Raw genomic sequence first — 55,003 nt, forward strand, 5'->3', positions numbered from 1 at the left:
GACGAGGAGATCGCCAGGCTCGGGGTCGCGCTCACGTTCGCCCTCATGTGGTTCCAGCACGGCACGTACCGCCTGACGGAGATGTCGGCCTGCAACGAACAGGCCCTGGAGGTGGCCGCTCGCCTGGACGACGGCTCCCTCGCCTGCCACGCCCACAACCACCTCGCCTTCGTGGCGTTGCATCGCGGCCAGCTCGCCGAGGCCCTGCGGCACCGTGAGCTGGAGCTCGACCTGGCACGGCGGAGCGGCGACACCTTCAGCGAGCAGCGGTCCCTCGGCAACCTCGCCAACATCCACGTCAAGCGGGGCGACTGCGAGCTGGCCCTGGAGTACGCCGCGCGGCAGTACGAGATCGCCCGCGAACTCGGCTCGCGGCTCGGCATGCGCTACGCCCAGATGATGCGGGGCGACGCCCTCCGCTACCTCGGCAGGCGCGAGGAGGCCGTCAGCGCCCTGGACGAGGCGATGGCCAGTGCCGTCGCCGACGACGACGCCCACCACGAGGCGGCCCTCCACATGATCCTCGGAGAGATCTGCCTGGAGGAGCGGCGTCCGGCGGACGCCTTGGGCAGCCTCCACCGCTCCCTGGAACTCAACCGCAAGGTGATCTACCGCGTGGCCGAGGTCCGCGTGCTCGTCCGCATCTCTCAGGCGCACCGTCAGCTCGGCCAGCCGGCCCTCGCCCTGGAGCACGTCGAACAGGCGCTGCTCCTGTCCCGCACGCTCGACAGGTCCGAGTGGCAGGGCCAGGCACGCCAGGAGCACGCCGCCGTCTACCGTGAGCTCGGCGTGCCGCCGGTGGACCCGGCCTGATCAGGGAGCGCGCAGGGCCAGGTAGAAGTCCACGCGGTCGCCCATGGTCGACAGGTCGCGTCCGGTGAGGTCCTCGATGCGCTTGATCCGGTAACGGACCGTGTTCACGTGCACGTGCAGATGCTCGGCGCACACCTGCCACGACCCCGCCGTGTCGAGGAACGTCCGCAGGGTCAGCATCAGCTCCGACTGGTGCCGGCTGTCGTAGTCGAGCAGCGGTCCCAGCAGGCTGGCGGCGAACGACCTGCTGATGTCGGCGGGCACCGTGGCCAGCAGCAGGCCGTGCGTGTAGATCTCGGCGCTGGTGACGACGCCGCCGCCGCGGCTCTCCGCGAGCCGGCGGGCATGGCCGGACTCCGCGACGCCGCCGCGCAGCGCGGCGGCCCCGGACAGGGCGCTGCTGAGCCCGGCCCGGACGCTGGTGCCGGGCAGCGACGACAGCACGTCCATGCCGGCGCGCAGCCGGTCGGCCAGGTCGTTCACGGTCCGGCCGCGCAGGGGCACGACGGCGATCGCGCCGTCCTCGCCCGCCGCCGCCACGGCCTCGCGTCCCAGCAGTTCCTCCAGCACCTGGCCGCCGAGCGTCACGGGGTCGGGGTCGCCCGCCCGCGCGCCCGTCGCCGTGGCGTTCACCACCGTGTACGGCTCCGCCGCGTCGATCCCGCAGGTCCGCAGCCCGGCGTTGAGCTCGGCGGCGTCGCCGTCGGCCAGGGCGGCGGCGACCAGTTGCTCGACCAGGCGGCGCTCCACCCGGCGGGCCGCGTCCACGCGGATGCGCTCCAGCGCGACGCAGGCGGCCAGCTCGTAGCCGAGGTCGGCCCGGTCGAGCAGGTCGCCGTCGCAGGCCAGGGCCCATCCGGCGGCCCGGTGGCCGCGGCCGACGGCGAAGACGGTGTACTCGCCCGCCCGGCACGGCAACCGGGGCGCGGCCAGGTAGGCGCGGGCCAGCCGTACCCTGACCGGCTCCTCACCCACGTCGGCGGGAACTCCCACCACGGAACCCGCAGCCGGGCCGCCTTCGGAGGCCGAGGCCACGTCTTCAGAGGGTGGGGTGACGTCGTCAGTGTTGTCGGGGGTTGGGGGGTCGGGGAGGGTGCCGGCGATCAGTTCGCCGGAGGCGGAGACGACCGCGCCCGTCACGCCGAGCTCCGCGGCCGTCAGGGCGACGAGCTCGGGCAGGTCGGCGCCCTCCGCCACCGCCGCGACGATGCGCCGGTGGCGGCCGAGCGCCTCGCGCACGTCGCCCGACAGCCGGGGCACGACGATCTCGCTGAGCGTGCGGAAGGAGACCGCGGTCGGAACCTCGATCAGGGGCAGGCCCGCGTCGGCGCAGGCGGCGACCAGGTCGTCGGGGACGTGCCCGAGCCACGCGTGCCCGGCCCCGAGCGCGGCCACGCCCGCCTCGCGCAGCGCCGCGACGAACCGCGGCGAGTCGCCGGGACCCTGGCGCCACAGCAGGCCGGTGAGCACCAGTTCGCCGCCGGACAGGTAGCGGCCGGGCTCGGGCAGGTCGGTGATGTACACGGAGGTGAACGCCGCGGAGGGATCGCCCGTGAGCAGGTTGAGGCGCAGCTCCGGGATCGCCAGCAGGTCACTGATGCGCACTTGGAGGAATATACAAGTCGGCCCGCCAACCGCTGACCGCGATTTCACCTGTCGCGCGTAGGAGGGCCGCGCGGGCCGGTGCTGTACTCGGAAGATGACGGAGACGGTCGGCACGACGCGGCAGGGCGTGGGCGAGAGCGCACGCCGGCCCGACGCGGCGCTGAAGGTGACGGGCGAGTTCGCGTACGCGTCCGATCTGTGGCTGGACGGCATGGTCTGGGGCGTGACGCTGCGCAGCCCGCACGCCTCGGCCTGGATCCGGTCGATCGACGTGGGCCCGGCGCTGCTGATGGACGGCGTACGCGCGGTGCTGACGCACGAGGACGTGCCCGGCGAGAAGTTCTACGGCCTGGAGCACCGCGACCAGCCGGTGCTCGCCATCGACCAGGTGCGCTACCAGGGCGAGCCGGTGGCGCTGGTGGCCGCCGACCATCCGGAGACGGCACGCCGCGCGGCGGCGGCGATCGTCGTGGAGTACGAGCCGCGCCCCGCCGTCACCGACCCCAGGGCGGCGGCCGACGACCCGGGCCAGCCGAAGGTGCAGCCGGGCGGCAACGTGCTGCGCAGGCAGCCGGTCACGGTCGGCGACACGTTCGAGGCCGAGGTGGTCGTGCGCGGCGAGTACGAGGTCGGCATGCAGGACCAGGCATTTCTCGGCCCGGAGTCCGGGCTGGCGGTGCCCGACGGCGAGGGCGGCGTCGACCTGTACATCGCCACCCAGTGGCTGCACGTCGACCGCGACCAGCTAGCCCCGTGCCTGGGCCTGCCGCCGGAGAAGGTACGGCTCACGCTGTCGGGCGTCGGCGGCGCGTTCGGCGCGAGGGAGGACCTGTCGATGCAGGTCCACGCCTGCATGCTGGCGCTGCGCCTGAACCGGCCGGTCAAGATGTCCTACGGGCGCGAGGAGTCGTTCTTCGGCCACGTCCACCGCCACCCGGCCTGGATGCGCTACGAGCACGGCGCCACCCGCGACGGCCGGCTCGTCTACGTCAAGGCCGACATCCTCCTGGACGGCGGCGCCTACTGCTCCTCCTCGCCCGCCGTCGTCGGCAACGCGGCCTCGCTCGGCGTCGGCCCGTACGAGGTGCCGAACGTGCGGGTCGTCGCCACCGGCGTCTACACCAACAATCCGCCCTGCGGCGCGATGCGCGGCTTCGGCGCCGTGCAGGCGTGCTACGCCTACGAGTCGCAGATGGACAAGCTCGCCGCGGCCTGCGGGCTGTCGCCGGTCGAGGTCCGCGTGCGCAACGCCGTCGCGCAGGGCTCGCGGCTCATCACCGGCCAGCTCATCGACGCGCCCGCGCCGCTGGCCGGCATGCTGCGCACGCTGGAGTCGATGCCGCTGCCGCCCGCCGCCGCCGGCCGTCCCGACCTGCTCGACCTGCCGGGCGGCGTCTCGCAGACGACCCACGGGGAGTCGGTACGGCGGGGCGTCGGCTACGGCGTCGGCATCAAGAACATCTGCTTCTCCGAGGGCTTCGACGACTACTCCACGGCCAGGGTCCGCGCCGAACTGGTCAACGGCGAGCCGCACGTCACCGTGCACACCGCCGCCGCGGAGGTGGGCCAGGGGCTGGTGACCGTACAGGCGCAGATCGCCAGGACCGAGCTGGGCGTGGACGACGTCACCGTGGCCACGGCGGACACGGCGGTCGGCTCCGCGGGCTCGTCGTCGGCCTCCCGGCAGTCGTACGTCACCGGCGGCGCGGTGAAGGCGGCCTGCGAGGCGGTGCGGGCGCGGTTCCAGGGGCTGGAGGCGCGGGCGGCGCTGGAGAAGTTCGGGCCGATCGAGGAGACGCGGGAGTACCGGCACCGGCCGACGTACCCGCTGGACCCGGTGACCGGGCAGGGCGACTCGCACACCCAGCTCGCCCTGTGCGTGCACCGGGCGGTCGTGGACGTGGACGTCGAGCTCGGGCTGGTCAAGGTGGTGGAGCTGGCGGCGGTGCAGGACGTGGGGCGGGTGCTCAATCCGGTGGCGCTGGAGGGTCAGATCCACGGTGGCACCGCGCAGGGGCTCGGGCTGGCGCTGATGGAGGAGATCCAGGTCAGGGACGGGCGCGTGGTGAACCCGTCGTTCACCGACTACCTGATCCCGACCATCCTCGACATGCCGCCGATGCGGCTGGAGATCCTGGAGAACGCCGACCCGGCCGCACCGTACGGACTGAGGGGGGCCGGTGAGCCGCCCACGCTGTCCTCGACGCCCGCGATCGCGGCGGCGGTGCGCGACGCGACCGGGCTGGAGCTTTCGCGGGTGCCGATCAGACCCGAGGAGATAGCGCTCCTATAGGTTGTGCGGATGAGCAACATCGAGGATGAGGCGAGAGAAGAATTCGCCAGGTTCGACACCGACGGCGATGGCGTCATCACCGTCGAGGAGATCCGGAAGGTCAACGAGGCACTGGGGACGCACGGCCTCGACCGCACCGAGATCGAGCTGTTCATCAGATCGGCGGACAAGGACGGGGACGGGCGCATCGGACTGGAGGAGTTCGTCGCCATGGTCGGCGGCGGGCGGCACGAGAAGGCATGACCGGCTCCCCCGCCGGGTAGGCAACCGGCACTCCCCCTTGATCGCTAGGGGGGACCGCTGTGCTCGACCGCTTCTTCGAGCTGTCCGGGCGGGGGACGACCGTCGGCCGTGAGGTACGCGGTGGCATCACCACGTTCATGGCCATGGCCTACATCATCCTGCTCAACCCGATCATCCTGGGCGGTGCCAAGGATGTCACCGGCGCGCAGCTCACCATCGCCCAGCTCACCACCTCCACGGCGCTGGCCGCCGCGATCTGCACCCTGCTCATGGCCGTCGCGGGCAACGCGCCGTTCGGACTGGCGGCCGGGCTCGGGCTGAACGCCGTGGTGGCCTACCAGGCGGCGCCGTTCATGACCTGGGCGCAGGCGATGGGCCTGGTGGTCCTCGAAGGCATCGTGATCATCATCCTGGCCGTGACCGGGCTGCGCACGCTGATCATGAACGCGATCCCGCTGGCGCTCAAGCACGCGATCAGCGTCGGCATCGGCATGTTCATCGCCCTGATCGGCCTCGTGGACGCCAGCTTCGTCGGTCGCGGCACCGGCACGCCAGTGCAGCTCGGCGCGACCGGCCACCTGGCCGGGTGGCCGGTGACGGTGTTCTGCTTCGGCCTGCTCCTCATGATCGTCCTGTACGTCCGCAGGACGCCGGGCGCCATCCTCATCAGCATCGTCGTCACCACGATCGTGGCCGTCGTCGTGAACTCCCTCGCCGTCATCGACCCCAAGACCTGGGGCATCGTGGTGCCGCGACTGCCCGAGTCGCTGGTCGCGGCGCCCGACTTCGGGCTGGTCGGGCAGGTGGACGTGTTCGGCGGCTTCGCGCGGGCGGGCGTGGTGACCGCGACCGTGGTGCTGTTCACGCTGGTGCTGTCCGGGTTCTTCGACGCGATGGGCACGATCATCGGGGTCAGCGACGAGGCCGGTCTGGTCGACGAGAAGGGCCGGGTGCCTCGGCTGGGCGCCATCCTCACCGTGGACGGTGTCGCCGGCGTCGTGGGCGGCTCCATGAGCGCCTCGGCCAACACCGTGTTCGTGGAGTCGGCGGCCGGGGTCGGGGAGGGGGCGCGTACCGGTCTGGCCAGCGTGGCGACGGGGGCGCTGCTGGGTTTGACCCTGCTGTTCACGCCGCTGGCGGCGGTGGTGCCGCCGGCCGCGGCCACGCCCGCGCTCGTGCTGGTCGGGGCGCTGATGATGACGCAGGCACGCAAGATCAACTGGGAGGATCTGGACCTGGCCATCCCGGCGTTCCTGACGATCGCGCTGATGCCGTTCACGTACTCGATCACCAACGGCGTCGGGGCCGGGGTGATCGCCTACACGCTGATCAAGGCGGTGCGCGGGAGGTTCCAGGAGATCCCGTGGCTGCTCTGGGTGGTTTCGGTGATCTTCCTGGCCTATTTCGGGATCTCCGGGTTCGAGGGGCTGTTCGGCTGACGGGCCAGGGCCAGGTCGAGGGCCTGCCGTTCGGTGCGGACGCGCGCCTCCCAGCGCGGGTTCTTCAGCGCGGCGGCGAGGTCCGCCGCCCGCCCGGCCGGCTCCTCCGCCTCCTCCGGCCCCAGCCCCACAAGTCGGACCTGTGCGCAGTCGTCGCCCGCGGCCAGCGTCTCCCTGCTGGTCACGATGAGCACCACGCCCGGCGGGGGTGACAGGAGCGGCCGCACGTGGGCGAGGCCCGCGGCGTCGTCGAGGATGACCAGGACGCGGCACCGCGGACTCCCCGGTCTCCGGCACCCCGCGCAGACCCGCCACGTAGGTGTAGATGCTCTGCCCGGCCGAGCGCGGCGCCCGCGCGCCCCACAGCCCCTCGATCAGCGCGGCCATCGCGACCGGCTGGGGCGCGTGCACCGCCAGCATCGCCAGGACGGCCTGCCGGCGGGGCGGGCCCGTGACGAACTCCCCCGCGGGCGTGAGCAAGCCCACCGGCCCGAACAACAGAACCCGCACCTGGTCACCCTCCGAAGACCCGACTCACCGGCGAACCTAGCCAGCGCCCCCGACGAAAAAGCCGGCTCAGAGATCGCCCGAGTTGCAGGCGGCGCCGTTCTTGTCCTTGTCGGTGTACCAGAAGTACTCCGCGTCGCGGTCCTTGAAGTAGGGGCCCTTGCCCGCGGCCACGACCTCCTTGCAGCCGGCGAACCGCCGGTCGTCGGCGGGCAGCCGCGAGCCGCCGGTCGGGTTCGCGCCGACCGGGGTGTTGGCGGCCGGGGCGGTCGTGCTGGGGGCGCCGGTGCCGGGAGGCGTGGTCGCGGTGGGAGCGCCGGTGCCGGGCGGCGCGACCGGGGTGCCGGTGTTCGGCAGCCCCGTGGTCGGCGCACCCGTGTTCGGCAGGCCGGTGTCGGGCGGGCCGGTGCCCGGGTCGGTCGGCTGGCCCGTGGTCGGCAGGCCGGTGGCGCCGGGGTCGGCGCCCAGGCGTACGGCGAGGGCCTCGGCGTCGGTCTTCATCAGGGGGCCGATGCTGACGCTGTCGCCGTCCATCGCCTGGGTGACGTTCGGGGCGGCCACGACGACGTTGGGCGGCGTGAGCACCACGGCCAGCGGCCGCTGGTCCTTGACCAGCTCCTGGATGATCGTGGCCACCCTCGCCTTGAACGCGGGCGCCATGGCGATGCGGACCGAGTACGTGCCGTCGTCCTCGGCCACGGTCTCGATCTGCTGCACGGAGTCGACCGTGACGCCCCTGCCGATGAGGAAGCAGGTGGTCTGCTTCTCGTCCAGGACGGCCTCCTCGCCGGGGCAGGGCGCCTCCTTGGACTCGCGCACCGGCGCGAAGTGGATCGGGGTGGCCAGCCGCATCGGCGGCACCGCGCCCAGCAGCGGGGCGTCGGGGCTCCTGGTCATGAGGACGGCGACCGCCCCCAGCACTCCGGCGATCACGATCACCAGGACGAGCGAGACGATCAGGACGATCGTGGTGAGCTTGCTGGCCTGCGGCTGTTCAGGCCGCGGTGTGTCGGAGACCGGTGGATTCTCCATCGACATGGACGACGACCCCATCCTGGCGTTCGCGGGCTGCCGGTGAGCTTATCGAGGACAAGCCGGACCGGGGTAATCAGCCGGAATTTCTCAACTTTCCACCATGGTGTGAGGAAGAATGGAAGAACAATTACAGATTGTCGATAGTTCTGTTTGGCCGTCGAGCCGAGAGTGGTCTCATGAAGGTCGGAGTACCCCGCGAGATCAAGAACAACGAGTTCCGCGTGGCTCTCACCCCCGCGGGCGTCCACGAGTTCGTCCGGCACGGCCATCAGGTCCTGCTGGAGAAGGACGCCGGCGCCGGCTCGGCCATCCCGGACGCCGACTTCGCCGCCGCAGGAGCACTCGTCCTGGACTCGGCCGACGCCGTCTGGGCCGAGGCCGATCTGGTTATGAAGGTCAAGGAGCCCGTGGCCGAGGAGTATCACCGGATGCGCAAGGGTCAGGTGCTGTTCACGTACCTGCACCTGGCGGCCTCCGAGGCGTGTACGCGCGCGATGCTGGAGTCGGGGGTGACCGGCATCGCGTACGAGACCGTGCAGGACGCGAACGGCGCGCTGCCGCTGCTGGCGCCGATGTCGGAGGTGGCGGGACGGCTCGCGCCCCAGGTCGGCGCCTACCATTTGATGCGCTCGGAGGGCGGCAGGGGCGTGCTCATGGGCGGCGTGCCCGGCGTGCGGGCGGCCAACGTCGTCGTCATCGGCGCGGGCGTGTCCGGCATGAACGCGGCCGCCATCGCGCTCGGCATGCAGGCCGAGGTGCTGCTGCTGGACCGCAACATCGACAAGCTGCGCCAGGCCGACGCCATCTACCAGGGTCACTGCCAGACGGTCGCCTCGAACACGCTGGAGATCGAGCTCGCCGTGCTGGAGGCCGACCTGGTCATCGGGGCCGTGCTGGTGCCGGGCGCGAGGGCGCCGAAGCTGGTCTCCAACGACCTCGTACGCCGGATGAAGCCAGGCTCGGTGCTCGTGGACATCTCCATCGACCAGGGCGGCTGCTTCGAGGACTCGCGCCCGACCACGCACGCCGAGCCGACCTACCGGGTCCACGACTCGATCTTCTACTGCGTGGCCAACATGCCGGGCGCGGTGCCGCACACCTCGACGTACGCGCTGACGAACGTGACCCTCCCCTACGCCCTGGCCATCGCCGACCAGGGCTGGGCGCGGGCGCTGCGCGGCGACCCGGCGCTGGAGCACGGGCTCAGCACACACGAAGGGCACCTCACCAGCCGGCCCGTGGCGGAGGCGCACGGGCTGGAGTGGGTGCCCATCGAGGACGTGCTCGGCTGAGGCTAGCGCCGGGTCACTGCTGCGACTGCGACGGCACCGGCGACGGGCTGCCGGACGGCTGCTGCTGCTGCGGCTCGGGCGGCAGCGGGGCCTGGTCGGCGGTCGTGGTGACCGCCTGCTCGCCACCGCAGGTCGCGCCGGGCTCGGGGGTGTCCTTGCCGTTCTGGTACTTCTTGATGAACGCGGGCAGCTTCTCGTCGGTGGCCTTGTCCAGCTTCAACTGGTGGCCCCAGGAGGAGGCCACGATCGGAGCGGGCAGGTTCGGGAACGGGCTGACCAGCATGTACTCGATGCTGCCGGTCTCACCGGCGACCTTCTTCAGCGCGTCGACCTCGGCCTTGGGCAGGTCCGGCCGGTAGGTGATCCAGACCGCGCCGTGCTCCAGCGAGTGGACCGCGTGCTCGGAGTGGATGGGCTTGTCGTAGATGTCGCACTGCTGCCAGTAGTTGTTGTGCTCGCCACCCACCGGCGGGTTCTCCTTGTAGGAGACCTTGTTCCACACGTGCTGCCCGGCCTCGTACTTGACGCTGGTGACGGCGTCGAGCGAGCTGGCCCTCGACTGGTTGATCATGTAGAAGCCGACCACGCCGACGAGCAGCACGATGACCGCGCCACCCGCTCCCCACATGAGGAGCGCGGTGCGGCGCTCCTTACGCCTTTGCGTGGCCCGCATCTTCTCCAGATGCTCGCGCCGCGCCTGCGCTTTCTCCTTCGTCATCGCGATTTTCCTCCATCGGCATGCCAACTGCGGGTCACCCTATGCCCTCCGGGCGTATATGGAGAATAAGAAGCTTAACGACGAGCTCACGCCATGCCTGGGTAGGCTGGAAACGACATGAACAAGCTCATCGCCGTCGCCGCGGTCGCCATGGCGGCCATCGCCGCCTTCCTGCTGTTCGGCAGGGGAGGCACGCCGTCAGAGACCTCCGCGGAGGCCGGGTTCGCCCGCGACATGGCCACCCATCACGCGCAGGCGGTGGACATGTCGTTCACGATCAGGGACAAGGGCCCCGCCCCCGAGGTGCGCAACCTCGCCTTCGACATCATCAACACCCAGGCGAACCAGCGCGGCATGTTCCTCGGCTGGCTGCAGCAGTGGGACCTCGGCCAGACGACCGACCTGCGGCCGATGGCGTGGATGAGCGGCCACGGGCACGGCGGGCAGCCGGTGAAGGCGGGCGTGATGCCCGGCATGGCCTCGCGCGAGGAGCTGGACAGGCTCAAGGCGGCGCGGGGCAAGGACGCCGAGGTGCTCTTCCTGCAGCTCATGATCCGCCACCACGAGGGCGGCGTGCAGATGGCCAGGGGACTGCTGCCGCTGTCGGAGCGCGACGAGGTGACCGGCATGGCGCAGAAGATCATCGACGGCCAGAACGGCGAGATCAAGCTGATGACCGAGATGCTCAAGCACCGCGGGGCGCAGCCGCTGCCGTCCATCTTGTGATCTACGACGCCGCGGTGGTCGGCTCGGGCCCCAACGGGCTCGTGGCCGCGATCACGCTCGCCGCGGCGGGACGCCGGGTGCTGCTGCTGGAGGCGGCCGACCGGTTCGGCGGCGCGCTGCGTTCGGCCGAGCTGACGCTGCCCGGCCACGTCCACGACGTGGGCGCCACGGTGCTGGCGATGGCGCTGGTCTCCCCCGCCTTCCGCGCGCTCGGGCTGAGCACGCTCGTGCCGTTCGCGCAGCCCAGGATCGCCGTGGCCCATCCGCTGGACGACCGGCCCGCCGCGCTGGTCCATCGCGACGCCGGCCGTACCGCTGAGGGGCTGGGGCGGGACGCGGCGGCGTGGCGCGCGTCGGTCGGCGCCGCGGCGCGCGCGGGCGCGCCGCTGGTGGAGACGCTGCTGTCGCCGCTCTCGCCGCCCAGGGCGCCGGTGGCGGCGGCGCGGTTCGGGATGCTCGGCGCGCTGCCCGTGACCGTGCTCGGGCGCGCGCTGTTCAGGACCGCCGAGGGGCGGGCGCTGCTGGCGGGCATGGCCGCGCACTCGATGCTCGACCTGCGCGCGCCGATCACGAGCGGGTACGGCATGCTGCTCGCGGCCAGCGCGCACATGGTCGGCTGGCCGCTGGTCAGGGGCGGTTCGCAGGTGCTGGCCGACGCGCTGGTGGAGCGGCTGAGGAGGCTGGGCGGCGTCACGGTGAGCGGCCACCGGGTACGCGACCTGCGCGAGCTGGACGCGCCGGTCGTCATGCTGGACGTGACGCCGCGGCAGTTCCTGCGGATGGCCGAGCTGCCCAAGGGCTACCGCGACCGGCTGCGCCGCTTCCGTTACGGGCCGGGCGTGTTCAAGATGGACTGGGCGCTCGACGGCCCGGTGCCCTGGCGCGATCCGCAGGTGGCGCCGGCGGGCACGGTCCACCTGGGCGGCACGCTGGAGGAGATCGCGCTGAGCGAGGCCGAGGTGTCGGCGGGCCGCCACTCGCCCCGGCCGTACGTGCTGCTCGTGCAGCCGTACGCGGCCGACCCCACGCGCGGCGGCCACACGCTGTGGGCCTACTGCCACGTCCCGCGCGGCTCGACGGCCGACATGAGCGCCGCGATCGAGGCGCAGATCGAGCGGTACGCGCCGGGCTTCCGCGACCGGGTCCTGGCCAGGCATACGATGAACACCGCCGACCTGGAGCGGTTCGACCAGAACCTGGTCGGCGGCGACATCAACGGCGGCGCCGGCTCGCTCGGGCAGTTCGTCAAGCGGCCCGTCTGGTCACCGGCGCCCTGGCGCACGCCGCTGCCCGGCGTGTACCTGTGCTCCTCCTCGACCCCGCCCGGCGGCGGGGCCCACGGCATGGGCGGCTACCACGCCGCCCGGCTGGCGCTGCGCGAGCACCCCTGACGGCTCAGGCCGCCATCTCCTCGCGTACGGCGGCGGCGAAGGCGTCCACGTCGGCCTCGGTGGTGTCGAAGGAGCACATCCAGCGCACCTCGCCGGTCGCCGGGTTCCAGGTGTAGAAGCGGAAGCGCTTCTGCAGCCGCTCCGTCACCTCCGGCGGCAGGATGGCGAAGACGGCGTTGGCCTCGACGGGCCTCGGCACCTCGACGCCGGGGATGTCGCGCACGGCCTCGGCCAGGCGGCGGCCCATCGCGTTGGCCTGGCGGGCGTTGCGCAGCCACAGGTCGCCGCCGAGCAGCGCCTCGAACTGGGCCGAGACGAAGCGCATCTTGGACGACAACTGCATGTACGTCTTGCGCAGGTAGTCGACTCCGCGGGCGGCGGCGGGGTTGAGCACCACGACGGCCTCGCCGTACAGCAGCCCAATCTTCGTGCCGCCGAAGGAGAGGACGTCCACGCCCGCGTCGGTGGTGAGCGCGCGCAGGGGCACGCCCAGGGCGGCGGCGGCGTTGGTGAGGCGGGAGCCGTCGAGGTGGACCTTAAGGCCCCGTTCGTGGGCGTGCGCGCAGATCGCGGTGATCTCGCCGGGGGTGTAGACGGTGCCGAGCTCGGTGGTGTTGGAGATCGACACGACGCCGGGCTGGGCGCGGTGCACGTCGCCGAACCCCCACGCCTGCGTGTCGATCAGCTCCGGGGTGAGCTTGCCGTCGGGCGTGGCGACCGTGAACAGCTTGATGCCGCCCGCCACCTCCGGCGCCCCGCCCTCGTCGGTGTGGATGTGGGCGGTGTCGGCGCAGATGACCGCCTGCCAGGGGTCGAGCATGGAGCGCAGCGAGACCACGTTGGCGGCGGTGCCGTTGAAGACCGGGTAGGTCTGCGCCCGCTCGCCGAAGTGCCGCTGGAAGACGCCGTGCAGGGCCTCGGTGTAGACGTCCTCGCCGTAGGAGATCTGGTGGCCGCCGTTCGCGCGGACGATGGCCTCCAGGATCTCCGGGTGGACGCCCGCGTAGTTGTCGCTCGCGAACGCCTTCAGCTCTGGGTCGTGCCGGGGAATCACGCGGTGAGGTCCAATCGGGTGCCGTTGATCTGTGCCGCCGGACGCTCGTAGAGGCCGCCGATGGCTTCGGCGAGGGTACGCACGTCGGTGAACCCCTCGAACCGCGCCTCCGGCTTGGCCGCCCGCATGGCGTCGTTGACCAGCGCCTTCACCACCAGGATGACGGCGGCGGAGCCGGTGTCCTTCAGCGCGTCGGCCAGCGACCTGGTCCACGCCTCCGAGGCGGCCTTGGCCGCGGCGTAGCAGGCGCCGCCCGCGGTGGGGTTCTCGGCCGCCTTGGCCGAGACGATCACGAACCGGCCGTTGTCGCTCTTGCGCAGCAGCGGCTCGAAGGCCAGCGTGACGTGCTGCAGGGTGCGCACGAGCAGGTCGTGCAGCACGTTCCACTCGTCGAGGTCGGTGTCGGCGAACGTCCTACCGCCGCGCCAGCCGCCCACGAGGTGCACCACCCCGTCGACGCGGCCGTGCTCGACGTCGATGCGCTCGGCCAGCGCCTGTACGGCGGCGCGGTCCAGCAGGTCGACCTCGTCCTTGTCCACGCCGACGACGGTGTGGCCCTGCTTCTCGAAGTACGCGGTGACCGCCTGGCCCGTGGGCCCGGCGGCGCCGGTGATGAGGATGATCATGCGCGGATCCCCTTGGTGCTCTCGACGACGTCTGCGAGCTTACGGCGCAGCGCCTCGTAGAACATGCTCAGGGGGAACTCGTCCGGCAGCACCGCGTCCACCTTGGCCTTCTGCTCCTCCGGCAGCGCCTGGATGCCCTTGGCCCAGGTCGAACCCGGGTTCGCCGCCACGTAGGCGCTGACCAGGTCATACGCCGCCAGCCAGTGCGCGATCTTGGACCGGTCGATGCTGTCGCGGTAGAGCTTCTCCACCTCCCCGCGCAGGTCGGCCACGCCGTCCGCGACCCGCTCCCAGTCGATCGTGAGCCGGTTGTCGGTCCAGCGCACGATGTCGTTGCGGTGCAGGTAAGCGAACAGGAGCTGCCCGCCGAGCCCGTCGTAGTTGCGCACCCGCTCGCCGGTGATCGGGAAACGGAAGAGCCGGTCGAACAGGATCGCGATCTGCACGTAACGCGCGTGCGGCACCCCGTCCTTCTCCAGCTTCACCGCCTCGCCGAACGCGGTCAGGTCACAGCGCAGTTCCTCCAGCGAGTAGAGCCAGTACGGCATGCGCTGCTTGATCATGAACGGGTCGAACGGCAGGTCACCATGGCTGTGCGTACGGTCGTGGATCAGGTCCCACATGACGAACGTGTCCCGGGCGAGCTGCTGCGAGGCCAGCAGCCGGGCGGCGTCCGGCGGCAGGTCCAGCTTGAGCGTGGCGGCGGCGGCGCCGGAGACCGCCCGGAACCTGGCCGCCTCCCGGTCGGCGAAGATGCCGCCCCAGGTGAAGCGCTGCGGCGCCTGCCTGACCGCGACGGTCTCGGGGAACAGCACGGCCGAGTGGGTGTCGTAGCCCGAGGTGAAGTCCTCGAAGGCGATCGGGACGAACATCGGGTTGTCGTAGCCCCCGGCCTCCAGCGCGGCCAGCCAGTCGGGCCAGATCGTACGGATCCAGACGGCCTCGACGTTGCGGTTGGGGTTGCCGTTCTGCGTGTACATCGGGAACACCACCAGGTGCTCCAGGCCGTCCACGCGCTGGGTGTCGGGGTGGAAGAGCTCCAGCGAGGCGAGGAAGTCGGGGACGCCGAGGTCCTGCTCCGACCAGGCGCGCAGGTCGTCCTGCACGGCCTGGAGGTAGGCGGCGTCGTGCGGGAAGTGCGCGGACATCTCGGCCACCTGGCGGGCGATCGAGCCGACCAGTTCCTTGGCCCGCTCCTTCTCCTCCTCCCGCACCGACCCGTCCTTGACCTGCAGCGGCCGCAGCTCCTCGACCGTGGCCTTGAGCCTGGCGAAGCCTTCTGCCTTGGTCTTGTCCTGGTCCGTCCTGCTTCGTTCGTCGGAGGGGAGGCGGGCGGCCCAGGTGACCACGTTGCCCCAGAGGCGGCGGTGGTCGTAGTCCTCGATGGAGTCGTCGCCGAACAGGTCGGAGTCGGCGAACACGACCACCCTGCCCTTGCCGTACTCGAGGGCCACGGCCAGGGGGGTGGTGGCGGGGGTGGCGGACGGCGAGGACGCGAACAGGACGGTGGCCTGCTTGCTGTCCGGACCCTCGCTTTCCTGGACGGAGGCGAGGGTCAGGACGCCGGACCGGTAGAAGCAGGCCCGCCCGACACCCGCGAGCAGCCCGTCAGAGGTGTTCTTCTCGGCCAGGACCCAGGTGGCGACGTCCCGATGGGCGTGCCCGAGGTCGCGCACGGTGGTGTGCTCGACCTTCACCCCGAAGCGGCCCAGCAGGTCGTTGAGGTTGTTGCCGTACTTGTCCTGCTCCTCCTCGGCCAGCACGACCAGCCCGCCACCGTCCGCGACATAGGCGGTGATGGCGTCGAGCTCGGCAGCCGAGAACACGGGGCTGCCCTGCCCGGTGGTGCGCTCCCACCGCTCCCCCGAAGGATGCGCGATGACCAGCACGTCCTGGCCCTGGAGCGTTCCCGCGTCAAGCGGGCCGGTGGTGTGGGCGCCGACCGTGTGCCCAAGGTGCCGCAACTGACCGGCGGCACGCGCGTAGCTGTTGTCGTCGGGGTGGCCGGGGTTCATCGCCTCGGCCACGTCACGCCGGATGGTCCACGACTCGCTGTGGGCCTCGTCGAAGAGCACCTTGGGGAAGGACTTCATGAAATATCTCCTGCCAAAGTCACCTATTGACGGAAAATATACACGCAGACAGGGCATGCAACGCTAGTCCCTCCACAATCTAGACGACCGCCATCGAACCCATCGACGCTCCTCAAGGGCCTACACCCCCCAACGCGCCCCATACGTCCCGGCCGGCCAGCCCCTCAGGAGGCCGTGGTGACGAAATCCCGTTGAGCCTCGCTCCAAACGGAACGGCATGTACATCTCCGAGCGATCAGGCGGTGCGGCTGCTGCGAACCTACAGTCCGCCGACGTTCGACCCTCCCGTGACCCGATCGAGCATGGTGACGGCCAAGGGAAAGATCGGGGCACCGGATGGGGTTCATGGGAGAGCGCGCGAGCTCCATGCTTTTGGCCACGCCGCGTGCCGGCGCTCGGGGGACTGGGGGCCGTAGGCCACCGGCGAGGGGGCCGGGGAACTGGGCGCCCTCGTCAAGGGAGCCCGAGCGCGGAGCGTGAGGACCGTGCCGTTCAGCCGACCCGTACGCTCTGCCGTACCCGGACCTGGGTGGCGTCGTCGCAGGTGGCGCCGGCGCAGAAGTACAGGAGCAGCATCGGCTTCGCCGGGCGGTCCACCACGTAGCCTACGAAGCCCAGCCTGGACGCGCCTCTTGGGTCTTGGAGGGTGCCCTGGAAGCTTCTGGCCTGGCTGCTGCCCGCCTGGTCCTGAACCGGGTTTCTCGGGATGGTCACCTCGCCCGGCAGCAGGCCCTCCAACGTCGACTTCATCTGGTCGGCCGTCGCCGTGCCGTCCAGGGTGTCGGACAACTGGACGTACACGCCTGACGCCGACTCCGGGTCCTCGGCGATGATCGGGGCCACTCGGGACCAGTCCGCTCCGGCTCCGGACACGAACAGCGACTCGAACTCCGCCGCCCTTGGCGACACCACGGCGAACAGGTCGCCGTGCGTGGTGGCGGTCCAGCTTGACGGGTGCTCGAAGGTCACGGGCGCGGCGGCGGTCTGGCTGTAGCTGGTCCACGCGTCGGTCTGCTGGTTCATCAGCAGCAGGACCACCAGGACCAGCGCGGCCACCGCCGCGGTCAGAGCCGCCAGGACGATGGGCAGCTTGCCGTTCCGCCGTCCCACCCCGGGCGCCGGCGCCGAGGGTGCTGATGATCTCAGGGACTGTCTCGGGGCGGTCTCCGAGACGTGGCCGCTGATCGCGTCGCGCAGCGCGGCCACGAAAGCCGTGCAGCTCGGGTAGCGCTGCTCGGGCGCCTTGGCCAGGGCCCGCATCATCACGCCGTCCACCTCGAGCGGCAGGTCCGGCCGTACCCGGGACAGCGGCGCGGGCTGCTCGGCCAGGTGGGCCCACAGCAGCGCGATGTCGTTGTCCCGCTGGAACGGCAGCCGCCCCGCCAGCGCCTCGTAGACCACGCAGGCGAGGGCGTACTGGTCGCACCGCCCGTCCACGGTCTCCTTGTTGATCTGCTCGGGCGACATGTAGCGGGGCGTGCCGATGAACTGGTCGGTCTGCGTCAGCCCGGAGATCGACGTGCGGTGCTTGGTGATGCCGAAGTCGGTGAGGTACACGTGGTCGCCCGCCAGCAGGATGTTGGCGGGTTTGACGTCGCGGTGGATCAGGTCGTGGGCGTGGGCGGCGTCGAGGGCGGCGGCGACCTGGGCGAAGATGGTGTTGGCCTGGGCGATGGGGAGCGGGCCGCGGTCGTAGATGAGGCGGCGCAGGTCGGAGCCGTCGACGTAGCGCATGGCGATGTAGAGGACGCCGGAGGGGTCGGCGTTGGCCTCGTAGATCGGGATGATGTTGGGGTGCTCGATGCTGGCCACGGTGCGCGACTCGAGGATGAAGCGCTGGCGGAAGCGGTCGTCGACGCTGAGGACCGGGTTGAGGATCTTCAGGGCCACGCGCCGGCTCAGGCGCGGGTCGAGTGCCAGGTAGACGACGGCCATGCCGCCCTTGCCGACGATGTTCTCGATGAGGTACCCGGCGACCTCCTGCCCGATCAACGACCTGTCGTTCACGTCGGCAGCCCGCAGTAGCCGCAGAACCGGTGTCCCTGTCCGAGCCTCATGCCGCAGCCGGTGCAGTAGCGCTGTTCCTGGGCGGTCAGCACCGGGTTGGGCACCTGCTGGAGCGCCTGGTCACGCCGGACGACGACGGTCTCGGTGGAGCCTTCGTCGAGGCGGGGCCGTACCGCTGCCAGGCCGTCGGGTGGGCGGGGCGCGGGCGTGGGCCCGCGACCTCGGCGCCACAGGAGGAACGCGCCGAGCAGCGCCCCCACGAACAGCACCCCGGCGGCGGCGATGAACGGCCACAGCGGCATCGCGCCGGCCTGGCGCACGGGCGCCTTCTTGGTGCCGGCGTCCTCGGAGGTGCCGCGCTTGGCCAGCGAGGTCTTGAGGTGGGCTCCGGCGACGACGTGGCCGGGGTAGAGCTCCATCACGCGCTGGAAGCCGGGCGCGGACTCGGTGTAGTACTTGGTGTGGAAGCGGGTGAGCGCGGCCTCGAAGGCGGAGTCGACCACGCCGCGCCTGGGCGGGACGCCGGCCGCGGTGAGCGCGGCGGTGATCTCCCTGACGCCGATCATCCTGGCGTCCTTGCCGCCGCCGACGAGCATGCCGATGACGTGGCCGTCCTTGTCGCCGATGACCGGGGCGCCGACCATGCCGCGGTCGGCGAGGCCGCCGAGCTTGACCGGCTCGTCGACCTTCTTGTCCGGGTCGGCGAACGGCCGGCCGCCCTGTCCCGCGCCGCCCTGGCCGAGGTGGGCGATCTCGACGGTGTGCTGGAGCTTGGCGGCGGGGCGGCCGAGGAAGCCGGCGACGTTGGTGGGCGAGCCGGCCTTGTCGGGCACCTTGTCGGCCAGGGGCGCGGTGGGCATGCCGACGCCGCCGTCGGCGCGGCCGGTGGGCACGAGCACGGCGGGGGTGTCGGGGCCGGCGCCCGCCTTCACGACCTCGGCGGTGAAGCCCTTGGGGTCGGGCGGCGAGATGTTGGGAAATATCGTGATGTTGGTGGTGGCGTTGATGATGCAGGTCGCGGTGGGGCGCTTCGGCGGGTAGCAGTCGCGCAGGTGCCGGTCGAGTTGCGGGTCGTCGAGCTTGTGCCGCTTGAAGTCGAGCGGGACCTTCACCTTGTGGTGCTCGGAGAAGACCTTGTTCGCCGCGTAGACGCGCACGTCGTCGGCGCTCTGGACGATCCCGGTGAGCGTCACGATGGCGCCCTCGGGGTTGACCACGATGCCGGTGCCCTTGCCGATCGGCAGGTCGTAGGCACGTTCCACGTGGACGAGGTCGCCGATGTGGTCCAGCAGGGTGATCTCCACGTGCGCCGTCGCCTCGACCCGGACCACCGCGGGCGTCACCAGGTCGGTGATGCCGCTCGGGTGCTCGTGGGCCAGCGCGGGCAGGCCGAGCACGACCACGGTCATCGCCGCGGCGCCCGCCAGAGCTGTGAGACGCGCCATTTCCGCTCCCTCGCAAAAGGATAGGAACAGCGTCCCAACCACCCGGCATAAGTCAAGGTCCCGCCACATAGACAAGCGCTTGCTAGGCCGCCTACGGTGAACCCGATGAGCTACGTGATCGCCGTCGACGTGGGCGGCACCTTCACCGACGTGGTGCGGCGCGGACCCGGCGGCAGGACCGCCGTGGCCAAGGTCCTCAGCACCCATGACGATCCGGTATCAGGCGTAACGACCGCCATCCGCCGCGTGCTCACCGACCCGTCCCAGGTGAGCAGGGTCGTCCACGCCACCACGCTGGCCACCAACGCCGTCCTGGAGCGCACGGGCGTGCGCGTCGCCTTCGTCACCACCCGGGGCTTCCGCTCGGTCATCCCGCTCGGCCGCTACGCCCGCGTCGAGGAGGACCGCTACGACCTGCGCTTCACCCCGCCCCCGCCGCCGGTCGCCGCCGAGGACTGCTTCGAGGTGGCCGAGCGCGTCTCCAGCCGCGGCGCCGTCCTCACTCCCCTGGACCTCGACACGGTACGGCAGGCCGCCCAAGCCATCGTGGCCCGCGGCATCACCTCGGCCGCCGTCTGCCTGCTCCACTCCTACGCCAACCCCGAGCACGAGCGCCAGGTGGCCGCGATCCTGCGCGAGAGCATTTCCAACGTGGCCGTCTCCAGCGAGGTGTGGCCGGAGATCCGCGAGTACGAGCGCGCCACGACCACGATCATGTCCGCCTACGTCGGCCCGCTCATGTCCGACTACCTGAGCCGCCTGCGCGGCAGCCTGCGCGAGCTGGGCATCGACGCCCCCGTCCACGTCATGGACTCGGCGGGCGGCGTCATCTCGGCCGAACTCGCCGCCCGCCGCGCGGTGGCCACGATCGAGTCGGGCCCCGCCGCCGGGGTGCTGGCCGCCGCGGCGACCGGGCTGCCCGCGGTCGTCTCCTTCGACATGGGCGGCACCACCGCCAAGGCCTGCCTGGTGCGCGACGGCGTGCCGGAACTGACCCGCGAGTTCCACGTGGGCGGGAAGGGCAGCTTCGGCGGGCGACGGGCGGGCACCGGCGTGCCCATCAAGACGCCCGCCATCGACCTGGCCGAGGTCGGCGCCGGCGGCGGCAGCGTCGCGTGGGTGGACGAGGCGGGCGCGCTGCGCGTGGGGCCGCGCTCGGCCGGCTCCTCCCCCGGTCCGGCCTGCTACGGCCTGGGCGGGTCCGAGCCCACGGTCACCGACGCCAACCTCGTGCTCGGGCTGCTGTCGTCGGCGTCGATCCCGCTGTCGCGGGCGGCGGCGGTGAAGGCCGTGGAACGGCTGGCCGTGCCGCTCGGGGTGTCGGCGGAGGAGGCGGCGCAGGCCGTACACGAGATCGTGTGCGCGTCGATGGCGTCGGCGGTGCACGTCGTCACCGTGCAGCGCGGCATCGACCCGCGCGGCTTCACGCTCGTGGCCTTCGGCGGGGCGGGGCCGATGCACGCCTGCCGGGTGGCCGAGCGCTTCGGCATCACGGCCGTCCTGGTGCCCGCCCACTGCGGCGTGGCCTCGGCGGCGGGCCTGCTGGCGGCGGTGCCGGCGACGGAACGGGTCCGCTCGGCCCTGGGCGCGCCCGACCCCGGCCGCGTCTTCGCGGAACTGGCCCAGGAGGCGGCCGCCGACCTCGGCCTGCCGCTGCCGGAACTGCGGGTGACCCGGCTGGCCGACGTGCGCTTCCGCGGGCAGGCGCACGACCTGACCGTGGAGTGGAGCGACGACCCCGGCACGCTGTCCGCCCGCTTCTTCGCCCGATACACGCAGGTGTACGGCATCGCCCAGCGGGGCGCGACCGAGCACGTGAGCTACCGGGTCCGGGTGACCCACGAGAGCGCCGCCCCCGCCTGGGAGGAGGGCCCGCCGGAGCCGGCGGAGGCCCGCGTGACGAGCAGGACGGTCTACCTGGGCGGCCCCGTCGAGGTCCCGGTGCACACCCGCGCCACCTTCACCACCCTGGACGGTCCCGCGATCGTCGAGGACCCGGAGGCCACCATCGTCGTCCCGCCCGGCTGGCGGGCGCGCCTGGGCGGGGCGGGAGCCGTACACCTGGAGCGCGCGGAATGGACCTGACCGCCGAAGTGCTGCGCCACGCGCTGGTCGTGGCCGCCGAAGAGGCGAGCATCGTCGTCGTGCGCTCGGCCTACTCCACGTTCATCGTCGAGGGCTCCGACGCCTCGGCCGCGATCCTCGACGCCGACGGCGCGCTGATCGCCCACTCCATGGCCACCACGCTCATGAACAGCATGGCGCTCAAGGTCGCCCTCCCCGAGGTGCGCAAGGACCACCCGGTCATGCGCGACGGCGAGGTCTACGTCACCAACGACGCCTACCGGGGCGGCGTCCACACCAACGACCTGCTCGTCTTCCGCCCCGTCTTCGCCGGCGGCGTCCCGCGCTACTTCACCGCCACCATGATCCATGTCTCGGATCTGGGCGGCCTGTCCGCGGGCGGCATGGCGCCGCTGGCCACCGACATCTTCCTGGAGGGGCTCCAGCTCCCGCCGATGCTGCTCGCCACCGGCGACGGCGTGCTCCCGTCGGTGGAGGCGATCCTGCGCGCGAACAGCCGTACACCGGACAAGGTCATGGGCGACGTGCGCGCGCTCGTGGCCGGCACCGCCGTCGCCGCGACCCGCCTGCGCGCCCTCATCGAGGAGTACGGCGAGGCCGGCCTGGCCGGCGGCATCGCCCGCTACCTCGACTACACCGAGGAGAGGACCAGGTCGGCCCTGGCCGAGCTGCCCCGCGGCCGGTTCACCGCCGCCTACCCGATCGACGACGACGGCCTGGACCCCGGCACCCCGCACCACGTCAGGGTCGCGGTCACGCTGACCGGCCGGAGCGCCGTCCTCGACTTCGCCGGCACCGGCCCGCAGGTCCCCGCGGCCATCAACGCCTCGGCGTCGCAGTCGCTGGCCGCGGCGGTGTTCGCGCTGCGCTGCTTCCTGGACCCGTCGATCCCCATGAACGAGGGCTGCCTGCGCGCCCTCGACATCCGCCTGCCCGAGGGCTCCCTGCTGAACGCCCGCTCCCCCTACCCGTGCGGCGGCCGGTTCGTCCCGATCTATGCGGCGATGGAGGCGGTCATCCAGGCGTTGTCCGAGGCGGTGCCGGAACGTGCGATGGCGGCCAGCGGGATCCTGCAGCCGTTCTCGATCGCGGCGGTGGGCGCGCCGTACTGGATCCACCTTTCCTACGATTTCGGCGGCGTGGGCGCGCGGCGCGGCCTGGACGGCCCCGACGCGACCGGCGTGCACTTCGGCATCGGCCGCAACTCGGTGCCGCAGGCCGAGCCGGTGGAGAGCCGGTGCCCGCTGGTGGTGGAGTCGGTGGAGACCATCCCGGACTCCGGCGGCCCGGGCCGCTGGCGCGGCGGACTGGGCACCCGCACCGTCTACCGCTTCCTGGCCGACTGCCACGTCACGACCCGCGGCGACCGCCTGCGCATCCCGCCCCCCGGCCGCGACGGCGGCCTGCCAGGGCGCCTGGGCGGCTTCTTCAAACGTATGCCGGACGGAACGACCGAGCGTCTGGCCTCGAAGGTCAACAACGTCCTCTTCACGGCAGGCGAAGCCTTCATCGTCGAGACCACGGGCGGCGGCGGCCTGGGCCCGCCCTCCGCCCGCCCCCGCGCGGAAGTCGAGTCCGACCTCCGCTCCGGCCACATCACCGAACACGGCGCCCGCGAGGATTACGCCCCGCGCGGCCTGACCAGCGCTCCGGGATCGAACGCGACCTCGTAGGGCACGCTGAGCCGTGCGATCTCGCCCGCCTTGTAGACCTCCGGGCCCGCGTAGCTGCCCTCGTCGAGGGTGTACACGTAGAGGGCTTCCGGCTCGATCCGCCAGTAGGCGGGGATGCCCGCCTCGGCGTAGACAGCGGTCTTGACGAAGCGGTCCCGGACTTTCGTGCAGGGGCTGACGACCTCTGCGGCGAGCAGGATGGTGGCCGGGGCGACCATCCGTTCGTTGGCTTCCACATCCGCCGTCGGCACGACCACCAGATCGGGGATGAAGACATCCTCCTCGCTCACCTTGACGTTCACCGCCGACAACGGCTCCAGCGTCGGCGGCGCGGCCTCGTCGAGGATCCGCTCCAGCCGTCGGATCGCACGCTGGTGCATGAGGAGAGGGGCAGGGCTCACCAGAAGGCTCCCGTTGAAGAGCTCGTAGCGGTTCCCGTCGTCGGGAAACCGGAGCAGGCCATCGACGGTGAACGGCGGTTTCCCCGGAAGGACCGTGCTCGTCCCGATGGGTTCGATCGCTGTCACCCATCGAGTATCGCGACAGCCGGGCAACCCCTTGGTCACTTTCCGTGGTGGGAGCGCCACCTTTCGGCGCCGGTTCGGACTGAGGTGTGGACGGCGCGGGCCATGCGGGAGCCCCAGTCGGAGCGGGGGCCGGCGAACAGTTCCTCGGGGCCTGAGGCGCGGACGGCTACGCAGACCGCGTCGGAGGCGGTGCCCGTGCAGGGCAGGCCCAGCTCCGCCAATGCCTGCGCCTTGGCCTCAGTCACCGTCATCACGGTGTTGACCAGGGCGGCGTCGGTCATCGCCACCGGTGCCACCACCACGATGTTGATCGTGCCCACGCGGATGGGGGCCTGTTCCGGGTCCGGGACTCCGGGGGGCGCGGCGGCCCAGGTGGGGACGCGCAGGCCGACCGTGGCCCAGGCGGTCACCTCGCCGTCGGTGGCCGACTCCACGCGGTCCACGGACGCGGCCGTCATCATGCCGACGCCGCTGCCTCCGGGACCCAACTCGGCAAGGTGGTCCACCGGGTCCATGCGGCTGTATCCGGCCACCACCTGGGCGTTCAGGATCCAGGAGCGGGGGCCGATGCCGCCGCCGAGCATGGCCGAGGAGATCGTCCGCCAGCCGGGACCCAGCTCCCACAGCAACGCCCCGAGCCGGACGCCGTCCTCGGCGCGGTAGGAGAGGTTCACGGTCCTCCTCTGATCAGGTGCACGACGGGCCGCCCGTCGGGACCCGGCTCTATCTTGACCTGGGCGTCGAAGTGCCTGCCCACGAGCGCCTCGGTGAGCACCCGCGCGGGCTTGCCGTGCGCGGCCGCGCGGCCGTGGGCGAGCAGGAGGAGGGTGTCGGCGTACTGCCCGGCCACGGTGAGGTCGTGCAGCGTGGAGACGACGGTGAGGCCGTCGGCCAGGCGCAGGCGGTCGACGAGTTCGAGCACCTGCTGCTGGTGGCCGAGGTCGAGGGCGGTGGTCGGCTCGTCGAGCAGCAGGACGGGCGCCTGCTGGGCCAGGGCCCTGGCGAGCACGACGCGCTGGCGTTCGCCGCCGGACAGCTCGCCGAGCCGGCGGGCGGCGAAGGCGCCCAGGTCGAGGCGTTCCAGGACGGACGCGGTGACCTCGCGGTCGTGGCGGCTCTCCCGCCCCAGATAGGGGATGTACGGCGTGCGGCCCAGCAACGCGTACTCCGCCACGGTCATGTCGGGCGGCAGGGCCGGGGTCTGGGGCGCGTAGGCGAGCAGGCGGGCCCTGGCCCTGGGCTTGAGCGAGGCGGCGGGCCGCCCGTCGATGCTCACCTCGCCGCGGTGGCCGACGACGCCCATGACGGCCTTCAGCAGCGTGGACTTGCCGGCGCCGTTGGGGCCGATGACGGCCAGCCATTCGCCGCGCCGTACCTGGAGGGTGACGTCGGACAGGACCTCGCGCTCGCCGAGCGTGACGGACAGGCCGCTGGTGCCGATCATGTGGAGGTCCTGCGGGTCATGCGGAGCACGGCCACGAAGAAGGGGGCGCCGACGAACATGGTGACCACGCCGATGGGCAGTTCGGCGGGGGCGATGACGGTGCGGGCGAGCAGGTCGGCCAGGACGAGGAAGGCGGCGCCGCCGATGAGCGAGAGCGGCAGCACGATCCGGTAGGAGCCGCCGGCGAGCCTGCGCACCACGTGCGGGACGACGATGCCGACGAAGCCGATCAGGCCGCTGACCGCGACGGCGGCGGCGGTGGCGAGGGAGGCGGCCAGCAGGACGGCCAGCCGTACGCGGGAGGCGCGCAGCCCGAGCGCGCTCGCCTCCTCGTCGCCCACGGACAGCACGTCGAGCATGCGCCCGTGCACGAGCAGCGCGGCCGAGGAGACGGCGGCGTAGGGCAGGACGAGCCAGAACTGGTCCCAGCCGCCGCCGACGTCGCCGAGGATCCAGGAGTAGATGCGCTGCAGCTCCTCGACCTTGAACTGCTGCACGAACGTCTGGATGGCGGTGAGGAAGGAGGTGACGGCCACCCCGGCCAGCACCAGGGTGGCGGTGCCGCCGGCGCGCCCGGCGGCGTTGCCGAGCGCGAAGGCCAGCATGACGCCGCCGATCGCGCCGGCGAACGCGGCGACCGGGATGGTCAGCACCGGCGCGGGCACCATGACGATCACCAGCGTCGTGGTGAGCCCGGCGCCCGCGGCGGCGCCGAGCAGGTACGGGTCGGCCAGCGGGTTGCGGAAGACGCCCTGGTAGCCGGCGCCCGCCATGGCGAGCAGGCCGCCGACCACGGCCGCGACCAGGACTCTGGGCAGGCGCAGCTCGTACAGCAGGCCCTTCTCGATCGGCGCGAGGCCGGAATCGATCGCGACGAACGGCAGCCAGTCCAGCGCCTGGAGCACGACCTGCCACGGGGAGATGCCGGCGGCGCCGCCGAGCAGGCCCGCGACCATGCTGGCGGCGAGCACGACGAGCGCGCCCGCCACCCACAGCGGCCGCGCCCTGGCCGGCTTGAGCTGCGTTTCGAGCACTACTTCGCGGCCGCCTTGTCCACCGCGGCGCCGATGGCCTTGGCCAGGTCGACGACGCGCGGGCCCCAGCGGGAGGCGATGTCGTCGTCGAGCAGGACGACCTGGTCGTTCTTGATCGCCGACAGGCCCTTCCAGCCGGGCCGCTTGGCCAGCGTGTTCTTGTCCTGCTGGCAGCATTTGACGTCGGCCAGGAAGATCAGGTCGGGGTCGGACTGGGCGACGAACTCGGCCGACAGCTTGGGGTAGCCGCCGGCGGCGCCGGGGGCCTTGTCGGCGATGTTGGTCATGCCGAAGATCGAGTAGATCTGGCCGATGAAGGTGCTGGACGTCGCGGCGTAGGGGGTCTGGTCGAGCTCGTGGTAGTACGTGAGCTTCTTGTCCTTGGGCGCGGCGGCGGCGAGCTTGTCCATCTCGGCCTTCATGCCGGTGACGACCTGCTCGGCCTTGTCCTTGTTGCCGGTGGCGGCGCCGAGGTCGGTGATCTCGTCGTACGCCTCGTCGAGCTTGGCCGGGGCCGGTTCGAGCAGGACGGGCACGTTCAGCTTGCCCAGCTCGGCGACGATCTTGTCCTGGTCGTTGGACAGGACGACGAGGTCGGGCTTCTGGGCGACGATGGCCTCGACGTTGGGCTTGAACCCGGACAGATCGCTCTTGGGCGCCTCGGCCGGGTAGTTGGACTGGTCGTCGACGGCGATCACCTGCGGGCCCGCGCCGATCGCGAAGAGCGTCTCGGTGTGGGCGGCGGACAGGGAGATGATCCGCTCGGGCTTCTTCGCCAGCGTGACCGGGCCGTTGCCCGCCTCGACCGTCACGGGGAAGCCCGCCGCGGCGGCGGGGGCGGAGGTGGAGGGCGCGGCGGACGTGGTGGTGGTCGTGCCGTTCTGACCGCAGGCGGTCAGAACGAGCGTTCCCAGCAGCGCGCCCGCGAAGGCCGTGCGTACGGGCCTCACGAGAAGTCCTTTCACACTGTCGGAACCGAGAGACCCGCGGGTAAGCGACGGATCACCCTTTTCCACGAGGGTTGATGACGTCGGCGCAGCGGCAGGCGACCTGGCTATGACAGTTGCGGGACAGCGCCGGACTCACACCGGACTTCGCTGCGACACTGCGCGTCGGACAAACGCTATCAATTCTCCGAAGCGGGCCGGAGTCAAGGGGTGGTGACTTGATTCTCCGCCTCGGAGATGATGCGCTGCAGCCGCAGTCCGTGGGCGGCGTCGAGCGGGTGCCCGCCGCCCTGCCGTACGGTCTGGGCGAACTCGGCGGCCACCACGTCGAGCGGGTCGTCGTCGAAGCCGGGCAGCGTCACGTTGCCCTTGCGGCCGTAGACGGCGAACGTCGAGGGCGGCAGGTCGCCGGCGCCGGCCATGCACAGGGAGACCTCGCTCACGGCACCGCCCTCGTGGTCGAGCAGCAGCCCGACCCAGCCGAGCGGGTCGCCGTGCGCGCGCACGCCGGTCACCCGGCCGAGCGCGGCGTCGAGCAGGTCGATGACGTGCGGGCCGACGTCGAGCAGCGCGCCGCGCTGGAGCCGCCACGGGGTGCCGAACGGGTGCTCGCCGGTCAGCACGTCGCTGACGTTGAGTGCGTGCCCGCCGAAGGGCTCGATCTCGGCGCACCGGCTCAGGAAGGCGCGGGTCTGCGGGGCGTACCGCAGGGTGAGCAGCATCTGCGACGCCACGCCCGTCTCGGCGACCGCGTCGGCCAGGCGCTGGGCGCCGTCGAGGGAGTCGGCGAGGGGCTTCTCCAGCAGCAGCGCCTTGCCCGCCCGAGCCGCCTTCACCCCCAGCTCGGCCTGTACGGCCGGCGGCACGCAGAAGCACACCGCCTCACACGCGTCGAAAAGCTCCTCGATCCGCTCGAACACCGGCGCCCCGAGCCGGGCGGCGGCCTCGGGCCTGCGGGCCCAGACCCCGGCGAACTCGATGTCCGGGCTCTTGGCCAGCATCGGCGCGTGCGCCATCTCCGCCCACGGACCCGCCCCGACCAATCCCACCTTCACCGGCTTCATGTCACCATTTAACCGGCAATTCGGTCAGCCCTCGACCGACGATCGACTTGCGGTAGACCACGGGCCCCGGCACGAGGCGCAGACCCGGCAGCCGCCGCCCCAGCACCTCCAGCGCGGTACGCAGTTGCAGCCGCCCCAGCGCCGCCCCCACGCAGAAGTGGATGCCGTAGCCGAAGACCATGTGGGCGTCGGCGTTGGGCCGGTCGAGGTCGAAGGTCTCGGGATCGGCGAAGACCGCCTCGTCGTGGGCGGCGGAGTCGGTGGACAGCAGCACGAGCGAGCCCGCCGGGATCGTCGTCCCGTGCAGGGTCAGATCGGTGGTGGCGTGGCGGAAGGAGCCCAGCGAGGCCCCGTCGATGCGCATGCACTCCTCGACCGCCGCCGGGAGCCGCTCCCCCGGCACCGGCCAGATCCCCTCACGCAGCAGCCGCAGCACGCTGTTGCCGAGCTGGTTGGGGACGGTGTCGTTGCCGCCGAGCAGGATGGTGGAGATCAGCTCGACCACCTCGCGGTGCGACAGCTCCCCGCCGATGAGCCCGGTCATCAGCGAGGTGAAGTCGTCGCGCGGCTCGCGGGCGCGGGCGGCGACCAGGCGGTCCACGTAGTCCAGGTACTCCAGGAAGCTGTCGGCCAGCACGAGCTGCCGCTCCGGCGGCTGCGGCGACAGGAAGAGCTGGAACCAGTCCTTGACCCGCGCCCGCACGAACTCCTCGTCCGCCTCGGGCACCCCGATGAAGCGGGCGGTCAGCTTGACCGACGGCTCGTGGCCGAGGTCGCGCACGAAGTCCGCCTCGCCCCTGGCTTCGATCCGGTCCAGGAGGTCCTCGTTGAGCGCGCGGAAGCGCTGCTCCAGCGCGGCGACCGCGCGCGGCGTGAACGCCCGCGACACCGACCTGCGCAGCCGCGTGTGGTCGGGCGGGTCCACGTTGGCCACGAAGCTGGACAGGAACGAGCCGTGCTCGCCCAGCTTCTCGCGCGTGGCCCCGGTCAGGCTGCGCGAGATCGTCAGCGACCCCTCGGAGGAGAAGCGCCTGGGGTCTCCGTAGGCGGCGCGCACGTCGGCGTGCCTGGTCAGCACGTACGCGCCCAGGTGCGCGCTGTGGAAGACCGGGTGCTCGCGCCGCAGCCGCCTCAGGAAGGCGTAGGGGTCGGCGACGTGCCAGTCGGAGCTGACGTCGAAGTCCATCCAAAGATCCTTCGCGGGTTGTCGACCAGCATCTGGCGGATCTGGTCCTCGGTGACGCCGCGCTTGCGCAGCTCGGGCAGGACGTCGCGGGAGATGTGCAGGAGGTGGTAGTCGGGGTGGCGGCGCCGTACGACCTCGGCGTCGAAGCGGTCGTTGAAGCAGTAGGAGTCGTGCGACAGGACCATCCGCCCGGCGTGGCCCCGCTCGCAGAGCGCGGCCACGACGGCCACCCGGTCCTCGAACGTGCTGATGGTCGCGATGCCGAAGCGGTCCATGCCCAGGTAGGAGCCCGCGGCCAGCAGTTCTTCGAGGTAGTGCAGGTCGGTGGAGTCGCCGGCGTGCCCGATGACCACGCGGGTGAGGTCCACGCCGCAGGCGGCCAGCAGGCGCTGCTGGTCGAGCCCGCCCGGCTCGTGGCTGTGGGTGGTGATGGGCACGCCCGTCCGGACGTGCGCCTCGGCGACCGCGCGGAAGACGCGCTCGCACCCTGCGGTCATGCCGGGCCGGTCGGTGGCGCACTTGAGCATCGCGGCCTTCACCCCGGTACGCCCGATGCCCTCCACGATGTCGCGCACGAAGAACTCCGCCAGCCGGTCGGGCCCGCCGAACAGCGACCCCGGCCCCCTGTTGCCGAAGTACGGCGGCAGCGCGTCGTAGGTGTAGAGCCCGGTGGCGGCCACGATGTTGACCGAGGTCAGCTCGGCCACCCGCTGGACGGCGGGCACGTAGCGGCCCAGCCCGAGCACGGTCAGGTCGACGATGGAGTCGATGCCCTCGGCCTTCAGCGCCTCCAGCTTGGCCGCCGCCTCCTGGGCGCGGGCCTCCAGGTCCCAGCCCTCGGGGATGTCCGGCCAGTTCCAGAGGATCTCCGGGCTGAGGCCGAAGACGTGCTCGTGCATCAGTGTGGCCCCGAGGTCGGCGACCGGTCCTCTCATGGTCTCAGGCACGGGAACCTCGGGTGGTCGAAGGGCCGGTTGACGGTCAGCCCGAGCCCGTCGGTCTGCCCGTACGGCGCGCCGGTGTAGAGGGCGTCGGCGTCGAAGTAGGTGGCGGTGAACGACAGGCGCGGCGTCTCGCGCCGGTTGGCCGGCGCGCCGTGCACGGTCAGCGCGTGGTGCACGGTCGCGTCGCCGGCCTTGAGGTCGAGCGGCGGCGACAGCTCCAGTTCCTTCAGCCAGGGGTGCTGGCTGAGCTGGTCGTCTCCCGCGCCGACGAAGCTGCGCCCGAGCAGGCCGTGCCGGTGCGAGCCGGTGTAGAAGCGCAGTGCGCCCATGTCGGCGGGCACGTCCACGAGCGCGAGCCAGACGGTGAGCATGGCCGAGCGGTCCATCGGCATCCACGGGAAGTCCTGGTGGAACACGGTGGAGCCGTGCTCGCCCGGCTCCTTGACCAGCAGGTTCGTGACCTGCACGCGCACGGCGGCGACGCCGTGGAGCATGGCGGCGGCACTGGCCGCGACGGCGGGGCTCCTGGCCAGCGCGCCGAAGGCCGGGTCGCGCTCGGCGATGTCGCGGGACTGGCCGAAGGCCTGGTCGACGGCGGTGCTGCCGGCCCTCGGGCGGGCGGCCAGGTGTGCCTGGGCACGTTCGCGCAGTTCGGCGATGCCGGCGGGGTCCACCAGGCGGGCCAGCCGTACCCATCCCTGGTCCTGGAAGGCGGCGATCTCGTCGGCGTTCGCCCGCCGTGCCTGGATGTCCATGTACCCGATAGTGGTAGCAAGCGCTTGGTAAGTCTAGTCGTGCTTGCGTCTCAGCCAAGCGCTTGTTTGGATTGCCCCATGCGTCCCTTCAGGTTCGGTGCGGTCGTACGGCACGCGGACTCGGCCAAGGCATGGGCCGAGCAGGCCAGGAGGCTTGAGGCCGCGGGCTTCGACGTGATGCTCGTGCCTGACCACCTCGTCGGCGCCCGCTTCGCCCCGCTGCCCGCGCTGGCCGCCGCGGCCACGGCCACCACCCGGCTGCGGCTCGGCACGATGGTGCTGGCCAACGACTTCCGCCACCCGGCGGCGCTGGCCAAGGAACTGGCCACGCTCGACGTGCTCTCCGACGGCCGCGCCGAGCCGGGCATCGGGACGGGCTGGCTGGCCGCCGACTACGCCGCCGCCGGGCTGCCCCTGGACCGGCCGGGGACGCGGGTGGAGCGGCTGGCGGAGGCGCTGGCCGTACTGAAGGGGCTGTGGGGTGCGGGGCCCTTCAGCCACGCCGGCGACCACTACCGCGTGGACCGCCTCGACCTGCGCCCGAAGCCCGTCCAGCGCCCGCACCCGCCGCTGCTGCTGGCCGGGGGCGGGCCGCGCCTGCTGCGCCTGGCCGCCCGCGAGGCGGACTCGGTCAACCTCGCCTCCCGGGTACGCGCCGACGGATCGGGGCCCGACCCGGCCGACGGCGGCCTGGACGCCTTCCTCGCCAAGATCGCGCTGGTCCGGGAGGCCGCCGCCGGGCGTACCGTCGAGCTGGGCACCAGCATCCTGGAGCTCGGCGAGGGCGGTCCCGAGGCGTGGAGCCACGCCGACACCTCGGCCATGGCCGAGACCCCGCAGGTCCTGCGCGGGACCCGGCACGACATCCGCGACAAGCTGCGCCACTGGCGCGACGAGCACGGCCTGACCTATTTCGTCCTCCACCACGAGCGGGACCTCGACGCGTTCGCCCCCGTGGTGGAAGACCTGGCCTGACCTGGCGGGAAGTCAGCCGATGGCCTCCTGGTTTGATGGGTGCATGAGGGAACTGCTGCTGCTCAGACATGGCGAGACCGAGTGGAGCAAGAACGGCAGGCACACCGGCCGCACCGACCTGCCGCTGACCACGCACGGCGAGGGCCAGGCCGCGGCGCTGGCGCCGCTGGTGAAGGGCGGTGCGTTCGACCTGGTGCTGGTGAGCCCCGCGCGACGGGCCAGACGTACGGCGGAGCTGGCCGGGCTGACCGACTACGAGGTGGATCCGGACCTGTGGGAGTGGGACTACGGCGGCTACGAGGGCATCACCACGGCCACGATCCGCGAGACCCGGCCCGGCTGGTACCTGTGGCGTGACGGCGTGATCCCCGGCGACGCCGAGCATCCCGGCGAGAGCGCCGCCCAGGTGGGCGCCCGTGCCGACCGGGTGATCGCCCGTGCCAAGGCGGCCGACGGCGAGGTGGCCCTGGTGGCGCACGGGCACTTCCTGCGGGTGCTGGCGGCGCGCTGGCTCGGGCTGCCGCCACAGGACGGACGCCTGTTCCGCCTCGACACCGGGACCTACTCCAAGCTCGGCTTCGAACACGCGGAACCGGTGGTCCTCAACTGGAACGCCCCGGTCCTCGCCTGAACCCACAGACGGTCACGGACCGCGCGAGCAGGAACACGCGGACAGGGAAGGCGCGAGCAGGAACACGCGGACAGGGAAGGCGCGGGGACGGAGGGCGCGGAAAGGGAACGCACAGACAGGGAACGCGCGGAGAGGGAAGGCGTGAGCAGGGAGCGTGCGGGCTTGGAACGCGCGGCCGCTCAGCCGACCTTGCTGCGCAGGGCCGACTCGTGCAGGCCGCGGGTGACCAGCCAGGCGCGCAGCGTGCCGTGCCGGGGGTCGTAGGCGCCCGGCCGCTCCCACAACGCGGTGAACACCTCCTCGGTGATCTCCTCCGCGATGGCCGGGCTGCCGGTGACCCTGAGGGCGAGGCCGTACACGGAAGGGGCGTGCTCGTCGTAGGCGTCCTCCAGCGCGCCCAGCTCCCCGCACAGGAGCCTGGCCCGCAGCTCCTCGTCGGCGGCCATCAGTCGCAGCCCAGCGTGGCCGCGGCGGCGACCAGGTCGCGGGCGAGCCCGGGGTCGCCCTCCGCGGCGTAGGGGAACTCGCGCGCCCGCCCCGCCAGCAGCGTGCAGAACCCGGCCGCCTCGGCCGACAGCAGGACCGCGACCCGCTCGGACGGCTCGGCCAGCGGCACCGTCCAGGTGCCGCCGCCGGGACCGGTCAGCACGAACGTCGCCGAGACGTGCCTGCGCGGACCCGCCAGCGCCCGGGGCAGCATGCCGAGCCCGAACTCCACGATCTGCCGCAGATGCTGATCGACGGGCGGCGTGCCACGCGGGCGGCCGACCGCGGCCCTGATGTCCTCCGCGTGCGTCCAGGTCTCGAACGCCCGCTGCACCATGGCCTGCCGCAGCGACCCGCGCGCCGGACGCGGGCCGGCCAGCGCGACCTCGACGCCGAGCAGGGCATGGGCGCCGCCGGAGACCCGTTCGAGCAGCGCGCCGGCCTGCTCGCGCCAGCGCCTGTGCACCGGCGCCTCCCGCGCCCGCACGCCCATGAACTGCGCCACCCGCGCGTCGTTGGCGGCCAGGTGCTCGACCATCGCGCGCACGGTGCCGTGCTTGACCACCGGCGCGTCCCACTCGGGCACGCTCAGCTCGGCGAGCAACTCGTCCATGAGCGCCACCTGCGTCGCATACGGTACGGCTACCGCCGCCACCTCCGCCGTGGCCGGCTGCCTGCGCCCGCGCGCCCTGGCCAGCACACGCTCGCGCAGCCGGGCCGGCGGCTCCTGCGCGTGGCCGGGCCGTTCCAGCAGCGCGATCGCCGCCGTGCACTCGGCGCACTCGGCCACGTGCTCGTCGGGGCTGCGCCCGTTGAAGAGGTACGGGTCCGTCATGGGGACACCTCCGCAGCCCGACGCTACGTCCGCGCGCGCCCCGCGTCGAGTGCCAGCTTGCTACCCGGGAAGGGCGAGAGCACGGTCTCCCGCCAGGGCCCCTCCAGGAAGTCGCGGGCCCGCTCGCGCCAGCCGGGCAGCCGCTCGTCGGCCCGCGCCTCGTCGTCCAGGCCGAGCGCGGCGTCGTGGGCGCGCTGCGCGGAAAGGTGGGCGTCGAGCGACATGCCCCAGACGGTGACCGCCTCGGTGTCGCAGAACAGCACCTCGTAGAGCCCGACCAGCCGGTGGCCGTGGTCGGCGAGGATCGGGGCGCGCTCGGTGCGCACCGCCTCCAGGTAGTCGAGGGCGGCGCCGGGGCGAACGCGGGCGCTCTCGAACAGGTAGAACTCCGCCCCGTACCCCTCGGCGACCAGGTCGGCCAGCGCGGGCGAGCCGGGCGCGGCGCCGAGGGGGCGGGAGAAGGCGGAGAAGCGCAGGTCGTCGATGTCGGACAGGAAGAGGCGGTCGTCGACGCCCTGGTAGATCTCCATCATCTGCCGCCAGCCGCCGTCCCAGCCGCCGTGGCAGTCCCAGAGCGTGACGGCCTTGAACTGCGGGTGGCCGGTGATGCCGACCGCGTAGAACGCGCCGACCAGGTCGATCTCGCGCGACCTGATCGACATGCCCGCGGTGAGGGCGGGCTCGCGCCGCTCTTGGTCCTCGCGCTTGTAGCGGGTGAGCCAGGTGAGGTACTCCATCGGCCTGCGGGAGTTCATGGGCCGGAAGTCGACCTCTTCGAGCAGGTAGATGCCTCGCCGCACCACGCCACCTCGCCTCTGCCAAGCGTTTGCTTGGCAGACACGCTATCAGGCCGGGACCGGTTGCGGGCCGCGCCCGGTGAGCCATTCCAGGACGCGCCGGTGACCCGAGGCCGCGTCCTCGAAGTGCCCCCAGTGCCAGTAGCGCGGCTGGTCCCGGATTCCGGTCACCCAGGTGCGATAGGAGACCGAGCCCCGGGCCGGGGCCACGCCGTAGGTGCGGACGACGACCTTGCCGCCGGGCGCGAAGAGCACGTCGTCGGCGATCGGGTAAAGAGTGAGCTGATCGAGCATGGAGCGATCCTCACAGCGCGCGAGGTCCGGCCCATTACACCCCCGGCGCGCCGCCGTTACGCGGCCGCGCCGGAGGTAAAAATGGCGTTAAACGAGGAGGCCGTCGAACTCTCCGTCCTTCACCCCGAGCATCAGCGCCCGGATCTCGTCGCGGGTGTAGATCAGGGCCGGCCCGTCGGGGAAACGCGAGTTGCGCATGGCGATACCCCCGTCGGGGAGCTCGGCGAGCTCCACGCAGTTGCCCTGCGAGTTGCTGTAGCGGCTCTTGCGCCAGGCCACCTGCTTGAGGTCGGCCGCGGGCATGCCGTTATACGTGTGCTTCATCTAGATCTTTCTGAGAAGACCGCCGATGAGCTCCACGGTGCCCCCTGGCGTGGTGCTCTCCACGCACAACTGCTCCATGGCGGTGAGGTACGGGTCGACGTCCTCACGCTTGTCGAGGTACAGGGCACCCCAGAGCTGTTCGACGTATACGACGTCCGACAAATCGGACTCGGGAAACCGCAAGATGCTGAACGCGCCACCTTCAGCGGCGTGCATGCCGTACCTGAAGGGCATCACCTGAATGGTGATGTTGGGGAGGGCGGCGACCTCCAGCAGGTGCTGGAGCTGCTCGGCCATGATCTCTCTCCCGCCGATGGTCCTCATGAGCGTCGCCTCGTCGATGACCGCCCACAGGCGCGGGCCGTCCTTCTGGGTGAAGCGCTCCTGCCGCTGTAAGCGCAGATGCACGCGGCTTTCTATCTCTTCTGGGGTTGCATCGGGGTTGCCGAGCCGGTAGACGGACCGCGCGTAGTTGGCCGTCTGCAGCAGACCGGGCACGTGCTGCACCTCGTAGGTGCGGATCACGCTCGCGGCCTCCTCCAGCCCCACATACGTGGTGAACCAACCGGGCAGGACGGACGAGTACTTGTGCCACCATCCCGGGGTGTTGGCCTCGCGGACCATCTCCAGCAGCGCTCGCCGCTCGGCGTCGTCGCTGACGCCGTAGAGCGTGAGCAGGTCTTCGACGTCACGTGTCTTGAACCCGACGCGGCCGAGCTCCATCCGGCTGATCTTGGACTCGGACGCCCGGATGTGGAAGCCGGCCTGGCCGCGGTCAAGCCCGCAATCCTCGCGCAGGCGCCTCAGGCTGGCCCCGAGCATGATGCGCCGAACTGTCGAGGCTGAACCCGGCGGATCGATGGACACGTGCTGCTCCTTGGTCGATTCCTTGTCACACAGTCTGTCACTTCACGGCCGAAAGATCATGGGCCGCGGACAAGATCCCCTTTCCCGCCGATTGACCATTTGATGGCCAACCGTAGCGCGGAGCGCGTGCTTCTGCACGTGCATTCGCTCTTGCACCTGCACGATAGTTTGCCCCAGAATGATCAACGTGCAATCCACCTTGGCGCACGGCCAATGGACCACGTTCGACTGGTGGCCCCCGGTCGGCTGGTGGCCAGAGGCGGCGCGTGATCTGCTGGTGTCCGGTTCCCACGCGAGCGCCACGTTCGTACTCCCGGCCGCCGCCCCCTCCGTGCACGCCGCCCGCGTCTTCACCTCCGGCACGCTGGCCGGATGGGGCCTGCCGGAGCTGACCGAGAACATGGAGCTGGTCGTCTCCGAGCTGGCGACCAACGCCCTGCGCCACGGCCTGCGCCTCAACGAGCCCCACGACCGGCGCCCCGTCCACATGTCGCTGGTACGGCGCGGCCCCCTGGTCACCTGCGCCTTCACCGATCCGGGCTCGTCGGTCCCGGTGCTGCGCTACCCGGGCCCCCTCGACGCCGGCGGACTGGGCCTGCACATCGTCGACTCGCTCAGCATGCGCTGGGGATGGTCCGCGCTGGCCCCGCACGGGAAGATCGTCTGGGCAGTCCTGTCCTGACAGCCCCATCTGGGCGGGTCATCTGCACTACCGTGGTTGGTCATGGCTCACGGTGAGTCCCGCGCGACCCCCATGAGAGTGCTGACCGATGGATGATCACCTGCTCGGCTGGCTGCGAACACTCGACGAAGACAGGCTCGGCCGCGTGCTGGCCAACCGGCCCGACGCCATCGCGCCTCCGTGGCCGCGCCGCCTCGACATGCTGGCCCAGCGCCTCGGCAACGGCTTCGCCGTCATGGAGTCGATGCGCGGCCTGCCCCTTCCCTGCCTCGAACTCGCCCAGGCCTGCCTGGTGATCAACGCGCCCACCCCCGCCACCGTCTCCGCCCTGCTCGGCGCGCCCGTCGAGGAGACCGCGCCCTGGCTCGACTGCCTCTACGACCACGCGCTGGCCTGGCCGGACGCCGACGGCGTCATCCACCTGTCGGAGGCGGTCTCGCGCTGGTGGGCCGCCCCGCTCGGCCTCGGCGAACCGCTCGACCACTACCTCAACTCCTGGACGATCAGCAACGACGCGCTGCGCGCCATGGCCCGCAGCCTGGGCGTGCCGCCCCACGGCAACAAGCGCCGCACGATCGTGCGCGTCACCGAGGTCCTGGGCGACCCGGCCCGCATGGAGGCCATGCTGGCCAACGCCCCCGAGGGCACCAGGCACCTGCTGGAGTCCTTCGCCTGGGACGGCCCGGTCCGCGGCGTCGAGGGCGGCCGGTTCGTGCTGCCCGGCACGCCCGAGAAGTGGGCCGCCGACCACGGCCTGCTCTACCGGCCCCGCTGGGACCTGGCCGAGATGCCGCGCGAGGTGGCCCTGTGCCTGCGCGGCCCCGGCTACCACCCGCCGTTCACCCCGCACCCGCCCGAGGTGGCCACGATCCCGATCGACCCGGCCGAGGTCGACCACCTGATGACGCTGGCCGCGCCCCACGTGGTCGAGCGCTGCGCCGCCATCCTCGACAACACCTCCAAGACGCCCCTGCCGCTGCTGAAGACCGGCGGGGTCGGCGTGCGCGAGGTGCGCAGGGTGGCCAAGGAGACCGGCTGCGACGAGGACGAGACCCGGCTGCTGCTGGAGGTCTGCGCGGTCGCCAGGCTCCTGGCCTGGGACGAGCAGTCGGGCGGCATGGTGCCCACCGACCGGTTCGACCGCTGGCGGCTCGACGAGGGCTCGGCGAGGCTGCGGGTGCTGCTGTCGGCCTGGTGGCGGATGGAGCGCTCGTCGCTGCGGAAGGTCGACGGCAAGTACGGCACGGTGCTCGGCGACGACCAGTCCGGCTCCTCGGTGGCCAGGGTCCGCAGGGCCGTGCTGACCGGCCTGGCCCACCTGCCCTCGGGTACCGCCTTCGCCGACCGGGGCAGCCTGGTGCGCAACGTGCACTGGCACGCGCCACTGCTCGACCAGGCGCTGCTGGCCGAGTGCGCGGCCGGGGTGGTCGACGAGGCGCGGCTGCTCGGCCTGCTGGCCAACGACAGCCTGACCGACCTCGGCCGGGCGCTGGCGGGCCTCGCGGCCCACGCCGGTGACGAGAACGACGACGCCGTCCCGATGGTGGAGCACGACCCGGTGCTGGTCGGCGCGTCCACGCGGGCCCTGGCCAGCGTGCGCAGGAGCGCGCTGTTCGGCCCCGACCTGACCGCGGTGGTGACCGGGCCGCCCTCCTCCGAACTGGCCGCGCTGCTCGACCGGGTCGCCGAGCGGGAGTCGCGCGGCGCGGCCTCGGTGTGGCGCTTCACCACCGAGAGCGTGCGCCGCGCCCTCGACAACGGCTATGAGGCCGACGAACTGCTGGAGGAGCTGTCCGGCGTGGGCTCGATCCCGCAGCCGCTGGAGTACATGGTCCGCGACGTGGCCAGACGCCACGGCGAGGTGACGGTGACCACGGTCGGCTGCGTCGTACAGGCCGGCGATCCAGCGCTGCTGGCCGAGATCGCCGGGCACCGCCGCCTGGCGCGGCTCGGGCTGCGGCTGCTCGCGCCCACCGTGCTGGTCAGCTCGGAGCCCGCCGAGCGCACCCTGGCCGTGCTGCGCGAGCACGGCTACTCCCCCGTGCCGGTGGCCGACACCGGCGAGATCGCCATCCGCCGCACCCGCGTCGAGGACCGCCAGGGCGGCAAGCTCATCCTGCTGCCCGGCGGCCAGGTCGCCGAGCTGTCGGAGATGGACGACCCCGCCCACCTCATCCCCGAGCCGGGTCCCGACCCCCACGAGCACGCCAGGCGGCTGGTCGCCTCCTCCGGGCAGGGCAGCCAGGCCGGGCGGACGTGGGCGGTCATCGGCCGGATGGCCTCGCGGCTGCCCACCGCGCAGCAGTCGCTGCTCGGGTTCGTGGTCGATCGCGGGGTGCGGGCCGGGATCACGCTCACCGACGGTCTGACCGCCACGATCAGCCACGGGGAACTGCGCGGCAGCGCGCTCGACGCCTGGTGCGAGGAGGCCGGCGACTACCTGGAGTTCCCGCTGGCCGAGATCGTCGAGGTCAGGGCGACGTACTAGCGAAGGATCCGGCCAGGTCCAGGGCCGCCTGGCGGGCGCGGGCCTCGCCGTACTCCTGCTTGAGGACGCTCGCCAGCTCGCCGCCGACGGCCGCGAGCAGGAGGTGTGACAGCGCGTCCGCGTCGGCGCCCGGACGGGCCTCGGCCAGCAGGATGGCGACGTGGCGGTGCCAGAAGCGGTAGGCGCCGATGCGGTAGCGGGCGCCGGGGCTGGCGGTCTCCGACATGCGCACCAGGTCGAGGTGGGCGAACAGGTAGTCCAGGTAGGCGGCGGTGAAGGCGGCCAGGCGCTCGGCGGCGGGCGCGCCGGGGCCGAGCGGGGGCGGGCCCGACAGGATGTGCTCCTGGAGCTCCTGCTCCCGGCGGTCGAGCAGCGCCACGGCCAGGCCCGACTTGTCGCCGAACCGGCGGAACAGCGTGCCCTTCCCCACGCCCGCCTCGGCCGCGATCGCGTCCATGGAGACCGCTTCGACGCCCTTGTCCGCGAACAGGCGGGCCGCCGCCTTGAGGACCTTCTCCCTGTTCCTGGCCGCGTCGGCGCGTTCCTCGACCGGGCGGGCGCGCAGGATCTCCAGCGCCTCACTTGACGAAGCGGACTGCGGTCCGCTAGTTTTCGAGCCATCCACGAAACGGACTGTAGTCCATTTACCTTGGAGGTCGCAATGACCGCGCTCATCTCCCGCGAGGAGCTTCAGGCCGCGATCGCGGACGGCTCCGTGACCGTGCTCGACGCGCTCGGCGGGCAGTACTACGAGCAGCAGCACCTGCCCGGCGCGATCGCGCTGGTCGAGAGCGAGGTGAACGAGCGCGCGGCCGGGCTGCTGCCCGACCGCGAGGCCGCGATCGTCACCTACTGCTCCAACCCGGCCTGCCCCAACAGCCAGGCCGTCGCCACCCGGCTGGAGGCCCTCGGCTACACCAACGTCCGCAAGTACCGCGAGGGCATCCAGGACTGGGTCGAGGCCGGGCTCCCGGTCGAGACCGGGGTGCCCGCCTAGAGCGTCCCGCAGCGGCGCAGCGCGAGCAGGGCCAGCGCCCGGGTCACCTCGCGCACCTCGGCCAGCTCCACCTGCTCCCTCGGGGCGTGCGCGAAGGCCACGTCGCCCGGCCCGTAGTGGAGCGAGGGGATCCCGCCGCCGTTGTACAGACGCAGATCGCTCCCGTACGGCGCCGCCGTCTCCACCGGCCCGGCTCCGCGGACGGCGGCCACGGCCGAGCCGACCTCGGCCAGCAGGGGGTGGCCCGCGGGCAGCCGCCCGCTCGCGAACTGCCCGCCCGGCCAGGTGACCACGGGCGGATGGTCACGCAGCCGAGGGTCGGCGGCGGCCAGCACCGCCTCCTCCAGCGCCTCGCGCGCCTCGGCCGGATCCTCGTCCAGCCGCACGCCCATCCTGCCCTCGGCCACCAGCAGGTCCGGCACGCTGCTGGCCCAGTCGCCGGCCCGCACCGTCCCCACCTCGATCGGGTACGGCATGCGGTTGCCGTCGAAGATGACCGGCAGGTTCCGGTTCCGCTCGGCCTCCAGGCGCCGGATCGCCTGGAACACCGGCCAGAACACCTCGATCGCGCTGACCCCCTCGTACCGGGTGGCCCCGTGGGCGGCACGGCCGGCGAGCTCCAGCCGGAAGGTGAGGGCGCCGGCGTTGGCCGTGATCACCGCGCCACCGGTCGGCTCGGTGATCACCGCGGCCTCGCCGGTGTGGCCGCGGGCCAGGGTGGCGAAGGCGCCCAGGCCGCCGTCCTCCTCGCTGACCACGCAGTGGACGGCCAGCGGCCGGGCCAGCCGTACCCCTGAGCGGTGGAGCGCGCGCACCACGGCCAGGTTGGCGGCGACGCCCGCCTTCATGTCGCAGGCGCCTCGGCCGTGCAGGGTGTCGCCGGTGATGCGGGCGGCGAAGGGGTCGCTGCCCGCCCATTTGGCCAGGTCGCCGGTGGGGACCACGTCCGCGTGGCCCTGGAGGATCAGGGCGGGCGGGCCCTCGCCGGAGGTGGTGCCGACGACGCCGTAGCCCTCGGCGCGCGGGGCCTCGGCGCCGGGGAAGCCCTCGCGGGAGCGCAGGTCGTCCAGGTCGAGCTTCCAGACGTCGACGTCGAGGTCGGCTTCTGTGAGCAGCCGGGCGAAGCGGTGCTGCAGGTCGGACTCGGCGTCGGTGCCGGTCACGCTGGGGATTCTGACCGCCTCGGCCAGCAGGTTCACGGTGTCCGCGTCGTCGATCGCATCGAGGACGCGGGCTTCCACATCGCGCATACACGAACCGTATCCGCCATATCCGGCAATACAGCGATGTGATGTGGATTGTCGTGATTCCCTGCGCGGCGTGGGCCGTGCTGCGAGTGGCCGGGGTGGTACCCGCCTGGCCGTGGGTGCCGCTGGTGGCGTTCACGCCGTACGTGGCGCTCGCGTCGGTGCTGCCCCTGGCCCTGGCCGCCGCCCGGCGGCGCTGGGCCGCGGCCGGGCTCGCCGCGGTGAGCTGCCTGGCCCTCGCCTGCTCCGTGCTCCCCCGCCAGGTTCCGGAGGCCAACCCGCCCGCCGCGGGGGCGCGGCTGCGGGTGCTGTCGGTCAACCTCCGCGTCGGCCAGGCCGACCCGGCGGCCCTCGTCGCGCTGGTACGCCGGCTGCGGCCCGACGTCCTCACCTTCCAGGAGCTGACCGTGCCGGCCCGCGGACGGATGGACGAGCTGGGGCTGCGGCAACTGTTCCCGCACCGGGTGGACCGCCCCGCGCCGGGGGCGAGCGGGTCGGCGATCTACGCCCGTTACCCGATGACCGAGCTGCCGATGCTCGCGCACGGGTACTTCCGGCAGGTCAGGGCGACGCTGACCGTCTCGGGGACCGCGGTCGAGGTGGTCTCCGTACATCCGTGCGCACCCCGGTACGACGGGCGCGTCCCCTGCTGGCGGCAGGGCCTGGACGCCCTTCCCCGGGGCGGCGGCGCGCTGCGCGTGCTGGCCGGCGACTTCAACGCCACCCTCGACCACCCGCCCATGCGCGCGCTGCTGCGATCCGGCTACCGCGACGCGGCCGACGTGACCGGGCAGGGCCTCACGGCCACCTGGCCGGTGATGGACTGGACGGGCCTGCCAGGAGTGCAGATCGACCACGTGCTCGCCTCACGGGAGATCGCGGTGACCGAGTTCGCCGTCCACGACCTTCCCGGCACCGACCACCGCGCCGTCTCCGCCACCCTCCGGCTCCCGTGAAGCGATCTCAGGGCGTGGCCGCCTGGATGTTGGTGAAGCGCAGCGGGAAACCCTTGCCGACCGGGGCGGCGGCCATCGCGCCGGCCAGGACCGGGGCCTCGGGCGGGAAGTACGCGACGCGCAGCAGGTGTTCCGGCGGCTCGCCGGCCAGGCCGTAGCGGACGGTGACCGCGTCACCCACCCGGTCCAGCTCGAAGGTGACCCCGTCGGGGCTCTCGTGCAGCGGGAGCACCGAGGCGTCGGAGTAGTCCCGCGTCACCACCGTGGCCAGCGAGAACGCGCCGTCGTTGAACTCCACCCCCGCCTTGATCCAGGTGCTCTCGTCGATCCGCAGGATGGCGCCGGCCTGGTCGTGCTGCTCGGTGTACTCGCCGGTGAAGGTCACCGACAGCCGCAGGTCGCCGCTCTGGGGGCGGCAGAACAGGTGGGCGTTGTCGAAGGTGTAGCCGTAGCGGGTACGCCGCCACAGATCGGTGCCGCCGTCGCAGAACAACGTCAGGCCGTCGTCGGCGGTCCACTCGCGGGGAGGGTTCAGCCACTGCCAGCCCGTGGCGCCGAAGGCCATGATCATGGATTTATCCTGCCACGATCCTTCTGCCGTAGTAAGCGGGCAGGTCCGTCCAGCCGGGGCCGTCGCTGAGGTGGACCGTTCCCGCCAGCCTGGCCGCCTTGCGCAGCGTCGCCTCGCGCACCCGCTCGCCGACCCCGTGGATCAGGTGGCAGAAGCGGCCGCGCGCCAGAGTCCTGGCCCAGGCGGGCTCCCTGATCGCGCGGTAGGCGGGCAGCGGGCCCTCGAACGTCACCAGGATGTCCGCGAGCGCCGCGTAGCCCTGGTCGGGGTAGACGCCCGGGTTCAGGACGATGGTGCCGCGGACGCCGTCGACGATCTCCCGGTAGTGCTCCAGCCGGTCGGCGCCGGCGGCGACCTGGTCGAGGAAGACGCCCCGCAGGCCGTACCAGGACCTGATCCTGCGCAGGTCGGCGCGGACGTCGGTGGCGGTGCGCAGCCCGAAGTCGGTGTCCACCCGCGCCAGCACCTCGGTGCCCGCCGCGACGAGCCTGGCCACGATGGGCGCGTAGGCGCTCTCGCGTTCCTCGCCGAGATCCAGCACCACCAGTCTCGGCGGTACGGCCAGCAGCCGCCGCCACGTGTCGGCCGCCCGCGCCGGGTGGAAGTAGGCGGGCACACAGGCCCCGACCAGCGCCTCCCCCACCTCCAGCAGCCGCGTCTCCACCTGCTCCGTCACCCGCGCACCCCTCCCCAGCACAACCTCACCCCTCCGCGCCCCACTCCGCCCCCGCCCACCAGAAGCGCCCTGGCCCCCACCCGCCCAACCGGGAATGCCACCGGACCTGCTGGAGAACACGTCGCCACTGCCCGGCCTGACGGGAGCCTCCGAGTCACCTGGCACTCCCTGGACGGCCGGGAGGGTCGCCCCGGACGGCCTCTGGACGGTGGGGAGAGGCGGCTGCTCGTACGGGTTGCCGGGGTGTGGGGTGGACGGGGTCCAGTCGTGTGCCGCGTTTCCGGTCATCCCCGCCCTCTGGTCGTGTTCTCTCCGCCGGCCGACGCCGGCGCGTTCATGGATGACCACAGGGCCTCCAGCGACTCGCGCAGCGTGGTGCGCGGGCGCCAGGACAGCGAGCCCGCCGCCCGGGTGATGTCGGCGCACTGCCAGGGGACGGCGGGCGAGGGCCCCGCGCCCGGTAGCACGCGTGCCCCCGGACGGGCGACCTCCACGAGGGTGGAGACGAGTTCGCGGACCGGGGTGGCGCGTCCGCTGCCGATGTTGAGGACCGGCGGCAGCGGGCCGTCCGCCACGGCGGCGCTCGCCACCGCCTCGGCGACGTCGCGTACGTCCACGAAGTCGCGGTAGCCGTCCTGCCCGCCGACGACCAGGTCGCCGCCGTCGCGCAGGGCAAGGGCGAGCTTGGCGGGCAGCGAGTCGGGCGGCGCCCCGGGGCCGATGACGTTGAAGACGCGCAGGACCGAGGCGTCGAGGCCGTCGGCGGCGGCCGCGCGGACGAGTTCGGTGCCGGCCAGCTTGGCCAGGCCGTACGCGCCGAGGGGGTCGCACGCGGCGTCCTCGGTGATGGGCGGGCCCATGGGCACCCTGCCGTACTCGGCGCTGCTGCCGATCTGCACGTACTTGGCGCGTGGGGCGGCGACGGCCAGCGTGGCCAGCAGGCGGGCGACGGCGACGACGTTGTCCCTGGCCAGGGTGACGGGGTCGCCGCCGGTGGCGCCGGCGCAGTTGATCACGACGTCGGGGGCGACCTCGTACATGAGCCCGGTGAGCTCGGCGTGACCCGAGGCGGCCAGATCGATGCGGCCGCGAGGGACGGCGACGACGTCACGCTCCCCCAGCGCGGCCCGCACGTGCCGACCGATGAAGCCGGCGGCGCCGAACATCACGATCACCGCGAGCCGCTCCCCCTGTCACCACAACCCCGCCCAGCCGGGCGCCCCCCTTGACACGCGGCTGAGCAATTTATAGCCGAGCCTTACGGAGCCCGCCGGGAGTTCCGTCAAACCGCCCCCTGACCTGCGCTAACACCATCCACCGATATTTCCGCAAATCTCGCACAAATGGCCCGTCGGCGTTTATGTCGGGCCGCCCTTCCCGCGCCCACAGCCTCGGCCAGGACACGGCAAGCGGGCGGGCGGCGGTTCCCGTTGGACGTAAACTGCGGATGTGGCAGAACCGAAGTTCGAGATCCAGATGCTCCACGACCGGGTGCTGATCCGGCTGGAGCACGAGGCCGAGGAACGGCGCAGCGGCGCGGGGATCGTCATCCCGGCGACGGTCAAGATGGCCAACCGGCTGGCCTGGGGCCAGGTCTGCGGCGTGGGCGCGAGCGCGCGCACGGTCAAGGTCGGCGACAAGGTCCTGCTCAACCCGGAGGAGCAGTTCGAGGTCGAACTGCACGCCCAGACCTACCTGGTCATGCGCGAGCGCGACCTGCACGCCGTGGCCACCACCGAGACCGACCACGGCACCGGCCTCTACCTGTAGCCGACCACTCACCGCCCGCCCGCAGAGGGCCGCCGGTGAGCGCCGGCGCACAGCGCGCCGCCGCTCACCGCTCGCGCACGAAGTGCAGCCAGAGGCCCGATTTCCACGCCTTGGCCGGAACCCCGGCGAGCACGCGCTTCGTCTTGCCCGTGAGATCCAGGACCACCAGCCGGTACGCGCCCTTCCACGCGGCAACCGCGATCACGTGGCTCTCGTCCCACCACCCGAACAGCGCCTCAGGCTCCACGGGCACCCGCCTGACGATCTTCCCGGTGGCCGGGTCCGCGACGCACAGGTCCTCGGCGACCGACGCCGGGCACCACAGGGCCAGTTGCCTGCCGGACGGCGAGAACGCGTCCTCGGGGCCGGTCGGCAGCCCGATCGAGGGGAACGTCCGCACCACTTTGCCGTCGGCCGGGTTGTAGACGCGCAGCCCCTTGCCGTACTCGGCGACGAGGTTGCCGTCCGGGGCGAACCAGAAGCCCGCGCCCGTCGCGGCCCCGGTCACGGTGACGGTGCGGGCGGTGGAGGCGAGGGCGTCGACGACGGTGAACCCGCTCGTCCGCCACTTGCCGCCCACCTTCTTCTCCACGGTCAGCACGACCTTGGTGCCGTCGCGCGACCAGGAGGCATAGGAGGCGGTGAGGGGCTTCCTGACCGTGCGGACGCGGGCGGGCTTGCCGACGAGCCGGTCGGTGACGACCACCGAGTCCCAGCCCGAATGGTAGGAGTCGGGCACGGCGGCGACCCTGCGGCCGTCGGGTGACAGCGCCGCCTCGGAGAAGCCCTTCTGCCGGACGAAGGTGTCGCCGGTCACGCCTCTCAGGTAGGTGCGCTTGGTGCCGAACCCGTAGGAGGCGAGCCGTACCGGATCACTGGCCTGTTCCTGGACGGTCACGCCGGTGCCGGGCAGGGGCACGTTGGCCGTCACGCCCGCGGGGGCGAGCAGCGCGATCACCGCGAGGAGGCTTTTGCCGATCACGCCCGCAGATTAGACATTCCTGGGAAGGAAGTCCCGCGTGATGCCGAACGGGTCTAGAGGTAGTCCTTGGCCATCTGGAGGAGGTCGATGCCGAGCGTCCTCAGGCCGATGTAGACGATGACGCCGGCGACGATGAAGGTCACGACCAGGACCAGGATGCGCACCGTCCAGCCCTGCCGTTTGTACCACTCGGTCCAGGCGTGGAGCGTGCGCTTGCCGAACTCCAGCAACTTGTGCGCCCAGTGGAACTCGGTGGCCAGCACCGCGAGCCCGGCGAAGACCACCAGCCAGCCGGGTCCGGGGAAGGGCACCATGATGAGGCCGCCGATCACCATGACGCCGCCGATGACGCCGATGACGATCTTCAGCGTGAGCGCCCCCGAGCGGGTGGACCTGACCCCGTCCAGCCACCCGTGTATGCCGGACCTGCGCGCCGCCTCGTCCTTGAGCTTGTCGGCGTCGCCGGTTTCGGAGTTCTGGATAGACACGATTCCCCCGCGACTGTCGGTGTGCCTTCCACGATACCGGTGCTGCTTTCATTCTCCTTGCAGGTAGATCTTCACCGCAAAACAGGCATTGAGCGGCAAATATCGGTTAATGTCTGGCATGCCCGAGGTCATGCTTCGCACCGTAACCGGCCCCATACGCGCGGCCGCGATCACCGGTGCCGTTCTCCCCCATGAGCACCTGCGCAACGACCTGCGCTGGGCGGTCGGCATCGACTCCGACCCCCACCGGTGGCTCGACGAGGAGCGTCCCGTCACCGAGGAACTGCGCTCGCTGCGCGGCCAGGACGACCTCGGCCTCGTGGTCGAGCTCACCTGCATGGGCATGGGCCGCGACGCCGCCTCCCTCGCCCGCATGGCCGCGGGCAGCCGGGTCCCGGTCGTCGCCGCCACCGGACTGCACGCCGAGCCGTTCGCCGACGCCCGCGAGGCGAGCGTCGAGGAGCTGACCGGCAGGCTGATGAGCGAGATCACCTCCGGGCTCGACGGCACCGGCGTCTTCCCCGGCGTCATCGGCTCCGTCGGCTGCTGGGGCGAGGAGCCCACCGCGGTCGAGGAGCGCTGCCTCGTCGCCGCCGCCCGCGCCTCGCAGTCCTCGCGCCTGCCGGTCGCCACCCACGGCCAGGACCCCACCGGCATCCTGGAGATCCTGCTCGGCCAGGGCCTGCCCGCGAGCCGCGTCAGCGTCGGCTACACCGGCACCGACCTCGGCGCCGCCCGCAAGATCGCCGAGGCGGGCGCGTACGTCGGCCTGTCCTCCCTCGCCCAGGGCCCCGACCAGGCCGCGCGCCTCGTGCTCGGCCTGATCGAGGACGGCCACGCCGAGCGCGTCCTGCTCGGCTCCGGCGTCAGCCGCGTCGCCCAGCTCCAGCGCTACGAGGGCCCCGGCTACGCGCACCTGTTCCACGCGCTGCTGCCCCGGCTGTGCGAGGCGGGCCTGCCGGAGGAGACCCTGCGCCTGCTCACCCGCGCCAACCCGCTGCGCTGGCTCACCGGGACCGGCTGACGACTGGTTAGGATCGTGGGGTGAGCAAGCTCCCCCGCCTGTCCAAGCTGAGCGACCTGCCCGCGGTCGTCGTGCTGGCGTGGGCGGGCTGGCTGGCCGTCCCGTGGTCCTTCAGCGGCCTCGCCCAGGCACAGGCCGCCGCCGCGGAGGCCGCCGCCCGGACCCTCCCCCAGACCCCCGCCGTCGCCGCCGAGCTCCGCGAGAGCCCCGCTCCGGCCGCGGAGGTCCGCGCGGCCGCTCCGGCCGTCGACGTCCGCGGTGGCGTGGCGACCGACGATCCGGTACGGCCGGCCGAAACGGTCCGCCAGGCCGGGCCGTACAAGACGTGGGGCATGGCGGCGCGGCGCGACGCGGTCGCGATGGAGCGGGCCAGGATCGCCGGAGAGGTGCACGACGCGGCGGGCCACGGCTTGGCGGCGATCGCCATGCAGGCGGGGCTGGCCCTGGTCACCTTCGACGACGACCCCGAGCAGACGCGCGCCTCGCTGCAGGCCATCAAGGAGACCAGCACCCGCGCCCTGGCCCACCTGCGGGCCGCGCTCGACGGCATCGAGGCCGACGGCGACCTGCCGGGGCTGATCGACGGCGTGCGGGCGGCCGGGCTGCCGGTCGACGTCGAGCCCGCCCACCCGCAGGTGCCCGCCGACCTGAGCGGCCCGGTCTACAAGGTGGTGCGCGAGTCGCTGACGAACGTGCTGCGCCACGCGGGCCCGACCAGGGCGCTGGTGCGGCTGTCGGCGGATCCGGGCGTGTACGTGGTCGAGGTGGCCGACCGGGGCGCGGGCCGCCGGAACATGACGGAGGGCCGCGGGCTGACCGGGATGCGCGCGCGGGTGCTGGCCGCGGGAGGGCAGTTCGCCGCGGGACCGCGTGCGGGCGGCGGTTTCCAGGTGATCGCCCGATTCCCCAGGACCGGCGACACCGCGTGATCAGGGTCGCCGTGGCCGACGATCAGGCGGTCGTGCGGATGGGGCTGCGGGCGCTGATCGAGCGCGAGGGCGACCTGGAGTGCGTGGGCGAGGCGGCCGACGGCGCGCGGGCGCTGGCGCTGCTGCGCGAGACCCGCCCCGACGTGCTGCTGCTGGACATCCGCATGCCGGGCATGGACGGCGTCGAGACGCTCAGGGCCATCGCCGCCGACCCCGGCCTGAGCGGCACGCGGATCGTGGTCGTGACCACGTTCGCGGTCGACGAGTACGTCTTCGCCGCGCTGCAGGCGGGCGCGAGCGGCTTCGTGCTGAAGGACAGCGCCCCCGACGAGCTGGTCAGCGCGATCCGGGTGGTGGCGGCGGGCGAGGCGCTGCTGTCGCCGTCCATCACCCGCAAGGTGATCGGCATGTTCGGCCGCCACGCCGGCGCCGAGCCGGTCGCGGGCGTGGAGACGCTGACGCCGCGCGAGCGGGAGCTGGTGGCGTGGGTGGCGACCGGGCGCTCCAACGAGGAGATCGCCGGGGAGCTGGTGATCAGCCCGGACACGGTCCGCACCCACGTGAGCCGGGCCATGGTGAAGCTGCACGCCCGCGACCGCGCCCAGCTCGTGGTGTTCGCGATGCGGGCGGGGCTGGTCCTGCCTACCTGAGCAGCCCCTCGTAGTTGCGCTGCTGGAGCTGGGCCTCGATCTGCTTCACGGTGTCGAGGCCGACGCCGACCATGATGAGCACGCTGGTGCCGCCGAAGGGGAAGTTCTGCTGCGTGGACGGGTCGCGCAGCAGCGCGAAGGCGACCAGCGGCAGCAGGGCGAGCACGCCGAGGTAGACGGCGCCGGGGGCGGTGAGCCGCGACAGCACGTACGACAGGTATCCGGCGGTCGGCCTGCCCGGCCGGATGCCGGGGACGAACCCCCCGAAGCGCCGCATGTTGTCGGCCACCTCGACGGTGTTGAAGGTGATCGACACGTAGAAGTAGGCGAAGGCCACGATGAGCGCGAAGTATCCGGCCATGTAGAGCGGGTGGTCGCCCTCAAGGTACGGCGCCAGCCACGGCACCTGTCCGGCGAACAGCGTCGGGAGGTAGAGCAGCGAGGAGGTGAAGATGACCGGCACGATGCCCGCCTGGTTGACCTTGAGCGGGATGTAGGTGCTGGTGCCGCCGTAGGTTCTGGTCCCGACCATGCGCCTGGCGTACTGCACGGGCACCCGCCGCTGCGCCTGCTCCATGAAGACGACCGCCGCCACCAGGAAGACGCCGGAGACGAGCATGACGACGGCGGCGAAGCCGTTCATCGTGAAGATCGTCGACATGTAGGACGGGAAGACCGCGACGACCTGCGTGAACACCAGCAGCGACATGCCGTTGCCGATCCCCCTGTCGGTGATCAGCTCGCCCAGCCACATGACCGCGCAGGTGCCCGCGACCATCACGCTGACCAGCACCGCGATGCTGAGCAGGCCGTCGTCGCGCAGCACGGGCTCCTGGCAGCCGGGAAAGAGCTGCCCGCTCCTGGCCAGCGCCACCACGGTCGTGGCGTTGAGCACGGCCAGCGCGACCGTGAGGTAGCGGGTGTACTGGGTGATCTTCTGCTGCTTGCCCTCCTTGCGCAGCGCGTCCAGCCGGGGGATGAGCACCGCCATGAGCTGCATGACGATGCTGGCGGTGATGTACGGCATGACGCCGAGCGCGAACACCGACAGCTTCAGCATCGCCCCGCCGCTGAACAACTGCACCATCTCGGCCAGCCCGCCGCGGACGCTGCCGAGGCACCGCTGCACGGCCACCACGTCCACGCCCGGCGAGGGCAGGATCTGGCCCAGCCGGAACAGGGCGATGAGGCCGAGGGTGAACAGCAGTTTCCGGCGCAGATCCGGGACGCGGAACGCGCGGGCGAACAGGGTGAGCATGCGCCGAGTCTGGCCGGGCGCGGCGCGCGGGGCGTCCGACGGCAGGAGGCTGTCGCGTACGCAGATCCGCGTAGGCTCTGACCTCGTGGTACCTGTCTGGGTGATCAGCGGCCCGCCGGGCGCGGGCAAGTCCACCGTCGCCGCGGCGCTGCTGTCGCGCCTCGCGCCGGTCCCGGCGCTGCTGGACAAGGACACCGTGTACGGCGGCTTCGTCACCGAGACCCTGCGCGCGTACGGCCGTCCGCCCGGCGAGCGCGAGGGCCCCTGGTACGACGAGCACGTCAAGCGGCACGAGTACGGCGGGCTGACCCGGCTGGCGCGGGCGATCAGGAGCCACGGCTGCCCGGTGATGCTGGACGGGCCGTTCACCTCGCAGGTCCACTCGGCCGAGCTGTGGGCCCGCTGGGTGGACGAGCTGGGCGGGGGTCCCGCGCACCTGGTGTGGGTGCGCTCCGACGGGCCGACGCTGCGCGAGCGGCTGCTGGCCAGGGGCCTGGAGCGGGACGCGGGCAAGCTGGCCGCCTTCGCGGACTACCTGGCGGCGATCCGGGTGGACGAGCCGCCGGCCGTACCGCATCTGGAGATCGACAACCGGTGGGGCGCGCCCGGCGTCGGCGAGCAGCTCACGGCGGCGGGTATGCCGCCGCGAACACCTCGGGCAGGCGCGGGACCAGGCGGGTGAAGACGCCGTCCTCGTAGGTGGCCTCGGGCTGGTTGGCGAGCTGCTGGGAGGCGACGCCGGCGATCAGGCTGGCGGCCAGGGCCAGGCCCTGCTCCCCGGCGGCGTCGGAGCCGACCTCGCCGCGGGCGACCGCGCCCTCGATCAGGGTGGCGAAGTGGCGGTGGATGGCCAGGGCGGGGGCGTACGCCTGCTCGGAGGGGGTGAATCCGGGCACCGTGCGCCAGAAGAGCAACTGGGCCAGCACCTGGTTGGCCATGATCCAGCGGGCTCCGGCCTCCAGGGAGGCGCCCATGGCGGCCAGGCCGGGTTCCATGCCCTCGGCGGCCTGCCGTACGGCATCGAGGTAGCCCTTCTGGCCGCGCTCGAAGAGCGCGTCGTAGAGCGCGGCCCGCGACGGGAAGTACTTGTACAGCGAGGGCGGCTGGATGCCGAGCCGGCGCGCGACGGTGGCCATGCTGAGCGCGGCCACGCCGTCGGCGGCCATGACCTCCAGGGAGATCCGCAGGATCTCCTCCTGAGTCTCCGTGCGACGGCGGGCCCGGCGATCTGTCACAGCCATAGCATAAGCTATAGGTATTAGCTAAAGCTATGAGGAGTGGCTGTGGACATCATCCTGACCGGACTGAAGCAGAACAACCTCAAGGACATCTCGCTGCGCCTGCCCAAGGAGCGTCTGACCGTCTTCACCGGTGTGTCGGGCTCCGGGAAGTCCTCGGTCGTGTTCGGCACCATCGCCACCGAGTCGCAGCGGCAGATGAACGCGACCTACAGCGCCTACCTCCGCAACCGGCTGCCCAAGTTCGAGCGGCCGCGGGCCGAACGGCTGGCCCACCTGACGCCCGCCGTCGTCGTCGACCAGCGCCCGGTCGGCGGCAACGCGCGCTCGACCGTCGGCACCATGACCGAGATCCACCCGATCCTGCGCGTGCTCTTCTCCCGGTACGGCACGCCGTCCGCCGGCCCGGCCAGCGCCTATTCCTTCAACGACCCCCAGGGCATGTGCCCCGAGTGCGACGGGCTGGGCAGGACCGTCCGGCTCGACCTGGACCAGGCCATCGACAAGACGCTCTCGCTCAACCAGGGCGCGCTGCGGCTGTGGTCGGTGGGCTCGTGGACGTGGAAGCTGTACGAGCAGTCCGGACTGTTCGACATGGACAAGCCGGTCGGCGAGTTCACACCCGAGGAGATGCGCCAGTTGCTCCACGGCGAGAGCTTCAAGCTGGAGCGCGGCACCTACGAGGGCGTCGCCGACCGCTTCGACCGCCTCTACCTCAAGCGCGACAAGGACCTGGTGTCGGCGAAGAAGATGCTGGCCGAGGGCCCCTGCCCGGCCTGCGGCGGCGCCCGCCTCAACCGGGCGGCGCTGGACTCGCGCATCGGCGGGCTCAACATCGCCGACCAGGCCTCCATGGAGGTCTCCGACCTGATCACCGAGCTGGCGGGCCTCGCCAACCCGGTCGCGGAACCGGCCGTGGAGGCGCTGCGCCGGATCGAGGCGATCGGCCTCGGCTACCTCAGCCTCGACCGGCAGACCAGCACGCTCAGCGGCGGCGAGGCGCAGCGGCTCAAGACCGTGCGCCACCTGGGGTCCTCGCTGAGCGGGCTCACCTACATCTTCGACGAGCCGAGCGTCGGGCTGCACCCGCGCGACGTGCACCTGCTCGGCGAGCTGCTGCTGGAGCTGCGCGACAGCGGCAACACGGTGATCGTGGTCGAGCACGACCGCGACATCATCGAACTGGCCGACCACGTCGTGGACCTGGGCCCGCGCGCCGGCACCGCCGGCGGCGAGGTCGTCTACGAGGGCGGCGTGGCCGGGCTGCGCGCCTCCGGCACCCTCACCGGCCGCATGCTGCGCCGCACCACCGGCCTCAAGCCCCAGGTCCGCACGCCGTCGGACTGGATGACGATCGCCGGCGCCTCCCGCCACAACCTCCACGACGTGTCGGTACGCGTGCCGCTGGGCGTGCTCACCGCGGTCACCGGCGTGGCCGGATCGGGCAAGAGCACGCTCATGGGCTACGCCGACGCCATCGCGATCGACCAGTCGCAGATCACCGGCTCGATCCGCTCCACGCCCGCCACCTACCTCAACGCCATGGACACCATCCGCAGGCTCTTCGCCACCGCCAACGGCGTGGAGCCCGGCTGGTTCAGCTTCAACGCGCTGGGCGCCTGCCCGGCCTGCGAGGGCAGGGGCGTGATCAAGACCGACCTCGCCTTCATGGACCCGGTCACCTCGGTCTGCGACGCCTGCGGCGGCAGCCGCTACAACGACACCGCCCTGTCCTACCGTTACGAGGGCCGCACGATCGCCGACGTGCTGGCGATGACGGCCGAGGAGGCCGACGGAGTGTTCGGGATGTTCGGCGCGCTGAGCGAGCTCGGCCTCGGCTACCTCACCGTGGGCCGCTCGCTGAGCACGCTGTCGGGCGGCGAGCGCCAGCGGCTCAAGCTGGCCCATCGGCTGCGCGAGAGCGGCAACGTATACGTCTTCGACGAGCCGACGACCGGGCTGCACATGGCCGACGTGGACACGCTGCTGGCGCTGCTCGACCGGCTGGTCGACGGCGGCAACACGGTGATCGCCGTGGAGCACGACCTCGACGTGGTCAAGCACGCCGACTGGGTGATCGACATGGGGCCCGAGGCCGGGCAGCACGGCGGCCGGGTGGTGTTCACGGGCACGCCCGCCGACCTGGTCAACGCCTCGACCCACACCGCGAAGCACCTGGCTAGGTCACTCGAAAGTCCTCGTCGCGCGCGTCGATGATCGCCATGTGGCCGGGCAAGTGGCCGATGGCGAAGTCCACGGCGCCGAGCGCGAGCTGGGGCGTGACCCCGCAGGCCCAGAAGACCGGCACCTCCCCCGGCCCGACCGGCACCCGCTCGCCGAAGTCCGGCCGGTCCAGGTCCGCGATGCCCAGCTCCGCCGGGTCTCCGGCGTGCACCGGCGCCCCGTGCACCGCCGGGTAGCGCCCGGTGACCTCCCGCGCCCGCGCCACGAGGTTCTCCGGCACCGGGCGCATCGAGACGACGAGCGGCCCAGAGAAGACCCCCGCGGGCTCGCACGCCACCGCGGTCCGGTACATCGGCACGTTCACCCCCAGCTCCACGTGCCGGATCGGGACGCCGGCCCGCATGAGCGCGGCCTCGAAGGTGAAGCTGCAGCCGAGCAGGAACGCGACCAGGTCCGCGCGCCAGTCGGCCAGCACGTCGGACACGTCCCTGACCGGCCGGCCGTCCTCGTGGACCCGGTAGCCGGGCAGGTCGGTACGCAGGTCGCCGGCGAACAGCCGGGTGGCGGTGGCGCCCGGCTCGCCGACGTCCAGGACGGGGCAGGGCTTCGGGTTGCGCTCGGCGAAGCGGCGGAAGTCGGCCGCGTGGGCGGCGGGCAGGGCGATGAGGTTCGCCTGCGTCCACCCCGCGCACCAGCCCGCCGTCGGCA

General features: G+C 72.2%; 55 protein-coding genes and 1 riboswitch (2 of these 56 cut by a window edge). Of the genes, 21 read left to right on the plus strand and 34 right to left on the minus strand.

Annotated elements, in window-relative coordinates; translation table 11 throughout:
• On the plus strand, window positions 1-813 hold the end of the coding sequence (locus tag ACIBEJ_RS28845; RefSeq protein ID WP_397185965.1) for a BTAD domain-containing putative transcriptional regulator. It extends 2,001 nt beyond the left edge of the window; only the last 813 of its 2,814 coding nucleotides appear in the window; its start codon lies off the left edge, out of view; it ends in the stop codon at window positions 811-813.
• Here ACIBEJ_RS28845 and ACIBEJ_RS28850 read toward each other — a convergent pair whose 3' ends face one another.
• Window positions 814-2,418 carry a PucR family transcriptional regulator gene (locus ACIBEJ_RS28850; protein ID WP_397185966.1) on the minus strand — a complete coding sequence of 535 codons (1,605 nt, stop codon included), beginning with the start codon at window positions 2,416-2,418 and terminating at the stop codon, window positions 814-816.
• Window positions 2,419-2,512: 94 nt separating this feature from the next.
• On the opposite strand from ACIBEJ_RS28850, the gene ACIBEJ_RS28855 reads away from it, so the two are divergent.
• Genes ACIBEJ_RS28855 through ACIBEJ_RS28865 form a run of 3 tightly spaced genes read left to right on the plus strand, consistent with a single transcriptional unit; the run spans window position 2,513 to window position 6,393 of the window.
• Window positions 2,513-4,711 (plus strand): xanthine dehydrogenase family protein molybdopterin-binding subunit, encoded by a 2,199-nt coding sequence (locus ACIBEJ_RS28855; protein WP_397185967.1) that lies wholly within the window; start codon window positions 2,513-2,515, stop codon window positions 4,709-4,711.
• A 9-nt stretch (window positions 4,712-4,720) separates the two neighbouring features.
• Window positions 4,721-4,954, plus strand: coding sequence for an EF-hand domain-containing protein (locus tag ACIBEJ_RS28860; RefSeq protein ID WP_397185968.1), 234 nt, complete (start codon window positions 4,721-4,723; stop codon window positions 4,952-4,954).
• Window positions 4,955-5,013: 59 nt separating this feature from the next.
• Window positions 5,014-6,393: an NCS2 family permease gene (locus ACIBEJ_RS28865; protein ID WP_397185969.1), complete on the plus strand. Its 1,380-nt coding sequence runs from the start codon at window positions 5,014-5,016 to the stop codon at window positions 6,391-6,393.
• Here ACIBEJ_RS28865 and ACIBEJ_RS28870 read toward each other — a convergent pair.
• Both ACIBEJ_RS28870 and ACIBEJ_RS28875 read right to left on the minus strand, forming a co-directional pair.
• On the minus strand, window positions 6,354-6,620 hold the full coding sequence (locus tag ACIBEJ_RS28870; protein WP_397185970.1) for a hypothetical protein: 267 nt from the start codon (window positions 6,618-6,620) through the stop codon (window positions 6,354-6,356). The genes ACIBEJ_RS28865 and ACIBEJ_RS28870 overlap by 40 nt on opposite strands.
• A gap of 349 nt (window positions 6,621-6,969) precedes the next feature.
• Entirely contained in the window at window positions 6,970-7,932 is a 963-nt protein-coding gene (locus ACIBEJ_RS28875; RefSeq protein ID WP_397185971.1) for an excalibur calcium-binding domain-containing protein, read from the minus strand.
• Window positions 7,933-8,111: 179 nt separating this feature from the next.
• Here ACIBEJ_RS28875 and ald point away from each other — a divergent pair, with 179 nt between their 5' ends.
• Window positions 8,112-9,227 (plus strand): alanine dehydrogenase, encoded by a 1,116-nt coding sequence (ald, locus tag ACIBEJ_RS28880; RefSeq protein ID WP_397185972.1) that lies wholly within the window; start codon window positions 8,112-8,114, stop codon window positions 9,225-9,227.
• A gap of 13 nt (window positions 9,228-9,240) precedes the next feature.
• Here the strand turns inward: ald and ACIBEJ_RS28885 are convergent, their stop codons facing one another.
• Window positions 9,241-9,945: a DUF3105 domain-containing protein gene (locus tag ACIBEJ_RS28885; RefSeq protein WP_397185973.1), complete on the minus strand. Its 705-nt coding sequence runs from the start codon at window positions 9,943-9,945 to the stop codon at window positions 9,241-9,243.
• Between the two features lie 117 nt (window positions 9,946-10,062).
• On the opposite strand from ACIBEJ_RS28885, the gene ACIBEJ_RS28890 reads away from it, so the two are divergent.
• Entirely contained in the window at window positions 10,063-10,671 is a 609-nt protein-coding gene (locus ACIBEJ_RS28890) for a DUF305 domain-containing protein (RefSeq protein WP_397185974.1), read from the plus strand.
• The gene (locus ACIBEJ_RS28895; protein ID WP_397185975.1) at window positions 10,668-12,062 is read left to right on the plus strand and encodes a phytoene desaturase family protein; all 1,395 of its coding nucleotides are present in this window, start codon (window positions 10,668-10,670) and stop codon (window positions 12,060-12,062) included. The genes ACIBEJ_RS28890 and ACIBEJ_RS28895 overlap by 4 nt, the downstream gene beginning before the upstream one ends.
• 4 nt (window positions 12,063-12,066) lie before the next feature.
• Here ACIBEJ_RS28895 and ACIBEJ_RS28900 read toward each other — a convergent pair whose 3' ends face one another.
• The 5 genes from ACIBEJ_RS28900 to ACIBEJ_RS28920 all read right to left on the minus strand — a co-directional run bounded on the left by ACIBEJ_RS28900 (window position 12,067) and on the right by ACIBEJ_RS28920 (window position 19,287).
• Window positions 12,067-13,116, minus strand: coding sequence for a threonine aldolase family protein (locus ACIBEJ_RS28900; protein ID WP_397185976.1), 1,050 nt, complete (start codon window positions 13,114-13,116; stop codon window positions 12,067-12,069).
• A complete protein-coding gene (locus ACIBEJ_RS28905; RefSeq protein ID WP_397185977.1) occupies window positions 13,113-13,742 on the minus strand; it encodes an SDR family NAD(P)-dependent oxidoreductase in 630 nt (209 codons plus the stop codon). Before ACIBEJ_RS28905 ends, ACIBEJ_RS28900 begins: the two co-directional genes overlap by 4 nt.
• Window positions 13,739-15,835, minus strand: coding sequence for a DUF6421 family protein (locus ACIBEJ_RS28910; RefSeq protein ID WP_397185978.1), 2,097 nt, complete (start codon window positions 15,833-15,835; stop codon window positions 13,739-13,741). The genes ACIBEJ_RS28905 and ACIBEJ_RS28910 overlap by 4 nt, the downstream gene beginning before the upstream one ends.
• Window positions 15,836-16,327: 492 nt before the next feature.
• The gene (locus tag ACIBEJ_RS28915) at window positions 16,328-17,842 is read right to left on the minus strand and encodes a serine/threonine-protein kinase (protein WP_397185979.1); all 1,515 of its coding nucleotides are present in this window, start codon (window positions 17,840-17,842) and stop codon (window positions 16,328-16,330) included.
• Window positions 17,839-19,287, minus strand: a complete 1,449-nt coding sequence (locus tag ACIBEJ_RS28920) for a hypothetical protein (protein WP_397185980.1) — start codon at window positions 19,285-19,287, stop codon at window positions 17,839-17,841. The genes ACIBEJ_RS28915 and ACIBEJ_RS28920 overlap by 4 nt, the downstream gene beginning before the upstream one ends.
• Before the next feature lie 105 nt (window positions 19,288-19,392).
• Here ACIBEJ_RS28920 and ACIBEJ_RS28925 point away from each other — a divergent pair, with 105 nt between their 5' ends.
• Together ACIBEJ_RS28925 and ACIBEJ_RS28930 are read left to right on the plus strand one after the other, a co-directional pair.
• Complete coding sequence (locus tag ACIBEJ_RS28925) at window positions 19,393-21,372, plus strand: hydantoinase/oxoprolinase family protein (RefSeq protein ID WP_397185981.1); 1,980 nt, start codon at window positions 19,393-19,395, stop codon at window positions 21,370-21,372.
• The gene (locus tag ACIBEJ_RS28930; protein WP_397185982.1) at window positions 21,363-23,045 is read left to right on the plus strand and encodes a hydantoinase B/oxoprolinase family protein; all 1,683 of its coding nucleotides are present in this window, start codon (window positions 21,363-21,365) and stop codon (window positions 23,043-23,045) included. The genes ACIBEJ_RS28925 and ACIBEJ_RS28930 overlap by 10 nt, the downstream gene beginning before the upstream one ends.
• Here the strand turns inward: ACIBEJ_RS28930 and ACIBEJ_RS28935 are convergent.
• The 9 genes from ACIBEJ_RS28935 to ACIBEJ_RS28975 all read right to left on the minus strand — a co-directional run bounded on the left by ACIBEJ_RS28935 (window position 22,994) and on the right by ACIBEJ_RS28975 (window position 30,946).
• Window positions 22,994-23,572 carry a Uma2 family endonuclease gene (locus tag ACIBEJ_RS28935; protein WP_397185983.1) on the minus strand — a complete coding sequence of 193 codons (579 nt, stop codon included), beginning with the start codon at window positions 23,570-23,572 and terminating at the stop codon, window positions 22,994-22,996. The two genes, ACIBEJ_RS28930 and ACIBEJ_RS28935, sit on opposite strands and share 52 nt — an antisense overlap.
• A 35-nt stretch (window positions 23,573-23,607) precedes the next feature.
• Window positions 23,608-24,246 carry an adenosylcobinamide amidohydrolase gene (locus ACIBEJ_RS28940; protein ID WP_397185984.1) on the minus strand — a complete coding sequence of 213 codons (639 nt, stop codon included), beginning with the start codon at window positions 24,244-24,246 and terminating at the stop codon, window positions 23,608-23,610.
• On the minus strand, window positions 24,243-25,016 hold the full coding sequence (locus ACIBEJ_RS28945) for an ABC transporter ATP-binding protein (RefSeq protein ID WP_397185985.1): 774 nt from the start codon (window positions 25,014-25,016) through the stop codon (window positions 24,243-24,245). The genes ACIBEJ_RS28940 and ACIBEJ_RS28945 overlap by 4 nt, the downstream gene beginning before the upstream one ends.
• Window positions 25,013-26,050, minus strand: coding sequence for a FecCD family ABC transporter permease (locus ACIBEJ_RS28950; RefSeq protein ID WP_397185986.1), 1,038 nt, complete (start codon window positions 26,048-26,050; stop codon window positions 25,013-25,015). Before ACIBEJ_RS28950 ends, ACIBEJ_RS28945 begins: the two co-directional genes overlap by 4 nt.
• Window positions 26,050-27,000, minus strand: a complete 951-nt coding sequence (locus tag ACIBEJ_RS28955; protein WP_397185987.1) for an ABC transporter substrate-binding protein — start codon at window positions 26,998-27,000, stop codon at window positions 26,050-26,052. Before ACIBEJ_RS28955 ends, ACIBEJ_RS28950 begins: the two co-directional genes overlap by 1 nt.
• Window positions 27,001-27,072: 72 nt before the next feature.
• Window positions 27,073-27,190, minus strand: a riboswitch (cobalamin riboswitch).
• A gap of 10 nt (window positions 27,191-27,200) precedes the next feature.
• Complete coding sequence (locus ACIBEJ_RS28960; RefSeq protein WP_397185988.1) at window positions 27,201-28,061, minus strand: Gfo/Idh/MocA family protein; 861 nt, start codon at window positions 28,059-28,061, stop codon at window positions 27,201-27,203.
• A 1-nt stretch (window position 28,062) separates the two neighbouring features.
• Entirely contained in the window at window positions 28,063-29,247 is a 1,185-nt protein-coding gene (locus ACIBEJ_RS28965) for a cytochrome P450 (RefSeq protein ID WP_397185989.1), read from the minus strand.
• Window positions 29,193-30,182 (minus strand): phosphotriesterase, encoded by a 990-nt coding sequence (locus ACIBEJ_RS28970; RefSeq protein ID WP_397185990.1) that lies wholly within the window; start codon window positions 30,180-30,182, stop codon window positions 29,193-29,195. The genes ACIBEJ_RS28965 and ACIBEJ_RS28970 overlap by 55 nt, the downstream gene beginning before the upstream one ends.
• On the minus strand, window positions 30,179-30,946 hold the full coding sequence (locus tag ACIBEJ_RS28975) for a phytanoyl-CoA dioxygenase family protein (protein ID WP_397185991.1): 768 nt from the start codon (window positions 30,944-30,946) through the stop codon (window positions 30,179-30,181). Before ACIBEJ_RS28975 ends, ACIBEJ_RS28970 begins: the two co-directional genes overlap by 4 nt.
• Window positions 30,947-31,024: 78 nt before the next feature.
• Between ACIBEJ_RS28975 and ACIBEJ_RS28980 the strand changes: the two genes are divergently transcribed.
• Both ACIBEJ_RS28980 and ACIBEJ_RS28985 read left to right on the plus strand, forming a co-directional pair.
• The gene (locus tag ACIBEJ_RS28980) at window positions 31,025-31,921 is read left to right on the plus strand and encodes a TIGR03621 family F420-dependent LLM class oxidoreductase (RefSeq protein WP_397185992.1); all 897 of its coding nucleotides are present in this window, start codon (window positions 31,025-31,027) and stop codon (window positions 31,919-31,921) included.
• Window positions 31,922-31,964: 43 nt separating this feature from the next.
• Window positions 31,965-32,552, plus strand: coding sequence for a histidine phosphatase family protein (locus ACIBEJ_RS28985; protein WP_397185993.1), 588 nt, complete (start codon window positions 31,965-31,967; stop codon window positions 32,550-32,552).
• A gap of 179 nt (window positions 32,553-32,731) precedes the next feature.
• Here ACIBEJ_RS28985 and ACIBEJ_RS28990 read toward each other — a convergent pair whose 3' ends face one another.
• The 6 genes from ACIBEJ_RS28990 to ACIBEJ_RS29015 form a co-directional block, all read right to left on the minus strand.
• Entirely contained in the window at window positions 32,732-32,998 is a 267-nt protein-coding gene (locus ACIBEJ_RS28990) for a sigma factor (RefSeq protein ID WP_397185994.1), read from the minus strand.
• The gene (locus tag ACIBEJ_RS28995) at window positions 32,998-33,873 is read right to left on the minus strand and encodes a hypothetical protein (protein WP_397185995.1); all 876 of its coding nucleotides are present in this window, start codon (window positions 33,871-33,873) and stop codon (window positions 32,998-33,000) included. The genes ACIBEJ_RS28990 and ACIBEJ_RS28995 overlap by 1 nt, the downstream gene beginning before the upstream one ends.
• 23 nt (window positions 33,874-33,896) lie before the next feature.
• Window positions 33,897-34,673, minus strand: coding sequence for a hypothetical protein (locus ACIBEJ_RS29000; RefSeq protein ID WP_397185996.1), 777 nt, complete (start codon window positions 34,671-34,673; stop codon window positions 33,897-33,899).
• A gap of 45 nt (window positions 34,674-34,718) precedes the next feature.
• Window positions 34,719-34,964 carry a hypothetical protein gene (locus tag ACIBEJ_RS29005; RefSeq protein ID WP_397185997.1) on the minus strand — a complete coding sequence of 82 codons (246 nt, stop codon included), beginning with the start codon at window positions 34,962-34,964 and terminating at the stop codon, window positions 34,719-34,721.
• Window positions 34,965-35,051: 87 nt separating this feature from the next.
• Window positions 35,052-35,288: a DUF397 domain-containing protein gene (locus ACIBEJ_RS29010; protein WP_184970552.1), complete on the minus strand. Its 237-nt coding sequence runs from the start codon at window positions 35,286-35,288 to the stop codon at window positions 35,052-35,054.
• Complete coding sequence (locus tag ACIBEJ_RS29015) at window positions 35,289-36,110, minus strand: helix-turn-helix domain-containing protein (protein WP_397186105.1); 822 nt, start codon at window positions 36,108-36,110, stop codon at window positions 35,289-35,291.
• Window positions 36,111-36,333: 223 nt separating this feature from the next.
• Here ACIBEJ_RS29015 and ACIBEJ_RS29020 point away from each other — a divergent pair, with 223 nt between their 5' ends.
• Together ACIBEJ_RS29020 and ACIBEJ_RS29025 are read left to right on the plus strand one after the other, a co-directional pair.
• Window positions 36,334-36,837, plus strand: a complete 504-nt coding sequence (locus ACIBEJ_RS29020; RefSeq protein ID WP_397185998.1) for an ATP-binding protein — start codon at window positions 36,334-36,336, stop codon at window positions 36,835-36,837.
• An 88-nt stretch (window positions 36,838-36,925) separates the two neighbouring features.
• The gene (locus ACIBEJ_RS29025; RefSeq protein ID WP_397185999.1) at window positions 36,926-39,325 is read left to right on the plus strand and encodes a helicase-associated domain-containing protein; all 2,400 of its coding nucleotides are present in this window, start codon (window positions 36,926-36,928) and stop codon (window positions 39,323-39,325) included.
• On the opposite strand, the gene ACIBEJ_RS29030 is transcribed toward ACIBEJ_RS29025, so the two are convergent.
• Window positions 39,309-39,950 (minus strand): TetR/AcrR family transcriptional regulator, encoded by a 642-nt coding sequence (locus ACIBEJ_RS29030; protein ID WP_397186000.1) that lies wholly within the window; start codon window positions 39,948-39,950, stop codon window positions 39,309-39,311. The genes ACIBEJ_RS29025 and ACIBEJ_RS29030 overlap by 17 nt on opposite strands.
• Before the next feature lie 36 nt (window positions 39,951-39,986).
• Between ACIBEJ_RS29030 and ACIBEJ_RS29035 the strand changes: the two genes are divergently transcribed.
• Window positions 39,987-40,322 (plus strand): rhodanese-like domain-containing protein, encoded by a 336-nt coding sequence (locus ACIBEJ_RS29035; protein ID WP_397186001.1) that lies wholly within the window; start codon window positions 39,987-39,989, stop codon window positions 40,320-40,322.
• On the opposite strand, the gene ACIBEJ_RS29040 is transcribed toward ACIBEJ_RS29035, so the two are convergent.
• Window positions 40,319-41,572 (minus strand): ArgE/DapE family deacylase, encoded by a 1,254-nt coding sequence (locus tag ACIBEJ_RS29040; protein ID WP_397186002.1) that lies wholly within the window; start codon window positions 41,570-41,572, stop codon window positions 40,319-40,321. The two genes, ACIBEJ_RS29035 and ACIBEJ_RS29040, sit on opposite strands and share 4 nt — an antisense overlap.
• A 41-nt stretch (window positions 41,573-41,613) precedes the next feature.
• Between ACIBEJ_RS29040 and ACIBEJ_RS29045 the strand changes: the two genes are divergently transcribed.
• Window positions 41,614-42,525, plus strand: a complete 912-nt coding sequence (locus tag ACIBEJ_RS29045) for an endonuclease/exonuclease/phosphatase family protein (RefSeq protein WP_397186003.1) — start codon at window positions 41,614-41,616, stop codon at window positions 42,523-42,525.
• Between the two features lie 7 nt (window positions 42,526-42,532).
• Here ACIBEJ_RS29045 and ACIBEJ_RS29050 read toward each other — a convergent pair whose 3' ends face one another.
• From ACIBEJ_RS29050 to ACIBEJ_RS29060, 3 genes are all read right to left on the minus strand, one after another.
• Window positions 42,533-43,096: a DUF1349 domain-containing protein gene (locus ACIBEJ_RS29050; RefSeq protein WP_397186004.1), complete on the minus strand. Its 564-nt coding sequence runs from the start codon at window positions 43,094-43,096 to the stop codon at window positions 42,533-42,535.
• A gap of 4 nt (window positions 43,097-43,100) precedes the next feature.
• Window positions 43,101-43,772, minus strand: a complete 672-nt coding sequence (locus ACIBEJ_RS29055; protein ID WP_397186005.1) for a spherulation-specific family 4 protein — start codon at window positions 43,770-43,772, stop codon at window positions 43,101-43,103.
• A 284-nt stretch (window positions 43,773-44,056) separates the two neighbouring features.
• Window positions 44,057-44,938: an NAD-dependent epimerase/dehydratase family protein gene (locus ACIBEJ_RS29060; RefSeq protein WP_397186106.1), complete on the minus strand. Its 882-nt coding sequence runs from the start codon at window positions 44,936-44,938 to the stop codon at window positions 44,057-44,059.
• 283 nt (window positions 44,939-45,221) lie between these two features.
• On the opposite strand from ACIBEJ_RS29060, the gene ACIBEJ_RS29065 reads away from it, so the two are divergent.
• The gene (locus tag ACIBEJ_RS29065) at window positions 45,222-45,542 is read left to right on the plus strand and encodes a GroES family chaperonin (RefSeq protein ID WP_397186006.1); all 321 of its coding nucleotides are present in this window, start codon (window positions 45,222-45,224) and stop codon (window positions 45,540-45,542) included.
• 64 nt (window positions 45,543-45,606) lie between these two features.
• Here the strand turns inward: ACIBEJ_RS29065 and ACIBEJ_RS29070 are convergent, their stop codons facing one another.
• Complete coding sequence (locus tag ACIBEJ_RS29070) at window positions 45,607-46,524, minus strand: hypothetical protein (protein ID WP_397186007.1); 918 nt, start codon at window positions 46,522-46,524, stop codon at window positions 45,607-45,609.
• Between the two features lie 53 nt (window positions 46,525-46,577).
• Window positions 46,578-47,012, minus strand: coding sequence for a TIGR02611 family protein (locus ACIBEJ_RS29075; protein WP_397186008.1), 435 nt, complete (start codon window positions 47,010-47,012; stop codon window positions 46,578-46,580).
• Between the two features lie 130 nt (window positions 47,013-47,142).
• Between ACIBEJ_RS29075 and ACIBEJ_RS29080 the strand changes: the two genes are divergently transcribed.
• From ACIBEJ_RS29080 to ACIBEJ_RS29090, 3 genes are read left to right on the plus strand one after another with little or no spacing between them, the layout of a single operon-like run.
• Entirely contained in the window at window positions 47,143-48,036 is an 894-nt protein-coding gene (locus ACIBEJ_RS29080) for a phosphotriesterase (RefSeq protein WP_397186009.1), read from the plus strand.
• A 20-nt stretch (window positions 48,037-48,056) separates the two neighbouring features.
• Window positions 48,057-48,965 carry a sensor histidine kinase gene (locus tag ACIBEJ_RS29085; protein WP_397186010.1) on the plus strand — a complete coding sequence of 303 codons (909 nt, stop codon included), beginning with the start codon at window positions 48,057-48,059 and terminating at the stop codon, window positions 48,963-48,965.
• The gene (locus ACIBEJ_RS29090; protein ID WP_397186011.1) at window positions 48,962-49,615 is read left to right on the plus strand and encodes a response regulator; all 654 of its coding nucleotides are present in this window, start codon (window positions 48,962-48,964) and stop codon (window positions 49,613-49,615) included. Before ACIBEJ_RS29085 ends, ACIBEJ_RS29090 begins: the two co-directional genes overlap by 4 nt.
• Here ACIBEJ_RS29090 and secY read toward each other — a convergent pair.
• A complete protein-coding gene (secY, locus tag ACIBEJ_RS29095) occupies window positions 49,608-50,873 on the minus strand; it encodes a preprotein translocase subunit SecY (RefSeq protein ID WP_397186012.1) in 1,266 nt (421 codons plus the stop codon). The genes ACIBEJ_RS29090 and secY overlap by 8 nt on opposite strands.
• An 85-nt stretch (window positions 50,874-50,958) precedes the next feature.
• Here secY and ACIBEJ_RS29100 point away from each other — a divergent pair, with 85 nt between their 5' ends.
• Window positions 50,959-51,555, plus strand: coding sequence for an AAA family ATPase (locus ACIBEJ_RS29100; protein WP_397186013.1), 597 nt, complete (start codon window positions 50,959-50,961; stop codon window positions 51,553-51,555).
• Here the strand turns inward: ACIBEJ_RS29100 and ACIBEJ_RS29105 are convergent.
• Complete coding sequence (locus tag ACIBEJ_RS29105) at window positions 51,497-52,108, minus strand: TetR/AcrR family transcriptional regulator (protein WP_397186014.1); 612 nt, start codon at window positions 52,106-52,108, stop codon at window positions 51,497-51,499. The genes ACIBEJ_RS29100 and ACIBEJ_RS29105 overlap by 59 nt on opposite strands.
• A gap of 48 nt (window positions 52,109-52,156) precedes the next feature.
• Here ACIBEJ_RS29105 and ACIBEJ_RS29110 point away from each other — a divergent pair, with 48 nt between their 5' ends.
• Window positions 52,157-54,328, plus strand: a complete 2,172-nt coding sequence (locus ACIBEJ_RS29110) for an ATP-binding cassette domain-containing protein (RefSeq protein ID WP_397186015.1) — start codon at window positions 52,157-52,159, stop codon at window positions 54,326-54,328.
• Here the strand turns inward: ACIBEJ_RS29110 and ACIBEJ_RS29115 are convergent.
• Window positions 54,291-55,003: the 3' portion of a putative hydro-lyase gene (locus tag ACIBEJ_RS29115; RefSeq protein ID WP_397186016.1), read on the minus strand. The gene runs 79 nt beyond the window's last position; the window shows 713 of its 792 coding nt (coding positions 80-792); its start codon lies beyond the right edge, outside the window; its stop codon occupies window positions 54,291-54,293. The two genes, ACIBEJ_RS29110 and ACIBEJ_RS29115, sit on opposite strands and share 38 nt — an antisense overlap.

This window comes from Nonomuraea sp. NPDC050790 (genome assembly GCF_044456745.1).
In the GTDB taxonomy this organism is placed as follows: domain Bacteria; phylum Actinomycetota; class Actinomycetes; order Streptosporangiales; family Streptosporangiaceae; genus Nonomuraea.

Bases quoted from the DNA above. Each gene is read 5' to 3' on its own strand.
- ACIBEJ_RS28855 (WP_397185967.1), top strand. From the start codon at position 2,513: ATGACGGAGACGGTCGGCACGACGCGGCAGGGCGTGGGCGAGAGCGCA.
- ACIBEJ_RS28860 (WP_397185968.1), top strand. From the start codon at position 4,721: ATGAGCAACATCGAGGATGAGGCGAGAGAAGAATTCGCCAGGTTCGAC.
- ACIBEJ_RS28875 (WP_397185971.1), bottom strand. From the start codon at position 7,932: ATGGAGAATCCACCGGTCTCCGACACACCGCGGCCTGAACAGCCGCAG.
- ald (WP_397185972.1), top strand. From the start codon at position 8,112: ATGAAGGTCGGAGTACCCCGCGAGATCAAGAACAACGAGTTCCGCGTG.
- ACIBEJ_RS28885 (WP_397185973.1), bottom strand. From the start codon at position 9,945: ATGACGAAGGAGAAAGCGCAGGCGCGGCGCGAGCATCTGGAGAAGATG.
- ACIBEJ_RS28890 (WP_397185974.1), top strand. From the start codon at position 10,063: ATGAACAAGCTCATCGCCGTCGCCGCGGTCGCCATGGCGGCCATCGCC.
- ACIBEJ_RS28905 (WP_397185977.1), bottom strand. From the start codon at position 13,742: ATGATCATCCTCATCACCGGCGCCGCCGGGCCCACGGGCCAGGCGGTC.
- ACIBEJ_RS28910 (WP_397185978.1), bottom strand. From the start codon at position 15,835: ATGAAGTCCTTCCCCAAGGTGCTCTTCGACGAGGCCCACAGCGAGTCG.
- ACIBEJ_RS28920 (WP_397185980.1), bottom strand. From the start codon at position 19,287: ATGGCGCGTCTCACAGCTCTGGCGGGCGCCGCGGCGATGACCGTGGTC.
- ACIBEJ_RS28925 (WP_397185981.1), top strand. From the start codon at position 19,393: ATGAGCTACGTGATCGCCGTCGACGTGGGCGGCACCTTCACCGACGTG.
- ACIBEJ_RS28930 (WP_397185982.1), top strand. From the start codon at position 21,363: ATGGACCTGACCGCCGAAGTGCTGCGCCACGCGCTGGTCGTGGCCGCC.
- ACIBEJ_RS28945 (WP_397185985.1), bottom strand. From the start codon at position 25,016: ATGATCGGCACCAGCGGCCTGTCCGTCACGCTCGGCGAGCGCGAGGTC.
- ACIBEJ_RS28960 (WP_397185988.1), bottom strand. From the start codon at position 28,061: ATGAAGCCGGTGAAGGTGGGATTGGTCGGGGCGGGTCCGTGGGCGGAG.
- ACIBEJ_RS28965 (WP_397185989.1), bottom strand. From the start codon at position 29,247: ATGGACTTCGACGTCAGCTCCGACTGGCACGTCGCCGACCCCTACGCC.
- ACIBEJ_RS28970 (WP_397185990.1), bottom strand. From the start codon at position 30,182: ATGAGAGGACCGGTCGCCGACCTCGGGGCCACACTGATGCACGAGCAC.
- ACIBEJ_RS28975 (WP_397185991.1), bottom strand. From the start codon at position 30,946: ATGGACATCCAGGCACGGCGGGCGAACGCCGACGAGATCGCCGCCTTC.
- ACIBEJ_RS28980 (WP_397185992.1), top strand. From the start codon at position 31,025: ATGCGTCCCTTCAGGTTCGGTGCGGTCGTACGGCACGCGGACTCGGCC.
- ACIBEJ_RS28985 (WP_397185993.1), top strand. From the start codon at position 31,965: ATGAGGGAACTGCTGCTGCTCAGACATGGCGAGACCGAGTGGAGCAAG.
- ACIBEJ_RS28990 (WP_397185994.1), bottom strand. From the start codon at position 32,998: ATGGCCGCCGACGAGGAGCTGCGGGCCAGGCTCCTGTGCGGGGAGCTG.
- ACIBEJ_RS28995 (WP_397185995.1), bottom strand. From the start codon at position 33,873: ATGACGGACCCGTACCTCTTCAACGGGCGCAGCCCCGACGAGCACGTG.
- ACIBEJ_RS29005 (WP_397185997.1), bottom strand. From the start codon at position 34,964: ATGCTCGATCAGCTCACTCTTTACCCGATCGCCGACGACGTGCTCTTC.
- ACIBEJ_RS29010 (WP_184970552.1), bottom strand. From the start codon at position 35,288: ATGAAGCACACGTATAACGGCATGCCCGCGGCCGACCTCAAGCAGGTG.
- ACIBEJ_RS29015 (WP_397186105.1), bottom strand. From the start codon at position 36,110: ATGCTCGGGGCCAGCCTGAGGCGCCTGCGCGAGGATTGCGGGCTTGAC.
- ACIBEJ_RS29020 (WP_397185998.1), top strand. From the start codon at position 36,334: ATGATCAACGTGCAATCCACCTTGGCGCACGGCCAATGGACCACGTTC.
- ACIBEJ_RS29025 (WP_397185999.1), top strand. From the start codon at position 36,926: ATGGATGATCACCTGCTCGGCTGGCTGCGAACACTCGACGAAGACAGG.
- ACIBEJ_RS29035 (WP_397186001.1), top strand. From the start codon at position 39,987: ATGACCGCGCTCATCTCCCGCGAGGAGCTTCAGGCCGCGATCGCGGAC.
- ACIBEJ_RS29040 (WP_397186002.1), bottom strand. From the start codon at position 41,572: ATGCGCGATGTGGAAGCCCGCGTCCTCGATGCGATCGACGACGCGGAC.
- ACIBEJ_RS29045 (WP_397186003.1), top strand. From the start codon at position 41,614: ATGTGGATTGTCGTGATTCCCTGCGCGGCGTGGGCCGTGCTGCGAGTG.
- ACIBEJ_RS29050 (WP_397186004.1), bottom strand. From the start codon at position 43,096: ATGATCATGGCCTTCGGCGCCACGGGCTGGCAGTGGCTGAACCCTCCC.
- ACIBEJ_RS29060 (WP_397186106.1), bottom strand. From the start codon at position 44,938: ATGTTCGGCGCCGCCGGCTTCATCGGTCGGCACGTGCGGGCCGCGCTG.
- ACIBEJ_RS29080 (WP_397186009.1), top strand. From the start codon at position 47,143: ATGCTTCGCACCGTAACCGGCCCCATACGCGCGGCCGCGATCACCGGT.
- secY (WP_397186012.1), bottom strand. From the start codon at position 50,873: ATGCTCACCCTGTTCGCCCGCGCGTTCCGCGTCCCGGATCTGCGCCGG.